Below are 57,310 nucleotides of genomic sequence, written 5' to 3'. Positions count from 1 at the left end.
TCCTCCACGCCCGGGGCCTCACGTGTAGGAGGCCATCGCCTCCTCGACCGTCAGCACCGGGATGTCGCGGTCGTCGATCGCCTGCATCAGGGACTTGAGGCCGGCCTTGCCGATCTCCGTGCTGGTCGCCGGAGAGCCCTCGACGACCTTGTGCAGACACAGGATCAGCCAGTCGCCGTTGGCCGCGCAGCGGTCCAGCCGGCCACCCGCGCCGGTCACCTTCGACAGCGCCGTACCGCCGATGCCCGAGCCGTCGTTGATACCGGTCAGCGCCTTGAGCCGGTAGGGCATCGCCGGGGCGAAGGACTCGATCGTCTCGGAGATGATCGACCGGGCCGTGGTGAAGTGGCGGCTCGCGATCAGGTCCACCGGAACGCCGTCCGACGTCTTCTGGAACGCCCCGTGCGGATAGGCGAAGTGCTCGCTGGAGAAGCCGTTGCCGACCAGCCACTCGCGCAGCTTGCGGAAGTCGTCGTCCGCCTGTTCCGCGGTCAGCTTGGGATAGCTGGCGGTGTGGGTGGCGTTGGCGTAGGAGTGCCCGGCCATCTCCCAGCCCGAGTAGTCCTGCATCGAGCGCATCTGATTGACCGTCAGGAAGCTGCCGGTGCCGATCGCGTCGGCGATGTTGTAGACCGTGCCCGAGTAGCCGAACGAGTCCATCACCGGGCGGGCCAGGTCGTGGATCGACTTGTGGGAGTCGTCGAAGGTGATCGAGACGACGCCCTTCGGGAAGACCGTGGCGGTGTCCGGTATCAGCTCGACGGCCTGCAGCCGGTAGGTCACCGCACCGCCCGCGTTGTCGTACACGGCGAACGACATGTCGGTGAAGCCGGTCCTGGTGGACGGGGCGCCGGCCGCGGAGAGCGAGTACGTGCCCGCCGCGCTGGTGACGTCGGCCCACTGGAGGTGGACCGTCACCCACTCCCCGGACTGCACGTAGTTGGCCGACGTCGTCGAATGGGCGTGCAGGGTCCAGGAGAAGTAGTTCGCCAGGGAGCCGCTGCCCAGGTAGAAGACCAGCTTGGACAGGTTGGTGACGTCCTCGACCCGCAGCACGAGCCGGATCATCTTGCCGGTCAGGTTCTGCGCGGTCATTCCGGTCCTGCGGACGTACGACTGCTTGCCGGTGCCGTTGGTGGTGACCCGGACCGACTGGGTCCCGCGCACGAAGGCGGTCGTGTCGTTGGCCTCGGCCGACGCGGTGCCAGCGCCCGCCGCGGTCCAGCCGTGCGAGGCCTGGAACTGCTGGGACCAGGTGGCCCGGCGGTACTTGGGCCGGCGCCCGGACGGCGCGTAGGCCGGGGGCGTGACCAGGCCGCCGATGGCCGCCTCGGCCGCCGCCGCGGCGGGCTGGGCAGCCACGGTGGAGCCCACCCAGGCCCCGCCGCCCGCCAGTGCGACGCCTCCCGAACCGCCCATCAGCAGCGCGGCGCGCCGGCTCAGCGAACGAGAACGGGACTGTTCTGTGCTCAACGCTTCTCCTGAACGGTGTCGAAGTAGTTCATGCCGTGGTCGCTGTACTCCTTGACGGCCGCGTCGACGTCCTTGGCGGACATCACGTCGTTCGCGTTGTAGTACAGCCAGTCGACCTTCATGTCCCAGGCCCGGTCGCCCTTGAAGGGCAGATCCACGAACCAGTGGTTGAAGTTGATCGACATGCCGGCGCGCGGGGCGTACTTGCCGCTGCTGCCGAAGAGCTTCCTGCCGTCCATGCGGTAGGTCACCACGTCGTCCTCGACCGTGATCATCATGGTGTGCCAGCCGGCCAGGCTCTTGTTCGTCGTGGTGTAGACCCGGTCGTTCTCTTCGTGGTCGTACCAGGTGACGGTGTCGAGCTTCGGACCGAGCCGGCCCCAACCGCCGTTCGGCATGTACTCGTTGTCGAGTTCGCTGTACGTCTTCCCGCTGCCGCCGATGGTGTAGAAGGTCTGGTTGACGTGGTCGCCGCCCCCGCCCTTCGCCGGCTCGTCGCTGAAGTGGATCCGGGCGGCGTAGGTGCCCTCGCGGAACTCGCGGCTCGCGGTGCCCAGACTCGCCTGCCCGGTACCCGACTCGGTGCCGTCGGTGGAGGCGCGCAGGTTGAGCACCTGGCCGTCCCCGAGGGCGTCCCGCTCACCGGGGAAGGTCACGCCGTCGGCCGTCCAGGTGTCGTCGATGCCCGGACCGCCCTTGCTGGTGCGGACCAGCCAGCCGTGCTTGAAGAGCGCGGGGTCCTTGGCGCCGACGTAGTGGAAGTTGTCGAACAGCACGCCCTCGGGGGCGGCCGGCAACGGGTCGGGGGCCGCCGACGCCTTGGCCGAGGCCGCGTCCTTCTCGCCGCCGCCGTCCGGCTCGTCGCCCCAGACGAGGACACCCCGCCGGTACGCGGTGACCGCCTTCGACTCCTTGTACGTCGTCTTCTCGGCGTCGAAGGAGCGGTCGTTGGACTGCGTCAGCTTCTTGTGGTCGGCGCGGTACAGCTGGATGTCGATGCCCTCGCTGTTGGCGCCGGGCTTCAGGGTGCCCGCGTCCTCGGTGAAGCGCAGCTCCAGGTAGTGGTCGGCGTTCTCGGCGGACCGGTCGAGCTCGGTGACCTTCCCGGCGATGTTCGAGCAGCCGACGGCGGCCTGGACGCAGTTGTACGCGTACGAGGAGTCCGTGTCCGCGGTGAAGTAGTACCGCAGCGTCACCTCACTGAGCGGCAGCGGCTTCTTCGACTCGTTGAGGACTTCGAGGGAGGGCTCGGCGGCGGCCGCGGTGGCCGGGGTCTCGGTCCGGTACCGGACGACGAGCTCCGGCGGGTCCGGGTTCGCGGCCTTCCAGACGGGATAGAGCGCCGTGGCTCCGGCGGCAACCACACAGACCAGGAGGAGCAACCTGATCTTGGGCCAGACCCGACGTCGGGGTGGGCGGCGGCGGGTGGTCGCCACGGTGGGAACTCCTTCGCACGGTGCCGGTCGGCAGAGGGGTCGAAACCGTCAGCACCATGTAAACAAGTGGTCGGATTATGTGAGGATCCTATCCGTCAAGACCAGCGAAAAGGGGGCGGAGCGCCCGGATCGTTACCGGGCACCCCACCCCCCTCAGGGGTAACGCGTTACGCCGGGACGCTCGCGACGCCCGGAGCCAGGAACGGCTTGCCGTTCACCCGCTCGGAGACACCCTCGCGGTCCAGGTACGGCGTGATGCCGCCCAGGTGGAAGGGCCAGCCGGCGCCCGTGATCAGGCAGAGGTCGATGTCCTGGGCCTCGGCGACGACACCCTCGTCGAGCATCAGCCCGATCTCCTGGGCGACGGCGTCGAGGACGCGGTCGCGGACCTGCTCCTCGGTCAGGACGGTGTCGCCCTGCTTCAGCAGCGCGGCGACCTCCGGGTCCAGCTCCGGCTTGCCGGAGTCGTACACGTAGAACCCGCGCTTGCCCGCCTTGACGACGGCCGCGAGGTTCGGGGAGACCGTGAAACGCTCCGGGAAGGCCCGGTTGAGGGTCTCCGAGACGTGCAGACCGATCGCGGGACCGACCAGCTCCAGGAGCACCAGCGGGGACATCGGCAGACCGAGCGGCTCGACGGCCTTCTCGGCGATCTCGACCGACGTGCCCTCGTCGATGACGTTCTGGATCTCGCCCATGAAGCGGGTGAGGATGCGGTTGACGACGAACGCCGGGGCGTCCTTCACCAGCACCGCCGTCTTCTTCAGCTTCTTGGCGACACCGAACGCCGTGGCCAGCGAGGCGTCGTCGGTCTGCTCGCCGCGCACGATCTCCAGCAGCGGGAGGATCGCGACCGGGTTGAAGAAGTGGAAGCCGACGACCCGCTCGGGGTTCTTCAGCTTCGACGCCATCTCGGTGACCGACAGCGAGGAGGTGTTGGTGGCGAGGATCGCGTGCGCCGGGGCGACCGCCTCGACCTCCGCGAACACCTGCTGCTTGACCCCGATCTCCTCGAACACGGCCTCGATGATGAAGTCCGCGTCGGAGAATCCCTCGGCCTTGTCCAGCACACCGGAGACCAGGGCCTTGAGACGGTTGGCCTTGTCCTGGTTGATGCGGCCCTTGCCGAGCAGCTTCTCGATCTCGGCGTGGACGTAGCCCACACCCTTGTCGACGCGCTCCTGGTCGATGTCGGTCAGCACGACCGGCACCTCAAGGCGGCGCAGGAACAGCAGGGCGAGCTGCGAGGCCATCAGACCGGCGCCGACGACACCGACCTTGGTGACCGGACGCGCGAGCGACTTGTCCGGGGCACCGGCCGGGCGCTTGCCGCGCTTCTGCACCAGGTTGAACGCGTAGATGCCGGACCGGAGTTCGCCACCCATGATCAGGTCGGCGAGGGCCTTGTCCTCGGCGTCGTAGCCCTGCTGGAGGTCGCCGTTCTTGGCGGCGGCGATGATGTCGAGGGCGCGGTAGGCGGCCGGGGCCGCACCGTGCACCTTGGAGTCGGCGACGGACCGGCCGCGCGCGACGGCCTGGTCCCAGGCCTCGCCGCGGTCGATCGCCGGACGCTCGACCGCGACCTCGCCCTTCAGTACCTGGGCGGTCCAGATCAGCGACTGCTCCAGGAAGTCGGCGCCCTCGAAGAGGGCGTCGGCGATACCGAGGTCGAAGACCTGCCGGCCCTTCAGCTGCTTGTTCTGGTTGAGGCTGTTCTCGATGATCACCGAGACGGCCTTGTCGGCGCCGATCAGGTTGGGCAGCAGGGTGCAGCCGCCCCAGCCGGGGACCAGGCCGAGGAAGACCTCGGGGAGCGAGAACGCCGGGAGCGCCTTGGAGACGGTCCGGTACGCGCAGTGCAGACCGACCTCGACGCCGCCGCCCATGGCCGCGCCGTTGTAGTACGCGAAGGTCGGCACGGCGATGCCCGCGAGGCGCTTGAAGACCTCGTGGCCGCCCTTGCCGATGGCGAGCGCGTCCTTGTGCTCCTTGAGCAGCTCGACGCCCTTGAGGTCGGCACCGACGGCGAAGATGAACGGCTTGCCGGTGACACCGACACCGACGATCTCGCCGGCCGAGGCCTCCTTCTCGACCTGGTCGATCGCGACGCCCAGGTTCGCCAGCGAGGCCGGGCCGAAGGTGGTCGGCTTGGTGTGGTCGAGGCCGTTGTCGAGCGTGATGAGCGCGAAACGCCCGGCGCCGTGGGGCAGGTCGAGGTGGCGTACGTGCGCGGACGTCACGACCTCGTCGGGGAACAGCTCGGCCGCACCCTTCAAAAGCTCAGCGGTGGTGCTCACTTGTCCCCCTCGAAGTGCGGGTTCTCCCAGATGACCGTGGCGCCCATGCCGAAGCCGACACACATGGTGGTCAGGCCGTAGCGGACGTTCGGCTGTTCCTCGAACTGGCGGGCCAGCTGCGTCATCAGGCGTACGCCCGACGAGGCGAGCGGGTGGCCGTAGGCGATGGCGCCGCCGTACTGGTTGACGCGGGCGTCGTCGTCGGCGATGCCGTAGTGCTCCAGGAAGGCGAGCACCTGGACCGCGAAGGCCTCGTTGATCTCGAAGAGGTTGATGTCCTCGATCGACAGGCCGGCCTTGGCGAGGGCCTTCTCGGTGGCCGGGATCGGGCCGTAGCCCATGACCTCCGGCTCGACACCGGCGAAGGCGTACGAGACCAGGCGCATCTTCACCGGCAGGTCGTGCTCGCGGGCGAAGTCCTCGGAGGCGATGATCGAGGCGGTCGCACCGTCGTTCAGGCCGGCCGCGTTACCGGCGGTGACCCGGCCGTGCACACGGAACGGCGTCTTCAGACCGGCCAGGTTCTCCAGCGTCGTGCCCGGGCGCATCGGCTCGTCGGCGGTGACCAGGCCCCAGCCCGTCTCACCGGCCTCCGGGCTGGTGCGGCGGACCGAGATCGGCACCAGGTCCTGCTGGATCTTGCCGTTGGCGTACGCCTTGGCGGCCTTCTCCTGCGAGCGCACCGCGTACTCGTCGGCGCGCTGCTTGGTGATCGTGGGGTAGCGGTCGTGCAGGTTCTCGGCGGTCATGCCCATGAACAGGGCGGACTCGTCGACCAGCTTCTCGCTGACGAACCGCGGGTTCGGGTCCACGCCCTCGCCCATGGGGTGACGGCCCATGTGCTCGACACCACCGGCGATGACGGCGTCGTAGGCACCGAAGGCGACCGAACCGGCCGCGGTCGTCACCGCGGTCAGCGCACCGGCGCACATGCGGTCGATCGAGTAGCCGGGCACCGACTGGGGGAGACCGGCGAGGATGCCCGCGGTGCGGCCGAGGGTCAGACCCTGGTCGCCGATCTGCGTGGTCGCGGCGATGGCGACCTCGTCGATCTTCTTCGGGTCGAGACCGGGGTTGCGGCGCAGCAGCTCCCGGATCGCCTTCACGACGAGGTCGTCGGCCCGGGTCTCGTGGTAGATGCCCTTCGGGCCCGCCTTGCCGAACGGGGTACGGACGCCGTCTACGAAGACGACGTCCCTGACGGTACGAGGCACGATGGCTCTCCTCCAGGGTGCGGGACGGCTCTACTGCTGCGATGCGCTGAGCGCGCGCTCAGGGCCCATGCTACTTGTGGGTAACCAGACTGCCCAGTCCCCCCGGCCCAAGCGGTGAACGTCACACCCTCGGAGGAGCCGTCGAACCCCTCGGCGTCAGGACCGGAGTGGGCACCGGGTGCGATCCCGGGCCCTCTCCCGTGATCAGCCCGAACAGGGTCAGGGCCGCCTCCGCCCCGAATCCGTGCACGTCATGGCTCATCGCGGAGAGCGGCGGATGGGTGATCCGGCACAGCTGGGAGTCGTCCCAGGCGAGCAGCGAGACGTCCTCCGGCACCCTCAGCCCCATCTCCGCCGCCACCGAGAGGCCCGCCACCGCCATGATGTCGTTGTCGTACACGATGGCCGTCGGCCGGTCCGGGGCCGCCGCCGTCAGCAGGGACCGTGTCGCCCGGGCCCCCGCCTCCCCGGAGTAGTCCGTGGCCACCTGCCAGGCCCCGGCCAGGGCCAGGGAGCGGGCCGCCTCGTCGAAGGCGGCGGTCCGCATGGAGGTGTGGCCGAGGGCCGCCGCACCCCCCACCCGGGCGATCCGCCGGTGCCCGAGCGCCGCGAGATAGCGCACCGCCTCCGTCACGGCGGTGGCGTCCTCGGTCCACACGGACGTGAGGCCACCGGTCAGCGAGGGATGCCCGACCGCGACCGCCGGCATCCCGAGCCGCTCGACCGCCGCCACCCGGGGGTCGTCCGCGCGGAAGTCCACCAGGATCGACCCGCCGATCTGCCGCCCCCGCCACCACGACTCCTGCAGCCCGACCTCCTCCTCCACACTCCGTACGAGCCTCAGCAGCAGCGAGCAGGAGTGCTCGGTCAGGACGCTCTCCACCCCCGAGACGAACTCCATGTAGAAGGGTTCGAGCCCGAGCAGCCGGGCGGGCCGGCAGATCGCCAGCCCCACCACGTCCACCCGCGAACCGGCCAGCGTCCGCGCGGTCGGGCTCGGCGCCCAGCCGAGCTCCCGCGCCGCCCGGAAGATCCGGTCCCGGGTCGCCTCCGCCAGCCCCGGCTTGTGGTTGAAGGCGAGGGACACGGCCCCCTTGGACACGCCGGCGAGCGCGGCGACGTCCTTGATGGTGACGCGGGAGGTGGTCATCGGCCGGGCTCCATGCAGTACAGGGCGGACCGGGCGGCCACCGCGTCCGGAGTCTTCCAGCCCGTCACCCCGATGGTCACCCGCTCCCCGGGAAGCAGTGTGACCAGCCCCCGGTCGGCCCGCGCCGCCGGATCCAGCCGGTCCGCCTGGAGCAGCAGATCCCGCACGAGGGTGTGGGCCCGCACCTCGATCCCGCCCGGCACCAGCGTCACCTCGAACTCCGGTCGCGGATAGGGCACTTCGCGATCGGCCGAGGGAAAGTACAGCGCCCGCAACCCGTCCGCGTCCGCGACCAGGAACTCCTTGGGCCCGACCGGCTCCAGCTCCCCGGGCACCCCGACGTCGGCCACGGACCGCCGCCCGGCGCCGAACTCCACCCGGGACGACCCGATCACGTCACCCTCGACGGACATCCGGCGCAGGACCAGCACGCCCGACCACTCCCGCGCCGACTGGTTCACCACGGCCGACACCAGCCCCGCGTCCCGTACCTGGAGGGTGAGCAGCCGGTCCGCGTACACCCGCCGCAGCTCGTGGTAGAGCGGCTTCTCCCGCCCGTCCCCGTCGACCGCCGCCCACGAGGTCACCGGCCAGCAGTCGTTGAGCTGCCACACCACCGTGCCCGCGCACACCGGCCAGTGCGACCGCCAGTGCTCGATCCCGGCGGCCACCGCCCGCGCCTGGTTGACCTGCGTGAGGTAGTGCCAGCGGTCGAAGTCCCCTTCGGGGAAGGCGAAATGACGCTCCATCCCGCGCCGCAGCTTGCCGTTGCCGTCGTCGGCCTTCTGGTGGTGCAGCATCCCGGGGGAGTCGCAGGCGAGCTCCTCGCCCGGCAGGGCCCGCCGCAGCGTGGCGTACGCGGGCGGCGCCTGCCAGCCGAACTCGGCGACGAAACGCGGCACGTTCGCGCGGTACTCCGCGTAGTCCTCCCGGTTCCACACGTCCCACGAGTGGTGCGTGCCGTGCGCCGGATCGTTCGGGTGGTGCTCCCACGACCCGGACCACGGACTGCCCGCCGTGTACGGCCGGGTCGGGTCCAACTCGGCCACCACCCGCGGCAGTACGCCCAGGTAGTACCCCTCGCCCCAGGAGTCCCCGGCCAGCCGCCGCTCCCAGTTCCAGTCCCGGAACCCCCACAGGTTCTCGTTGTTGCCGTTCCACAGCACCAGCGAGGGATGCGGCATCAGCCGGACGACGTTCTCCCGCGCCTCCGCCTCCACCTCGCCCCGCAGTGGCTGCTCCTCCGGGTAGGCCGCGCACGCGAAGGGGAAGTCCTGCCAGACCAGCAGCCCGAACTCGTCGCAGGCGTCGTAGAAGTCCTCGCTCTCGTAGATCCCGCCGCCCCACACCCGCACCAGGTCCACGCCGGCACCGGCCGCCTGCCGCAGCCGCTCCCGGTACCGCTCGCGGCCGATCCGGGACGGGAACACGTCGTCCGGGATCCAGTTCACGCCCCGCGCGAAGAGCCGCTCCCCGTTGACGACGAGGGTGAACCCGGTGCCGTGGGCGTCGGGTCGGCGGTCCAGCTCGACGCTCCGGAAGCCGATCCGCCGCCGCCACCCGTCCAACGGGCGGTCCTCGTGCAGCAGCGTCAACTCGACGTCGTACAGGGGCTGTTCGCCGTACCCGCGCGGCCACCACAATCGTGCGTCCGGCACGTCGAGCCGCAGGACCCCCCGCGTCCCGTCGATCACGGCCCGCCCCCGCACCCCGCCGACCGTGGCCTCCACCGTGAGTTCGGCCTCGACCCGGGACCTCTCGACGTCCAGGTGCAGCGCGACCCGCCCCACGCCGCCTTCGACGGTCACCACCGGGCGCACCCGGGCGATCCGGGCCGTGGACCACCGCTCCAGCCGCACCGGCCGCCAGATCCCGGCCGTCACCAGGGTCGGCCCCCAGTCCCAGCCGAAGGAGCAGGCCATCTTGCGCAGGTACTGGTAGGGCTCGGCGTAGGCGGCGGGCCGCTCGCCCACCTTGCCGCGCACGGCCTCCGCCTCGGCGTACGCGGAGCGGAACCGCACGGACAGCAGCCCGCTCATCCCGGTGACGTCGAAACGGTAGGACCGGTGCATGTTCCTGGTGCGGCCGAGGAGTCGACCGTCGAGCAGGATCTCGGCCGCGGTGTCGAGACCGTCGAAGACGAGGTCGGTCTGCTCATGCCCGTCGACCGCCCCGAGCTCCCTCTCGTACGTCCACTCCCGCCGCCCCACCCACGCGACCTCCCTCTCGCCCAGCCCGAGAAAGGGATCCGCGATCACCCCCGCCGCCAGCAGATCGGTGTGCACGCAGCCCGGCACCGAGGCCGGCAGGGCGTCCCCCTCGTGCTTCAGGGTCCAGCTCTCGGTGAGCGGTGTGGCCTCCAGCATCCGCACTCCCTAAACCGTTTCAGGCCCGCAGGCGGTCATGTCTTCACAGCCTTGGCGAAATAGGGACTTTACCGGTTCAGAAAGCGCTGTCAGAGTGCCGAATCAGCCATCCCACTCGTGCTCGTCCGTCCCATGAACGGAGTTGACGCACATGAACCGCCGTACCGCCACCGCCACCGTCGTCGCCACCGGAGCACTGCTGCTCTCGGCCGCCTGCACCGGCACCGGAGGCGCCTCGAAGGGAGCCGACGCCAATGCTCCTGACGATCCGTCAAAGGTCACCGGAACCATCAAGGTCCTGACCCAGCGCACCGATCTCGTCACCGACGGCACGATGAAGAAGTACGCCGCCGCGTTCAACAAGACGTACCCGAAGGTCAAGGTCGAGTTCGAGGCCCTCACGAACTACGAGACCGAAGTCAAGATCCGGATGAACACGGAGAACTACGGCGACGTCCTGATGATCCCCGCGGTCATCAAGAAGGCCGACTACCCGCGGTTCTTCGCCTCGCTGGGCACCGAGACGGAACGCGCCAGGAAGTACCTGTTCACCGACTACACCACCGCCGACGGCAAGGTGTACGGCCAGAGCCCGATCGGTGTGATCCCCGGCTTCCTCTACAACAAGAAGGTCTGGCGGGAGGCCGGCGTCACCGACTGGCCCACCACCCCGGCCGAGTTCATCACCGACCTCAAGGCGATCAAGTCCAGGACGGAAGCGGTCCCGTACTACACCAACTTCGCCGCCCAGTGGCCGCTGTCGCAGTGGACGTCCGTCAACGGCTCGGTCAACTGCGACCCGCAGGCCTCCACGAAGCTGGCCGAGGGCGACCCGTGGGCCGACGGCGCGGACCTGCGCGTCGGGGACACCCTCCTGTACGACGCCGTCCACGAGGGCCTGATCGAGAAGGACCCGACGACCACCAACTGGGAGGAGTCCAAGCCCCGGTTGGCCAAGGGGGAGCTGGCCACCCAGTGGCTCGGCACCTGGGCGATCATCCAGTTCCAGGACGCCGCCAGGCAGGCCGGGGTGAACCCCGACGACATCGGGTTCATGCCCTTCCCGACCCAGGTGGACGGCACGTTCTGCGCGGTCGTCGCCCCCGACTACAACCAAGCCGTCAACGTCCACTCCAAGAACAAGCCCGCCGCCCGCGCCTGGATCGACTGGTTCACCGAGAAGTCCGGCTACGACAAGGACAACCTGGCCATCTCGCCGCTCAAGGACGCGCCCCTGCCCGAGGTGCTGAAGCCGTACGAGGAGCAGGGCGTGAAGCTCATCGAGCTGGACGACAGCGCCGGAGCCACGGTCAAGGAGATCGACAACCAGTCCGAGGTCGGCATCTACGCCCCCGAGTACCGCCAGAACCTCGTCGACCTCGCCCGTGGGGCAAAGAAGGGCAGCCTGGACGACTTCTTCGCCGACCTCGGCAAGCGCTGGACCGAGACGCAGCGGACGCTGGGGTCCTGATGGCGGACACCACCGAGAAGGCGGCCCCGCGGGTCGCCACGGGGGCGGCCACCCCGGCCGCCCCCACCCCGGCCCGGGCGCCGCGCGGAACCCGCCTGTGGCGCGGCGTCACCCCCTGGCTCTTCCTGCTCGCACCCCTCGCCCTGCTGGTCACCTTCACCTACGCGCCGATCGCCAACATGCTCGCGTACAGCTTCACCGACTGGGACGGCGTCAGCCCCGAACTGCACTACACGGGCATCGAGAACTACACGGAGATCTTCACCAGGGAGGACCTCTTCCGGGTCTTCTTCGTCAGCGGCTACTACCTCGCCGCCTCCGCCCTGCAGATCGTCGCCGCGCTCTACTTCGCGACGATCCTCAGCTTCGACGTCCGCTTCCGGAACTTCTTCAAGGGCGTGCTGTTCTTCCCGTACCTGATCAACGGGGTCGCGATCGGCTTCGTCTTCCTGTACTTCTTCCAGGACGGCGGCACCCTCGACTCGGTACTGGCCCTGGTCGGCCACCACACCGACCACGCCTGGCTCGGCACCCCGGTCTCCGCGAACACCTCGCTGGCCGGCGTCTCGATCTGGCGCTACCTGGGCCTGAACTTCGTGCTCTTCCTCGGCGCGATCCAGTCCATCCCGGGGGAGCTCTACGAGGCGGCCGAACTGGACGGCGCGAACCGCTGGCACCAGTTCCGCCACATCATCGCGCCCGGCATCAAGCCGGTCCTCACCCTCACGGTGATCCTGTCCATCTCCGGCTCGCTGTCGGCCTTCGAGATCCCGTACATCATGACCGGCGGCGCGACCGGCACCGAGACCTTCGTCATCCAGACCCTCAACCTGGCCTTCCGCTTCAACAAGACCGGCCTCGCCTCGGCCGCCGCGGTCGTCCTGCTGCTGATCATCCTCCTGGTGACCTGGCTGCAGCGCCGCCTCGTCCCCGACGACAAGGTGGACCTCGTATGACGCGCCGCACGGTGGCCCGCACGCTCGTGTACCTCTCGCTGATCGGCGCGAGCGCCCTCGTCCTGCTCCCGCTGGGCGTGGTCCTGCTGACCTCCCTCAAGTCCTCGAAGGAGATGGCGAACGGCAGCGGCGCGCTCTCGCCGCCCGACAGCCTCTTCAACGTCGACAACTACGTGACGGCCTTTCAGGACGGCCGGATGCTCACGGCGTTCGTCAACACGACGATCATCCTGGTCGTGGCCATCGGGGGCACGGTCCTCATCGGCTCGATGACCGCGTACGCCATCGACCGCTTCACCTTCCGCTTCAAGAAGCTGGTGGTCGCGCTGTTCCTGATCGCCGCCCTGGTCCCCGGAGTGACCACCCAGGTGGCGACCTTCCAGATCGTCAACAGCTTCGGCATGTTCGACAGCCTGTGGGCACCGATCGCGCTCTACATGGGCACGGACATCGTCTCGATCTACATCTTCCTGCAGTTCGTACGGTCCATCCCGATCTCCCTCGACGAGGCCGCCCGACTGGAGGGCGCCAACGCCTTCACGATCTACCGGAAGATCATCTTCCCACTGCTCAAGCCTGCGATCGCGACGGTCGTCATCGTGAAGGGGATCACCGTCTACAACGACTTCTACATCCCCTTCCTCTACATGCCCTCCGAAGATCTTGGCGTGATATCGACGTCCCTGTTCCGCTTCCGAGGCCCCTACGGCGCCCACTGGGAGGTCATCTCGGCGGGAGCGGTCCTCGTGATCCTGCCGACGCTGGTGGTGTTCCTCAGCCTGCAGAGGTTCATCTACAACGGCTTCATGCGCGGGGCGACCCGGTGAGGCCGCCCCGCGGGGCGGCCGGGGCGGCTAGGCGGACAACGCCGCCACCAGCACCGGAGTCACCTGCTCGACCTGCCAGGGCCGCGCCCCGAGCCCCGTCAGCGCGGAGCCCACGGACTCGGCGCTGACCTCGCCCGGCGGCTCCCAGCACACCCGGCGAACGGTGTCCGGCGTGATCAGGTTCTCCTGCGGCATGTTGAGCGACTCGGCCAACGCGGACACCGCGGCCCGGGCCGCCGACAGCCGTGCCGCGGCCTCCGGATCCTTGTCCGCCCAGGCCCGCGGCGGCGGCGGTCCCGTCACGGCCTGCCCCGGCTGGGGCAGTTGCGCGTCGGTGAGCGCCTTCGCCCGGTCCACCGCCGCCTGCCACTGCTCCAGCTGCCGGCGCCCCATCCGGTGCCCGAACCCGTTCAGCGCGGAGAGCGCCTGCACGGTGGCCGGAAGGGCGAGCGCCGCCTCCACGATGGCCGCGTCCCCGAGCACCTTGCCCGGCGACACGTCCCGGCGCTGCGCGATCCGGTCCCGGGTCTGCCACAGCTCCCGTACGACGGCCAGCTGCCGCCGCCGGCGCACCTTGTGCATGCCGGACGTCCGCCGCCACGGGTCCTTGCGGGGCTCCGGCGGCGGCGCCGAGGCGATCGCGTCGAACTCCTGGCGGGCCCACTCCAGCTTGCCCTGCCGGTCGAGCTCCTTCTCCAGGGCGTCCCGCAGGTCGACGAGCAGTTCCACGTCCAGGGCGGCGTAGCGCAGCCAGGGCTCGGGCAGCGGGCGGGTGGACCAGTCGACGGCCGAGTGGCCCTTCTCCAGGACGAAGCCCAGGACGCTCTCGACCATCGCGCCGAGGCCGACCCGGGGGAACCCGGCGATCCGGCCGGCCAACTCGGTGTCGAACAGCCGGGTGGGGACCATGCCTATTTCGCGGAGACAGGGCAGGTCCTGGGTGGCCGCGTGCAGCACCCACTCGACGCCGGACAGGGCCTCGCCGAGACCGGAGAGGTCGGGGCAGGCCACCGGGTCGATCAGCGCGCTCCCGGCACCCTCGCGGCGCAGTTGTACCAGGTAGGCGCGCTGGCCGTAGCGGTAGCCCGACGCCCGCTCGGCGTCCACGGCGACGGGGCCGGAGCCGGCGGCGAAGGCGGCGATCACCTCGGCGAGGGACTCCGCGTCGGTGATCACCGGCGGAATGCCCTCGCGGGGTTCGAGCAGGGGAATCGGCTCGGGGCCCGTGTCCGGGCCGGTATCAGGCGTCGGCGCCCCCGTAACAGAAGATCCGCCGTCGTCCGGAGGGGCGCCTCCGGTGGTTCGCAGTGTGCTGTCTGCTGCGGTGTCTTGGGCGTCGGTCACATGTCAAGGGTATCTGTGTATGGACAGCGCCCGCCGACGGAACGTTCCGTCGACGGGCGCCTGAGGGTCGTAAACCAGTCAGCTCGGTGAAAGATCCGGTTCACGACGGGTGGGATACGTGGCGGGGGATCAGCGATCGATCCGGTTCACGTCTGTGAAGGGTGGGGGGTCAGTGGATGATGCCGGTGCGCAGGGCCACGGCGACCATGCCGGCGCGGTCTCCGGTACCGAGCTTGCGGGCGATGCGGGCGAGGTGGCTCTTGACGGTCAGGGCGGACAGGCCCATCGAGACGCCGATCGCCTTGTTCGACTGGCCTTCGGCGACCAGTCGCAGCACCTCGACCTCACGGCCGGACAGTTCGCGGTAGCCGCCCGGGTGGCTCGGGGAACCCGGGGGGCGGCGGTGCATACGGGCGGCGGCGGATCCGATGGGGGCGGCACCCGGCCGGGTGGGGAGCCCGACGTTGCTACGGGTGCCGGTGACGACATAGCCCTTGACCCCGCCGGCGAGTGCGTTGCGCACCGCGCCGATGTCGTCGGCCGCGGAGAGGGCGAGGCCGTTGGGCCAGCCCGCGGCGCGGGTCTCCGACAGGAGGGTGAGGCCGGAGCCGTCGGGCAGGTGGACGTCGGCGATACAGATGTCGCGGGGGTTGCCGATGCGGGGACGAGCCTCCGCGACGGACGAGGCTTCGATGACGTCGCGTACACCGAGCGCCCACAGGTGGCGGGTGACGGTGGAGCGGACGCGCGGGTCGGCCACGACCACCATGGCGGTCGGCTTGTTCGGGCGGTAGGCGACCAGGCTTGCGGGCTGCTCTAGGAGAACGGACACCAGGCCTCCTGGGTGGGGGACGAACCGTGCTTTCAAGGTCACAGACGTCTTCGGCACCAAACCCGTTTGGCTTTAGAGAATGATCACGATCTAGTGAGTAACAATCCGTGCAATTCGGACACGCGATCGATCATTCGAAGATCGAACGGCTTCATTCCGCGTCGATACGCGGCCGAAAGTGGCCGTATCGACAAAGTGATGGCCAAGAGTGCCCCACGGTCAGTGCGACTGCGGGCCGCGGCGCTGCGGCAGCGTGACCACCGACGCGTCGCCCGGACCGGCCGGCGGCAGGCCCGCGATCTGGGCGAGCAGGTCGCACCAGGCGGACAGGTGCGACGCCGTGTCCGGAACGCCGCCCAGCCCCTCACGGGGTGTCCAGGAGGCACGGATCTCGATCTGCGAGGCGGGCGGCCGTTCGGACATGCCGCCGAAGTAGTGGGAGCTCGCCCGCGTGACGGTGCCGCTCGGCTCACCGCACGCCAGTCCACGCGCCGACAGCGCACCCGTGAGCCACGACCAGCACACGTCGGGCAGCAGCGGGTCGGCCGCCATCTCCGCCTCCAGCTCGGCGCGCACCAGCGTCACCAGCCGGAACGTGCCCCGCCAGGCGTCGTGCCCGGACGGGTCGTGCAGCAGCACCAGCCGCCCGTCCGCCAGGTCCTCGTCACCGTCGACGACCGCGGCCTCCAACGCGTACGCGTAGGGCGCGAGCCGCTGAGGTGCGCGCGTCGGCTCGATCTCGACCTGCGGCCGCAGCCGCGCGGTCCTGAGCGCGTCGACGGCCGCCCGGAAGGGCAGCGGATCCGTGCCGTTCGTATGCAGGTCCTCCTCCTTCGCGTCGTCCATCCCGTCAGCGCCGTCCGACAGTCGTCCCTGAGCCGCAGCCATGCGGGGAAGATTAAGGGGAACGGGGGCTTCGTGCAGGGAGGACACCCTGTCGGCCGGTGTCGGGGTTGCCGTCCGGGCGGGCTCCGGTGCCGTGGGAGACTTGCCCCGTGAGTGCCAACGAGAGCCCCGCGACGCCGCCGACAGCCACATACGAGTCCGCCTTCATGAAGGCGTGCAGGCGCGAGCCAGTGCCGCACACACCGGTGTGGTTCATGCGACAGGCCGGGCGCTCGCTGCCGGAGTACCGCAAGGTGCGCGAGGGCATCCCCATGCTGGAGTCCTGCATGCGGCCCGAGCTGGTCACCGAGATCACCCTCCAGCCGGTGCGCAGGCACGACGTGGACGCGGCGATCTACTTCAGCGACATCGTCGTCCCGCTCAAGGCCATCGGCATCGACCTCGACATCAAGCCCGGCGTCGGCCCGGTCGTCGAGCGCCCGATCCGCACCCGCGAGGACCTCGCCCAGCTGCGCGACCTCACCCCCGAGGACGTCTCCTACGTCACCGAGGCGATCGGCCTGCTGACCGCCGAGCTCGGCGCCACCCCCCTCATCGGCTTCGCCGGCGCGCCGTTCACCCTCGCGAGCTACCTCGTCGAGGGCGGACCGTCGCGCACGTACGAGAACGCCAAGGGGATGATGTACGGCGACCCCGAGCTCTGGGCCGACCTGCTCGACCGCCTCGCCGAGATCACGGCCGCCTTCCTCAAGGTGCAGATCGAGGCCGGCGCCAGCGCCGTCCAGCTGTTCGACTCCTGGGCCGGCGCGCTGGCCCCCGCGGACTACCGCCGCTCGGTGCTGCCCGCCTCCGCCAAGGTGTTCCGGGCGATCGAGGGGTACGGCGTCCCGCGCATCCACTTCGGTGTCGGCACCGGCGAGCTGCTCAAGCCGATGAGCGAGGCCGGTGCGGACGTCGTCGGCGTCGACTGGCGGGTCCCGCTCGACGAGGCCGTCCGCCGGATCGGACCCGGCAAGGCGCTCCAGGGCAACCTCGACCCGACCGTCCTGTTCGCCGGCCCGGAGGCCGTCGAGACCAAGGCCCGCGAGGTCCTGGACGCGGCGGCGGGCCTGGAGGGCCACGTCTTCAACCTCGGCCACGGCGTCATGCCCTCCACCGACCCGGACGCGCTGACCCGTCTCGTGGAGTACGTCCACACGCAGACCGCCCGCTGAGCCCGGCTCACCAGGTGTGCCGGGGCCGTGCCCGCCTGCCGAAGAGCAGGCCGCGCGGTTCCGGCGGCGGGGGAGTGCCCGCCTTGAGCGGCCAGGCCAGCAGCATGCCCGCGAGGAAGCCCACGATGTGCGCCGCGTACGCCACGGTCCCGGCGCCCGACACACCCTCGCCGGACGAGTACACCGCCTGGAGCACGAACCAGAAGCCCAGTACCAGCCAGGCCGGCAGCCTGAGCGGCAGGAACACCAGGAACGGCACCAGGACCCAGACCCTGGCCTTCGGGTACAGCACCAGATAGGCGCCCAGGACCCCGGCGATCGCGCCCGACGCACCGATCAGCGGGTCGGTCGAGTCGGCGTTCACCAGTGCGAATCCGTACGACGCCGCGTAGCCGCAGACGACGTAGAAGAGCGCGAAGCGCACATGTCCCATGCGGTCCTCGATGTTGTTGCCGAAGATCAGCAGGAACAGCATGTTGCCCAGCAGGTGCAGCCAGCCGCCGTGCAGGAACATCGCGGTGAGGACCGACAGCACCGGGGACTTGTCGTAGCCGGGCGGGCCCACCACGCAGCCCGCGCCGTGCGGGCCCATCCCGACCTCGCCCGTCGGTACCAGGCGCGGCAGCTGATGGTGGATCAACTCCTGTGGCACCGCCGCGTACTGGTCCAGGAACGCCTGGAGATGGCACTGCTGGGCCAGGCCGCTGTCCCCGGCAACGGAGCCGGAGAGGCCGGGCATGAACAGGAACACGAGGACGTTCGCCGCGATCAGCGCGTACGTCACGTACGGGGTGCCGCGCACCGGGTTCACGTCATGGACGGGGATGACCACAAGGAAATGGTGCCCGCGATGCGGGTCCCGAATCGGTGAACGCCGTCCGGTGCGCACGCGTATGTCTCCTCAACTGCCCGCGACACGGGGAAGGCGGGTCGCGGGGACGACGTGAGGAACAGGCGATGAACGACCGAGTTACTCCTCAGATGCAGGCCCTGCCCGACGGCGAGGCCGAGATCTCACTGGTCCTGCGCCTGCCCTGGGAGGACGTGGCCAGGCTCGGCCAGGAGGCCGGACGGCTGGCCTCCCAGATGCAACGGCCGGTGACCCTGGACGAGGCGGTGAGCCACCGGCTGCGGTCCGCGCGCAGTGCCGCGCACGCCCGGCCGGCGGGGGAGCAGCCGGCCGCGGTGACGGCGACGACCAGCGCGTCGGTGTCGTCGCTGCCGCCGCGGCCTCCGGCGGATCAGGCGCGGCAGGCGATCGAGAGGATCAACGGGTCGGCGTAAGGGCTCAGTTCGACTCCTGGACCGCCTTCGAGGCCTTTCTCGCCGCTACCAGTACCGGGTCCCACACCGGTGAGAACGGAGGGGCGTAGCCCAGGTCCAGGGCTGTCATCTGGTCGACCGTCATCCGGGCCGTCAGCGCCACCGCGGCGACGTCGACGCGTTTGGCCGCGCCCTCCCTGCCGACGATCTGCACGCCGAGCAGCCGTCCCGTGCGGCGCTCGGCGAGCATTTTCACCGTCATGGGGGAGGCACCCGGGTAGTAGCCGGCCCGGCTGGTCGACTCGACGGTGACCGACACGAACCGCAGGCCGGCCCTGCGCGCGTCCTTCTCGCGCAGGCCGGTGCGGGCGATCTCCAGGTCGCACACCTTGCTGACCGCCGTGCCGACGACGCCGGGGAACGTGGCGTAACCGCCGCCGGCGTTCGTGCCGATGACCTGGCCGTGCTTGTTGGCGTGGGTGCCCAGCGCGATGTGCTGCTGCCGGCCGGAGACCAGGTCGAGGACCTCGACGCAGTCGCCGCCGGCCCAGATGTTCTCGTGCCCGCGGACCCGCATCGCCAGGTCGGTCAGCAGCCCGCCGTGCGTGCCGAGGGGCAGCCCGGCGGCGCGCGCGAGCCCGGTCTCGGGCCGGACGCCGATGCCCAGCACCACCACGTCCGCCGGGTACTCGGCGCCGTCGGTCACCACGGCCCGCACCCGGCCCTCGCCGTCCGTCGGCAGTTCGGTCACCTCGGCGTCGTCGACCATGGTGATGCCCAGGCCCTCCATGGCCTCGTGCACCAGGCGGCCCATATCCGGGTCGAGCGTCGACATCGGCTCCTGGCCGCGGTTGACGACCGTCACCTCGTAGCCGCGGTTGACGAGCGCCTCGGCCATCTCGACGCCGATGTAGCCCGCGCCGACGACCACCGCGCGTCGCCCACGCGTGCGTGCCAGCGTGTCCAGCAGCGCCTGCCCGTCGTCCAGGGTCTGCACACCGTGCACCCCGGGCGCGTCGGCCCCCGGCAGGTCCGGGCGGACCGGGCGGGCACCGGTCGCGATCACGAGTTTGTCGTACGACGTCCAGGACTCCGCCCCGGAATCGACGTCCCGCGCGCGGACCCGGCCCCGCTCGACGTCGATCTCCGTGACCTCGGTGCGCATCCGCAGGTCGATGGCGCGGTCCCGGTGCTCCTGGGGCGTGCGGGCGATCAACTCATCGCGCTCGGTGACGTCGCCGCCCACCCAGTAGGGGATGCCGCACGCCGAGTAGGACGTGAAGTGACCGCGCTCGAAGGCCACGATCTCCAGCTCCTCGGGGCCCTTCAGCCGACGGGCCTGGGACGCCGCGGACATGCCCGCGGCGTCCCCGCCGATCACCACCAGCCGCTCGGTGCCCCGGTCGGTGCCCCGGTCGGTGGCCCGGTCTGTGTCGCGGCCTGGGCCACGGCTCGTTCCGCTCATGCTCATGCGAACACGCTACGTGGGCAGGGGGTTTCGGTCCTGCCCGGCCACGTCCCCGGCCCTCGCCGGGGAACCGGTTCAGCTCTCCTCGCCGCCCTCCTGCGGCCGTGCGGGCTGCGGGGCGGTCCTGGCCGTCGGCAGCGGGCCCAGCGCTGTCGTCGCGGCCGCGGGGGCCGGGCGGCGGGGCATCCGGGGCCGGACCAGCCGCACCCACACCAGCACGAGCAGCGCGAGCACCACCGCGAACGGCAGCACCGCGGCCAGCGCCACCAGGATCCAGCGCAGCATGCCCACGAACGCGTCCCAGCCGCCCGTCAGCGCGTCGAGAACACCCGGGTCTTCGTCCTCGACGGCCGCCTTCACCGGCGTCTCGGACAGCGAGAGGGTGATGGTGGCGAGACTGGCGCGGTCCTTCAGGGACGCCTGCCGGGCGAGCAGCGACTCCAGGTCGGCCTGGCGGGTGCTCAGCTCACCCTCCAGGGTCACCACGTCGCTCAGTTTGGTGGCCTGGTCCATCAGCTCGCGGATCCGCGCCACACTCGCGCGCTGGGTCGTGATGCGGCTCTCCACGTCGACGACCTGGTCGGTGACGTCCTGCGCCTTCGCCGTGCGCTCCAGGAGCTTGCCCGAGCCCTCCAGTTCGGCGAGGACCTCCTCGTACTTGTCGACGGGGACCCGCAGCACCACCCGGGTCTCCTCGTTGCCCTCCCCGTCGCGGGAGGTGGTCTCGTCGCCCACGTAGCCGCCCGCGTTCTCGGTCGTCGTGCGGACCTCGCCCAGCGACTTCGGCACGCTCTTGACCCGCACGGTCAGGGAGGCGGTGCGGATGATGTGGTTCGTGGAGACCTTCGGCGGCGCGGTCGCCTTGGCGCCGCCCGCGCCGCTGTCGCTGTCGGCGGCACCGGCCGGGGCGTCCTCCTTCGCCTCCGACAGGGCGGCCGAGTCGCCCCCGGAGTCGCTGCTGCCGGAGCCCGCGCCGCTGCAGCCGGTCAGCGCGAGGGCCGCGGCCAGCAGGATCCCGGCCAGGGCCGGGACGGGTCGTACGGAACGTCGTGTGCGCATGTGGGTGTGCCCCCCGGGTTTGTGACCACTGACGTTCCTTCGACGCCGGACCCGGCCCGAACGTTGGCGGGAAACGGTCCCGATGCGGTCACGGTCGGGACTCGTGAAGGACACCGGGTCGCCGCGGGAGTGTCAGTGGGGTCTGAGAAAGTGGGCCACATGAGCGCAACGGGTACGGGCAGCGGGCAGGTCGTCGTCATCGGAGCCGGAATCGCCGGGCTGGCCGCCGCCCACCGGCTGGTGCGGCGCGGCGCGCGCGTGACCGTCCTGGAGGCGTCGGACCGGGTCGGCGGCAAACTGCTGCCCGGCGAGATCGCGGGCGCGCGGGTCGACCTCGGCGCCGAGTCGATGCTCGCCCGCCGCCCCGAGGCCGTCGCCCTCGCCCGCGAGGTCGGCCTCACCGACCGCCTGCAGCCGCCCGCCACCGCGACCGCCTCCCTGTGGACCCGCGGCGCTCTGCGCCCCATGCCCAAGGGACATGTGATGGGCGTCCCCGGCACCGCCGCGGCCCTGTCCGGCGTGCTCTCCGAGGAGGGCCTCGCCCGCATCGAGCGGGACGCGGACCTGCCCCGCACGGAGGTCGGCGACGACGTGGCGGTCGGGGAGTACGTGGCGGCGCGGCTGGGCCGAGAGGTCGTCGACCGGCTCGTGGAGCCGCTGCTCGGCGGGGTCTACGCGGGCGACGCGTACCGCATCTCGATGCGCTCGGCGGTCCCGCAGCTCTTCGAGGCCGCGCGGACCCACGACTCGTTGACGGAGGCCGTCCGCGAGATCCAGGCCAAGGCCGCCGCCAACCAGCAGACCGGGCCGGTGTTCATGGGCATCGCGGGCGGCGTGGGCACCCTGCCGCTCGCGGTGGCACAGGCGGTACGCGCGGAGGGCGGCGAGATCGTGACCGGGGCACCGGTGACGGAGCTGCGCCGCGAGACGCCCACCGGCTGGCGCGTCGTCACCGGGGACCGGGTCCTGCACGCCGACGCCGTGATCGTCGCCGCCCCCGCTCCCGTCGCCGCCGGCCTGCTGCGCACCGAGTCCCCCGAGGCCGCCGCCGAACTCACCGCCGTCGAGTACGCCTCCATGGCCCTGATCACCCTCGCCTACCGCCGCGCCGACAGCGCCCTCCCCGAGGGCAGCGGCTTCCTCGTGCCGCCCGTCGACGGACGCACCATCAAGGCGTCGACCTTCGCCTCCCGGAAGTGGGGCTGGATCGCCGACGAGAACCCGGACCTCCTCGTCCTGCGCACCTCCGTCGGCCGGTACGGCGAGACGGAGGTCCTCCAGCGCGAGGACACCGACCTGGTCGACGTCTCACGGCACGACCTGAAGGCGGCCACCGGCCTGGACTCCACCCCCGTCGAGACCCGCGTCACCCGTTGGGACGACGGCCTGCCGCAGTACCCCGTCGGCCACCACGCGCGCGTGGCCCGGATCCGCGAGCACGTCGCCGGGCTGCCGGGCCTCGCGGTGTGCGGCGCGGCGTACGACGGCGTGGGCATCCCCGCGTGCATCGCGAGCGCCTACGCCGCCGTGGACCGGATCCACGGATCCCTGGGCGGTGCGCGGGAGCTCACCGCCCACCCGGTGCGGGCTCCGCACGGCGGAGCGGGAGAATGAGGCCATGAGTGACGACGCCCCCACCACCGAGTCCGGCACCACCGAGTCCGGCAGGATCCCGAACAAGGGCAAGCTGGCCAAGGACCTGAACGAGGTCATCCGGTACACCCTCTGGTCCGTCTTCAAGCTGAAGGACGTGCTCCCCGACGGCGCCGCGCGCGCGGGCTACGCCGACGAGGTCCAGGAGCTCTTCGACCAGCTCGCCGCGAAGGACGTGACGGTCCGCGGCACGTACGACGTCTCGGGCCTGCGCGCCGACGCCGACCTGATGATCTGGTGGCACGCGGAGACCAGCGACCAGCTCCAGGAGGCGTACAACCTCTTCCGCCGCACGAAGCTGGGCCGCGCCCTGGAACCGGTGTGGTCGAACATGGCACTGCACCGCCCCGCCGAGTTCAACCGCTCGCACATCCCGGCGTTCCTCGCCGACGAGACGCCGCGCAACTACATCAGCGTCTACCCCTTCGTGCGCTCCTACGACTGGTACCTGCTGCCCGACGAGGACCGCCGCCGCATGCTCGCCGACCACGGCAAGATGGCCCGCGGCTACCCGGACGTGCGCGCCAACACGGTCGCCTCGTTCTCCCTCGGCGACTACGAGTGGATGCTCGCCTTCGAGGCCGACGAGCTGTACCGCATCGTCGACCTCATGCGTCACCTGCGTGCGTCGGAGGCCCGGATGCACGTCCGCGAGGAGGTGCCGTTCTACACCGGGCGCCGCAAGGACATCGGCGATCTGGTCGCCTCACTCGCCTGATCGGCGCGACGCCCCGAGGGGCCGGCGCTCAGCGTGCGGCCCCGGCGGCCGGCGCCTTCCGGGAGTCGGCCGCCCGCCTCGGCTTCGGCTCCGGGCGCGGTGCGCAGGCCGCGCGCCGCACCGGGAGCCGGCCCTCCAGCAGATACGCGTCCACATGGCCGTTGACGCAGGCGTTCGGCCCGCCCGCGACGCCGTGCGTGCCGGCGTCCCGCTCGGTCACCAGGACCGAGCCCGACAGCCGCCGGTGCAGCTCCAGCGCGCCGTCGTAGGGAGTCGCCGCATCCCGCTCGGCGGCCAGGACCAGCGTCGGCGGCAGCTCGCCGGGACCGGTCCGCACGTCGAGGGGGCGCTGCCGCGGTGCCGGCCAGTACGCGCACGGCAGGTTCATCCACACGTTGTCCCAGGTCTCGAACGGCGCCACACGCGCGAGCCGGGTGTTGTCCCGGTCCCACACCCGCCACTCGGTCGGCCAGGACGCGTCGTTGCACTCGACGGCCGTGTAGACCGCGTTGGCGTTCTCCGCCTCGGCAGCCGCCTCCGGATGCGGCCCGGCCTGCTCGATCAGCGGCTTCGGGTCACCCTTCAGATACGCCGACAGCGCCTGCGCGCGGTGCGGCCAGTAGTCGTCGTAGTACCCGGCGGACAGGAACGCCCCCTGCAGCTGCCCGGGCCCGACCTTCCCGCCCGCCGGCTTCACCGCCAGCCGCGCCGCCGCCTTCTCGTAGCTGCGCAGCACCTCCTGGGAGGTGCCGCCGAGCCCGTACACGTCGTCGTGCTTCGCGATCCACTCGCGCAGGTCCGCCCAGCGGCCCTCGAACGCGGCCGACTGGTGGAGGTTGTTGCGGTACCAGATCTGCTCGGGGTCCGGGTTCACCGCCGAGTCGAACACCATCCGCCGGACGTGCGAGGGGAACAGAGTCGCGTACAGCGCCCCGAAGTAGGTGCCGTACGAGGCGCCCATGAACGTCAGCTTCTCCTCGCCCAGCGCGGCCCGCAGCACGTCCAGGTCGCGGGCGTTGTTGAGGGAGGTGTAGTGCCGCAGCGCGGCGCCGGCCCGCTTCGCGCAGCCCCGCGCGTACGCCTTCGCCCGCGCGATCCGCTCCTGCTTGTACGCCGGGGAGGGGTACGTCGGCGCCGGCGAGGGAGCCTTGAGGAACTGCTTCGGGTCCGTGCAGGACAGCGGCGCGGAACGGCCCACCCCGCGCGGGGCGTAGCCGACGAGGTCGTAGGCCGCGGCGAGCCGCTTCCACTCGGGGAGCACACCGATCAGCGGGAAGTACATGCCGGAGGCGCCCGGCCCGCCCGGGTTGTAGACCAGGGCGCCCTGCCCGGGCACCCGGCGCTTGCTGTTGTGCGGGTCCTTGTGGGTGGCCCGGGTCCGGCTGACGGTCAGTCTGATCTGCCTACCGTCGGGGCGGGCGTAGTCGAGCGGGACGGTCACCGTGCCGCACCGCATGCTGCCGGGCAGGTCCTCCGCCGCGGGGCAGGCGCCGAAGTCGATGCCCGCGGCCAGGGCCCGCGCCGCGGCCACGGTCGTACCGCGGACCTCGGCCGCGCCCGGGACGGCCGGGGCGCTGCCGGCCGGGGCGGCGGCGAGCGTGGTCAGGAGCAAGGTCCCGGCGGCCGAGTAGAGGGCGGGGGCTCTCATCGCGTTTCCCTTCGGTGCACGGCAGCAACAAAAGGGATATTTCGTTCGGTTTACGGTGAAGGCAAGCACCACCCGCCCGGTGTCGGCCCCAATGCCTCCGTACGCCCCCTCCGGGGACGCTAGGCGCGCCAGTGCTGCGGCTCGCCGTGCGCGAAGGCCGCGCGCAGCTCCGGTTCACCGATCGCGCGGACGCCGTGGACGGCGACGGAGGTGAGATCCGTACGGCCGCCCCCGCCGGAGCGCCGGGTCAGGGGGCCCAGGAGCCGCTGGCCCGCCGGGGAGGCCCAGCGCGAGTACGGGGGGACCTCGATCCGTGCGACGGCCAGACAGCTCAGACTGAAGGCGAGCGGCAGCGCGAACCAGACGGCGACCAGATGCCGAGGCATGTCCGACGGAGCCGGTGCCAGCAGTGCGGTCGCGCCGAGTACGGCGACGGCCACCACGGCCAGCCGCACCTGACGGACCCGGGCCGCGACCCCCGCCCTGGCCCTGTCGGGCACGGCGAGTCCCGCGCTGACGAGCCGGTCGGCGAGGCCGCGCACCGCGTCCGTGGCGGCGGCGGTGGCCCGGACCGGAGCGATGAGGGACTGCCCCTCGGGGCCGATCGCCCCTATCACCGAACGCTCGATGTCGTCCCGCCCGCGCGGGTCGACGACGGTCGCCCAGCCGGTGTGGGCGAGCAGTACCCGCCGCTGGCGGGCCAGGGAGACCAGGGTCAGATCGGCGACCCGGCGAGGGCCGCCGGACAGGAACGCGGCCTCGTACAGCGTCAGGTCGTGGGCCCGGCCCGCGGTCGCCGGTCCGGTGTCCACGGCCGCCGCGTGGACGGCGGCCAGGCACAGTCGCGTACACGCGGTGCCGGCGGCGGCCCAGGCCAGCAGCAGGAGAAGCGCCCAGAACATGTGTTTTTTCTATGCGACGGGGTCCGGTCGGCGCCATGCCCTTTTCACGATCCGGACGGAGCGTTGTCGGTATGTGACGTTCCGGTGAGGGGAGGGTCAGGAGGTTTCGGGCGCCGCCGGGGGTGGGTTCGAGGCGGCCGGGGGCAGTGTGTAGCCGGGGGACTCCGGTGCGGTCAGCGGGCTCGCCGGTCGCGGGTCGGTGAGCGGGCTGGGCGGGGCCGGTGAGTGGGTGATCGGGGGAGCGGCGCCGGCGGCCATCTCCTGGGCGAGCGCGTCGAAGTCGACGTATCCGGTGGCCTCCAGGACCTTGATGTGGTCCAGCACGGTGGTGTTCGCGTCGTCGGCGAGGGCGCGGACCAGGGAGTTGCGGGTACTGGCCCGGACCTGGGCGACGACCGAGAACACCTTGCCGTGCGCGAGGCGCAGGATGTTGGCGAAGTCCCGGTCGTAGGTCACGCCCTGAGCCGCGGTCAGGGTCGTGAGCCACTGCCGCTGCTGATCGTTGGGCTCGTCGGGCAGTTCGAGCCCGAGCTTGGCGGCCACGTCACGGGCCCGCTCGTCCAGGAACAGGTGCCCCTCGATGAGGTGCTGTCCCGCCGTCCGCACGGCCTCGGTGGTGCCCTTCTGCTCCGCCTGCCGGCCGGCGGGCAGTTCCCACAGGCCGGCCAGCCGGACCTTGGTGACGAACTCGCGGTCGAGCGGGGACAGCGGCCCGTACTGGGTCGACACCGTCTGGGCGTTCAGCAGGGCGGGCCCCGTCCCGGACCGGTCGGAGTACGACCAGAGCGGGAAGACCAGTGCCACGAGGGTCGCGATCAGGCCGGTGACGATGAGCCCGGTACCGGTGAAGATGCCTCTGCCCTTGACATGGGGTCGGGATCGCATGGTGCCTCCTGTCGCGGCACCGCACGCTGCTGCGTTACGGGTGCGGAGTTCGCATATTACTGCCGGGTCCGCACCAACTGCCGTACAGGGAGGCATGGTTGCATCGAGGGTGAAACGGGACGAATGGGTGAGGTGGAGCGGGGTGCTTATGGGGGCATACGGGGGTGAAGTGCCGTCGAGGCGCGGACTGCGGACCGACTGTGTTAATCCCGGCACACTCGGCGGGGCACGCGGGCCGCGTGCGTGACCGGGACGGGGCGTGAAGGGTCTCAGCGCCGCAGCAGTACCCGGCGCGTCGCACGGGCCAGTCGCAGCGTCGGGCGCTGCGAGCGCGGTGCCGGGCCGGACCGCTCCAGCCACCACTCCCGCAGTGCGCGCCGCGTCACCGCGTCCTGAGGGCGCCCGGCGAGCAGTGCGTGCTCGGCGAAGTCCAGGGCGTCCCGCCGGTATCCGTCGGACATCGGGTGCCCGGGGGCGTAGGCGAGGAACGCGGGACGGTACGCGGTGCCGAGGATCTCCGGCAGCTCGGGGGCGACCTTGGCCACGACGTCCGCCCGCTTCCCGGCCAGCGCCCGCGCCTGCACCCCCAGCCGCACCCGGTCGAATCCCTCCGGTACGGGGGTCCCCGCGACCAGCGCGGACAGCAGCGCCGTCTGGGCGAGGGCCAGGCGCTGGCGGGTGGGGTCGTCGGCGGCCGGGCCCGGCTCGCGGGAGACCCGGGCGGGAGCGGAGACGGTCCGCGTCCCGGTGGGTGCGGGCTTCGCACCGCCCTTCTCCAGCGCCTCCCGTATCGCCGTCAACTCCCCCTCCAGTTCGGCAGGTTCGGGGAAGTTCTCGTCCCGCTCCAGCAGGACGCCCGGCGGGGAGATCCGGGACGCGAGGTCGGTCAGGATGTCGAGGACCGGGCGGGGGACCGGGTGGGCGTGGCTGTCGTGCCAGACGCCGTCGCGTGCGAATCCGCCCGCGACATGGACGTACGCGATGGCCTCCAGCGGCAGCTCGGCGAGCGCTCGTGCCGGGTCCTCGCCGCGGTTGACGTGGTTGGTGTGCAGGTTCGCCACATCGATCAGCAGCCGCACACCGGTCCGGTCGGCCAGCTCGTACAGGAACTGTCCCTCGGTCATCTCCTCGCCGGGCCAGGCGAGCAGCGCCGCGATGTTCTCCACGGCGAGCGGCACCGGCAGTGCGTCCTGCGCGATCCGGACGTTCTCGCACAGCACGTCGAGGGCGTCCCGGGTGCGCGGTACGGGCAGCAGATGGCCCGCCTCCAGACGCGGCGACGCCGTCAGCGGCCCACCCGCGCGGACGAACGCGATGTGCTCGGTGACCAGCGGCGAGCCCAACGCCTCGGCGCGCTCGGCGAGGGCCGTGAGCCGCGCCCCGTCGGGGCGGTCGGCGCCGCCGAGGCCGAGCGAGACGCCGTGCGGGACCACGGTGACCCCGCGTTCGCGCAGCCGCAGCAGCGAGTCGGGGAGGTGGCCGGGGCAGACGTTCTCGGCCACGACCTCGACCCAGTCGATGCCGGGCATGCGCTCCACGTCGTCCGCGATCTCGGGCCGCCAACCGATGCCCGTTCCCAGTCGCTTCATGGTCCCCTCCTCGGCTTCCCCCGGATCCGCGGTGCCGCCTCCTCGGCGTGACGGGGGTATGGCCCCGCCGCGCGGACCCGAACCCCTCGGCGGGCTCCTTCAGAGCAACATTTGAGGTTCGGGCCGGCCTCGGCCGGTCCTTGGAGGTACGCAGGAGATGCCCGGGATGTTCAGAAAATCGGGCACGACCGGGAAGCCGGCGAAGAGCCCCCGGTCAGCGCAGTGCCGGGTGGTCGGCGACCACCGTGCTGGAGCCGGCGGCGATCTCGGTGAAACCGGCATCCCGAACCAACGGCAGTCCGCTCGTGGTGAGTTCGCCCCAGCGCGCGGGGTCCGCGGCACGCACCGACAGGGGGAAACCGGCGGCCCGCCACGCCTCCCGCTCCTCCTCGCCCAGCTCCCACCAGGCGAGCTGGGCGCCGTGCCCGGTCTGCGCCATCGTCTTGCCCGCCGACATCTCCAGATCCGGGTTCAGCCACAGCACGGGCGCCGTCCCGTCCGCCGCCGGCGGCGGCTCGGGGTCGTCGAGATCCGTGCCGGAGACCTGGAGCCGGGCCAGATCCTTCGGCCAGCCGTCCAGCGGCACCGGCGGGAAGACCCGTACCTCCGCCGACTTGCCGGTCACCGTGATCCCGGGCAGCGCCTCGGCCCGCCGCCACTCGGCGCCGCGCGCCCGCCGCACGACCTTCCGGATCCGGGCGTCCTGCCACTCCCGCATCACCTGTGCCCACTCGCCGTCCCCGAGGGACCGCTCGTCGCCGAGCATCACGAGGACGGCACGGGCGGCGGTCTCCAGAGCGTCCGTACGGGCCGGGGGCGCGTCCCGCTCGATACGGACGACGAGGGGCAGCACGAACTGGGGGGCGCTGTCGCGGATGCCGGGCTCGGACCGGAAAGGACTGTCGCTCGGGGGCGTCGGATCATGGCTCACGACGACCCACCCTAAAGGGGCGCGGAACCGTGCCGGGCTGCGGCTCCGCCCCGCGGGCGCGACCGGCCACGGCCCGCCCGCACCCGCCGACGCACCGGTCGTACCCTGAACCCATGAGCGAGGACCACCGCACGACCAGCGACGCGCCGCCGTGCGAGGAGTGCGTCCTGTGCCGAAAGCCCACCGAGTACCCGGAGTCGTACCGGGGGCTCACCCTGTGTCCGGTGTGCGAGTGGCAGGAGGCGCAGCGGACGGCCTGCTCGGGCTGAGCGCCGCGGCCCCGATCAGCTCGGACACCTTCACGAACCGGTACCCCCGCCTGCGCAGCTCCGGCACCACCGCCCGCACGGCCCGCTCGGTCGTCGGCGCCGCGCTGCGGGTGCAGTGCATGACGACGACCGACCCCGGCCGCACGCCGTCGAGGACCTGCCGGGCCACCGCGTCCGCGTCCGTCGCGAACGCGTCCCCGCTGACCACGTCCCACTGCACGGCGGTGATGCCGGCCGGCGTCAGCGCCTTCAGGGCCCGCCGGTCGTAGCACCCGCCGGGAAAGCGGAAGTACGGCATCGGATCCGGCACCCCGGCCCTGCGGAGCGCGGCGTACGCCCGGTCCACGTCCGCGCGCATCCGGTCCCCGGACACGGTCGGCAGCCCGTAGCAGTCGGCGGTGAAGGCGTAGTGGCTGTAGGAGTGGTTGGCGACCTCGAAGAGCGGGTCCCGGCCGATGGAGCGGGCCTGGACCGGGTACTCCTCGGCCCACCGGCCCGTCATGAACACCGTGGCCGGCACCTTCAGCGCGCGCAGCGCCGCGATCAGCCGCGGATGGTCGAACCGCTCGCCGGCCGCGGCCCGGGGGCCCTGGTCGGCGGTCATGTCGGCGTCGAAGGTGAGCGCGACGGTCCTGTCCGAGGCGCGGCGGGGCCCGTGCTCGAAGACGGGGGTCAGACCGGCCGGGCCGGGGGCGAGCGTCGGGGGCCGGTCGGGAGCCGCCGAGGGGGCGGCGGGGGCGGGGCGGGGAGCCTGGGGCGCCTCGGGGGTGCCGCAGGCGGCGAGGGCGGCGCCGAGGGCGCAGACGGCGGTGACGCGTCGTACAAGAGTGATCACCGTACGAACGTACGGGTGATATGTCCCGTATCAGGGGTGGTGCCGCTCTGGTGTCACCCGCTCGGAGCCGGTCGTCCCTCGGAGCCCGTCACGGCGCGAGCAGCCGTCCGCGGCACTCCGCGACGTCGAAGTCGGCCTTCGGGTACTGCGGGTCCAGCGCCTCCAGGTGCTCCAGGAGCAGCCGGCCCACCGCCCAGTTCCGGTACCACTTGCGGTCCGAGGGGATCACGTACCAGGGGGCGTCCGGCGTCGAGCAGCGCTCCAGGGCGATCTCGTACGCCTCCTGGAACGCGGGCCACAGGGCTCGGTCGTCGATGTCGGCCGGGCTGAACTTCCAGTGCTTGTCCGGCCGGTCCAGCCGCTTGAGCAGCCGGTCGCGCTGCTCCTCGTAGGAGATGTGCAGGAAGCACTTGACGACGGTCGTGCCGTCGTCGGCGAGGGACTGCTCGAAGCGGTCGATCTCGTCGTAGCGGCGCTCGATCTCGTCGGGCGGGGCGAGCGCGCGGACGCGGGCGACCAGGACGTCCTCGTAGTGCGAGCGGTCGAAGATGCCCAGCTCGCCGGGGTGCGGGAGGGACTGCTCGACGCGCCACAGGAAGGGGTGCGCCCGCTCCTGCGGGGTGGGCGCCTTGAACGCCCGGACCCGGCAGCCGGAGGGGTTGCAGAAGCCGATCACGTGCTTGATCGTGCCGCCCTTGCCGCTGGTGTCCATGCCCTGGAGGACCAGCAGCACCCGGCGCCGGTCGCCCGCCGTGCTCGCCGCGAACAGCCGCTCCTGGAGGTCGGCGAGGCGCTCGCCCATCCGGGTGGTCGCGGCCAGGCCCGCGACCTTGTCCCCGGGGCCGAGAGGGACGGAACCGGTGTCGTAGGAGGACAGGTCGACCGGCTCGCCGCCGGGGACGCGCAACAGCTCGCGCAGACCGGCCCGCTCTTCCTTCCGGGACTTCCGCCTGGTGTCCTTCTCGGCCACGGGGCACCTCTTCCGGTCCGGTTGCCGCTGCCCTACCTACGCCACGGTCCCGTCACCGCGAACGTGGTTCCGGGTGTGTAGCAGTTGACGTACATCGTCCCGTCGTCCGGCGAGAACGTCACGCCGGCGAACTCGCCCCACTCCGGTTCCTCGGGCGTCCCGATGTTCTGCCGGCCGCGGGCCATCGCGTAGACCTCGCCGCGCCGGGTGACGCCGTAGACGTGCTGGGCGCCGTTGCCGTCCTCGCAGACCATCAGGCCGCCGCTGGGGGCGAGGCAGATGTTGTCGGGGGACTCGCCGGGCAGCTGGACGTCCGTGTCCGGGCCGAAGACGATCACCAGGGTCAGCCGGCGCTCGGACGGGTCGTAGCGCCAGATCTGCCCGAAGTGGTCGGCCGCCGAACCCTCCGCGCTGTGCGCGAACGACGACACGAAGTACACCGACCGGCCGCCCCAGTAGCAGCCCTCCAGCTTCTGCGCGTGCGTGATGCCCTTCGGGCCGAAGTCCTGGAGCCGGATCGGGGTCTCGGCGGCCAGCGGATCCGGTACGTCCACCCATTCGACGCCGTCGAAGCAGGCGCCTGTCTCCTGGACGGACGACAGGTCGGGCACGCCCGGCACGCGCATCGCCTGGAGCCGGCCGCCCGCGCGCAGCGAACGCAGGCCGCCGAGCGGCTTCTCGGGCAGGAAGCGGTAGAAGAGGCCGAACGGCTTGAGGAAGGCGTCCTCGGTCTCGTAGACGACACCCCGCTTCGGGTCGACGGCGATCGCCTCGTGCTGGAAGCGGCCCATCGCGGTGAGCGGGACGGCACCGGAGCGGTGCGGGTCGACCGGATCGACCTCGAAGATGAAGCCGTGGTCCTTGGTGTAGCCGTTGGTGCCGGCCTTGTCCTCGGTCTCCTCGCAGGTCAGCCAGGTGCCCCAAGGGGTCGGGCCGCCCGCGCAGTTGACCGCCGTACCGGCGATGGCGACCCGCTCGGACAGCACCTTGTCGTGCGGGTCCAGGGTCAGTGCCGTACAGCCGCCCTTGCCGGCCGGGTCGTAGGTGAGGCCCGCGACGGTCGGGACCGGGATCCTGCCGTCGGCACGGTTCTCGTGGTTGCGGACCAGGTGGACGCGGCCGTGTCTGCCGGCGAAGGCCGACATGCCGTCGTGGTTGGAGGGGACCCGGCCCTCCCCGGAACGCAGCTCGTCGCCCTCGCGGGACAGGACCCGGTAGCGGAACCCCCGCGGCAGGTCGAGCAGCCCCTTCGGGTCGGGGACGAGCGGGCCGTAACCGGTGTGGCCCAGCGACTGGGCGGCGGCGGTGCCGGCGAAGAGTTCGGGGAGGGCTCCCGTGAAGGCGATGCCCATTCCCAGGGCGCCGGACCCGGCGAGGACTTGACGTCGTGTTGCGGACATGACGGAGTGACCTTCCTGCTGGCGGACAGGAGCTGTGACGCCGCTGTGTCTATCACCTGGACCTGGATGCGGGAACCACGCGCGGAGCGTGTCACCGGTCGGCGGGATGTTCCCGGGACCTCCCCAGGAAGCGCGGCAGCTCCACCGGGGAGGGCGGGACGGGCGTCGACGTCTTCTCGGCGGCGCCCGCGACGACGGTCCGCGACAGCCGCGGTCGCGGCGCGGCCGGCGTGTCCTCCCCCTGCCGCACGGCCGCCTCGGGGAGCGGTCCGGCATGGTGGCCGAAGCCACTGCCGCACCGACATGCCCGGTGTCTGTTCCGGGGCCCGGATCGGCCCCGGAACAGACACCGGGCATGGGTACCGCACCGGCCGCGTGCCGGCATGAGCACTACGGCGTGGTCACCCGCACCGGTTCCGTGCCGACCGCGCTGTGCCGCTCGGCCCAGTTCTCCAGGGCCGTACGGCAGGCGTGGTCCAGGTGGTGCAGCCCGGACAGGTCCAGTTCGACCGGGCGGTCCTGGGGCAGCGCCTCCAGGCTGTCGAGGATCTTCGGCAGCCTGAGGAAGGTCGCGTTGCCCGACAGGTACGCCTGGACGGGACCCGCGCCCTTGTCGATGACCTCCATCTTGAGGTGCGAGGCCTCCCAGGCGGTCTTGGCGACGGCCAGCGCGAGACCGATGAGCACGCCCTCGAACATGCTGACCGCCACGATCGACAGCGCGGTCACCACGAGGATCAGTGCCTCACCGCGGTGCTCGCGCCACAGCGCCACGATCGACCGGACCGGGATGAGCTTGGCGCCGGCGTGCACCAGGATGCCCGCCAGGGCCGGGATCGGGATGTAGGCGAGGGCGGACGGCAGCAGCGCCGCGAACAGCAGCAGCCAGACGCCGTGCATGACCCGGGCCGCCTTCGTCCGCGCGCCCGCCTGGACGTTCGCCGCGCTGCGCACGATCACCGCGGTCATCGGCAGCGCGCCGAGCACGCCGCAGAGCGCGTTGCCGGTGCCCTGCGCCACGAGTTCCTTGTCGTACTCGGTGCGCGGACCGTTGTGCAGCCGGTCCACGGCCGCCGCGCTGAACAGCGACTCGGCGGACGCGATCAGCGTGAACGCGACGATCGTGGCGAGCACGCCGACGCTCGCGAGTTCACCGAAGGCGTCCATCGACGGCGGCTGGATGGAGCCCAGCAGCCCCTGTACCTCGACGGTGGCGACCGGCAGCGAGAACGCCAGGGCGGCGAGCGTCGCGAGACCGACGGCGGCGAGCGGCGCGGGGACCGTACGTACCTGCTTCGGCAGCCGCTTCCACAGCACGAGCACCGCGACGGTGCCCACGCCGAGGCCGAGCGAGGCCAGCGCCCCGGTGTCCTGGACGGCGTCGGCGAAGGCGCCGGGCAGTCCGGCTATCTTGCCGAGGCCGGAGGCCGGGGCCTTCGCCTCCACGACCGAGTACAGCTGTCCGGCGATCAGGACGAGCCCGATTCCGGCCAGCATGCCCTCGACGACGGAGACCGAGATGGCCCGGAAGTAGCGCCCCAGCTTCAGGGTGCCCATGAGGATCTGGAGCAGCCCGGTCGTGAGGACGATCACGCCGAGCACGGGGAGGCCGTACTCCTGGACGGCCTCGAAGACGAGCACCGTCAGACCCGCCGCCGGTCCGGAGACCTGGAGGCTGCTGCCCCGCATGAAGCCGGTGACGAGGCCGCCGACGATGCCGGTGACCAGGCCCAGTTCGGCCGGGACTCCGGAGGCGACGGCCACGCCGACGCACAGGGGGAGGGCGACGAGGAAGACGACGAGGGATGCGGCGAAGTCCTGCCGCAGATGGGGGAAGCGGGTGCGTGCGGTGTCCTGGTCCATGGCCGCCCTCACAGTGCTCGGAAAGCGTCGGCGGGCACGTCGTGGGTCAGCACTGACCCCGTGTGTACCTCGTAGTACCAGGCGTGGAGGGTGAGTTGCCCCTCCGCCAGCTTCTTGTCGATGTAGGGGTACGAGCGCAACCGCAGTACCTGGGCGAGCACATGGCTCTGCACGCCCTCGGCCACGGTCGGGTCCTCGGCCGCCCCCGCGGGGCGCGGAGCGGCGTGCGTGAGCCAGTCGCGCACGGCCGGTACGGCGGTCAGGTCGTCGCCGCGGACGAGGGCGCCGACGGCACCGCAGTGCGAGTGCCCGCAGACCACGATGTCGCTGACGCCGAGCACCTCCACCGCGTACTCGATGGTCGCCGCCTCGCTGGTGGGGTGCTCGGAGGCGTACGGGGGAACGATGTTGCCCGCGGTGCGCAGCTCGAAGAGCTCGCCGGGCCGGGCGCCCGTGATCAGCGCCGGGACGACCCGGGAATCGGAGCAGGTGATGAACAGGACCTGCGGAGACTGGCCTTCGGCCAGCCCGGCGAACTCCTCAGGGCGCTGTCCGAACGTGCGGGCGTTGTCGATGAGGGGCTGCATGTGTGGTGACTCCTCCTGGCGCGCAAAAGGGCGCGTCGGGCTTACATGACAGTGGTGGGGGGAGAGAACTGCTCTGCTGTCAGCAGCGGAACACCTGAAGTGCGGCCGGGGTGTGGGACGTCATGGGTCTCGACGTCCGGACGGTTCCGGGCACGGCGGGTTTGCTCGCGGCCGCCGGATCCTGAGCCAGCAGCGGGCGCTCGGGCCCCTCAGGGGTGAAGTCGACGGCGCGGTGCCGGTCGCGATTGTGGAGGGGACCGGTCGGGTCCCCGTCGGGGTCGCAGTGGCGGTGTGTGGCGGACTCGTCGCGCAGTGCCTTGCCGGAGGGTTTGATTCCCGGCTGGGCTTTGGCCACTGCATGACGGGCTGTGTGCGCGGATGCGAAGGAAGCGGTGGGCGTGAAGAGCTGGAGGGAGAGGAGGACGGTGGCGATGATCGCCACCACGGTCCGTGCCGTCCTGTCGCTGAACATGTGCCCCCCTCCAGGCGATTCATGTCTCTGGCCGTTCGCTAAGCACTGGCCAACGATTGGTCAACGTCTGGTCAAGAAACACCTTAACCATGCAAAGTTGTTTGCAGGGTTAACTTAACGTTTCCAGCTGAAGAGAGGCTGAAGCGTGTGGGTGGCTTGGCGCGAAGCGGCTCTTGATCTTGGTGGGTTGGTGCGCTAGACGGCCTCGACCAGGCTCTTGGCGTCCCGGGCCAGAGCGGTCAGGCGGGAGATCGCGCGGAAGTACTTCTTGCGGTAGCCGCCGTTCAGCATCTCCTCGCTGAACAGCCGGTCGAAGGGCAACCCCGAGGCCAGTACCGGGACTTCACGGTCGTAGAGGCGGTCCGCGAGCACGACGAGCCTCAGGGCCGTCGACTGGTCGGGAATCGGTCCGACGCCGGTGACGCAGACCGCCTTCAGGTCGTCGGCCAGTGCGCCGTAGCGGCTGGGGTGGACGCGCGCGAGGTGGTCCAGGAGCTGCGGGAACGCGTCGAGCGAGGCACCCGGCGTGCGGTGGGCGGCCTGGGTGACCTGGTCGTCGGTGAACGGCGCCGGCGCCTCGGGCAGGCCGCGGTGGCGGTAGTCCTCGCCGTCGATGCGCAGGGCGCGGAAGTGCGCGGACAGCCCCTGGATCTCCCGCAGGAAGTCGGCCGACGCGAACCGGCCCTCGCCGAGCTTGCCCGGCAGGGTGTTGGAGGTGGCGGCGAGGGCGACGCCCGCGTCGACGAGCTTGCCGAGCAGGGTGGAGACGAGAACGGTGTCGCCCGGGTCGTCCAGCTCGAACTCGTCGATGCACAGCAGACGGTGCCCGGACAGGGTCTGGACCGTCTTCTGGAAGCCGAGGGCGCCGACCAGGTTCGTCAGCTCCACGAAGGTGCCGAACGCCTTGAGCGCGGGCTCGGCCGGGGTGGCGTGCCAGAGGGAGGCGAGCAGGTGGGTCTTGCCGACGCCGTAGCCGCCGTCGAGGTAGACACCGCGGGGGCCCGCCGGGGCGGCCGGCGCCTTGCCCCGTCCGAAGCCGAGGAAGCCGCGCCTGCTCCTCCCGGTACCGGAGGCGTGCGCCCCGCCGAGCCCGGCCGCGAAGCCTTCGAGGACGCGCACGGCCTCGGTCTGGCTCGGCTGGTTCGGGTCCGGCAGATACGTCCCGAAGCGCACCGAGTCGAATCGCGGCGGCGGCACCATCTCGGCGACCAGCCGGTCCGCGGGGACATGCGGCTCACGGGCGCACAGGGACAGCGGGGCGGCGTCGGCTATCGGGCCGATTCCGGACGCGGCGGGGGAGGTAGACACGGTTATTCATGGTAGGGCCTGTTCGGGGGGTCCGGCCGAGTGGCCCGGTCGGGGGTCTGGACGGACAAGGGCGGACCGGGGCGGGGCGGGGGGTGCCTGCCGGGTGCGGCCGGGCAGGAGCCGGTGCGTCCGGTTGTACGGCGGAGGGGGAGGCGGAGGGGCGTCGGCGCGAGGGGTGGGGTTTCCCGGGTGACGCCGGGGACGGACGGGGCCGGAGCCCGCGAATCCGTCCGGGATCCGCCCGGGCGGATCCCGGGGCCCGTGCCAGACTGCACGCCATGCGACGCCTGTTTCCTGTGACCGACGAGACAGTGGCCGAGACGGCGACCCGGACCCCGGGTGGGGAGGGGGTGGGAGGCGCCGGCGCGAGCCCCGGAACCGGGGACGCCGGTGGGGTCGGCCGGACTCATCTGGTCGACCGGGAGTGGAGCCTCGCCGAGCTGGCGGCCGCGTACGCCTACCCCGAGCCGGCGCCGGGCGCGGCCTCCGGTGGGCCGACGGCCTGGCTGCGCGCCAACATGGTCTCCACCCTCGACGGCGCCGCCCAGCACGACGGCCGTTCGCAGCCCCTTTCCAGCGCCGCCGACATGCGGATCTTCGGCACCCTGCGGGCCCTCGCGGACGCGGTCGTCGTCGGTGCGGAAACGGTACGCCAGGAGGGATACCGGCCCGCACGCGCGCGTGCCGAGTTCGCGGAGACCCGGGAGGCGGCCGGACAGGGACCCGCGCCCGTGATCGCCGTGGTCAGCGCGAGCCTCGACCTGGACTTCGGGCTCCCGCTCTTCACCTCGCCCCTGGTGCCCACCCTGATCCTCACCGGCGCCGCCGCACCCTCCGACCGGATCGCGGCGGCCGAGAAGGCGGGCGCCCGGGTGGTCGTCGCCGGAGACGGCGTCGGAGTCGAGCCGGCCCGTGCCGTACGGGCCCTCGCCGAACTCGGCCACACCCGGCTGCTCACGGAGGGCGGTCCGCGGCTGCTCGGCCAGCTGGTGGCCGCCGGGGTGCTCGACGAACTCTGTCTGACCGTCGCCCCGGTGCTCACCGCGGGGGACGCGCAGCGCATCGCCGGCGGGCCCTCGGTCGCGGTCCCGCAGCGCTTCGCACTGGCGTCCCTGTTGGAGGAGGAGGGTTTCCTCTTCAGTTGCTACCGGCGGGCGTGACGCGGACACCGCGGGGCACTCAGGTGCGGGCCGCCGCGGAACCGCCGCCGAAGGCCACCGCGGGGGAGGCGACCTCGGACGGCCGCGTCGGGAGGCCGGTTCTGAGGGTGAGCCCGGACGGCCGCTTGGGAACGCCGTCGGGCGGCCCTTGGCAGGGCCACCCCGGACGGCCTCCGGCGTCCGACTGATCCGGAAACGGGTTCGATCGGGACCGCTGGGACCGACATCGGCGGAATCTTCCGTTCCGTTTAGCTTTCGACGGGCACACTGAATCCGGCAGTACCCGTGCGATCACGGGGCAGGATGGTTTCCGCAGGGCCTCGCGGCCCACGGAGGAGAGAGGGCCGAACGGCCCTCGGAGGAGAAAAGGGGCGCCTGGTGTTCACAAGCGTTTTGATGATCGAGAAGGCCCTTACGTCCGCCGATGTGGAGTTCGTCACCACCTTGCACGGGGACGAGCAGGTCGCCTTCCACGTGCTGTTGCAGCCGCGCGGCGACCAGGCGGACCGGCTGCTGCGGGCCATCGACGACGTCGCGCTCGGCGAACTCGACGACGCCGCCCGGGAGCGGGAGACGCCGGAGGGCGACGAGGCGAGAGGGCCCGGGGAACAGGCGCTGGAGGTGTCCCTGAGGGCCCTTCGGGCGGCCGGCAGCGAGGCGGAGGGCCGGCTGATCGAGGCCCATCCGCTGGACGCGCTGAAGTCCCTGGTCGCCGAGACCGGCGCGGACGAGGTGATCGTCCTGACCGATCCCCACTACGTGGAGGAGTTCTTCCACCGGGACTGGGCGTCGCGGGCGCGGCACAAGGTGGGAGTACCGGTGCTGAAGCTGTTCTCGCACAGCAAGGCGTGAACCGTACCCGGACGTGGCGTCGGCACCCGACCCGGCGGGCCCGGGCCGTCTCCTGCCGGGCGTCTTGGGACTCGTCGTCCTGGTCGCCGACCTGTTCATGACGTACGGCACGGGTCAGTAGGGTGGGTGGCCGCACGTTCGCCGCACCACGTACAGGGAGACACGCATGGCACCCGGCCTTCCCACCGCCATGGACCGACCGCATTTCATCGGCATCGGCGGCGCCGGAATGTCGGGGATCGCGAAGATCCTCGCGCAGCGCGGGGCGAAGGTGGCGGGCAGCGACGCGAAGGAGTCGGCGACCGCGGAGGCGCTCAGGGCGCTGGGCGCGACCGTGCACATCGGGCACGCGGCGGAGCACCTGGCGTCCGACGCGACCTGTGTCGTCGTCTCGTCGGCGATCCGGGCCGACAACCCGGAGCTGGCCCGGGCGGCCGAACTGGGCATTCCGGTGGTCCACCGGTCGGATGCGCTCGCCCGCCTGATGGACGGGCTGCGTCCGATCGCGGTCGCCGGCACCCACGGCAAGACCACGACCACGTCGATGCTGGCCGTGTCGCTGGGCGAACTGGGCCTGAAGCCGTCGTACGCGATCGGCGGCGACCTGGACGCGCCCGGCTCCAACGCCCTGCACGGCGAGGGCGAGATCTTCGTCGCCGAGGCCGACGAGTCGGACCGCAGCTTCCACAAGTACGCCCCCGAGGTCGCGATCGTCCTGAACGTCGAACTCGACCACCACGCCAACTACGCCTCCATGGACGAGATCTACGAGTCCTTCGAGACGTTCGCGGGCCGGATCGTGCCCGGTGGCACGCTGGTGATCACGGCGGACCACGAGGGCGCGCGGGAGCTGACCCGGCGGCTGGCCGGGTCGGTGCGGACGGTGACGTACGGCGAGTCCGAGGACGCCGACGTGCGGATCCTGTCCGTGACGGCACAGGGGCTGAAGAGCGAGGTCGTGGCCGTCCTGGACGGACAGGAGCTGACCTTCACGGTGTCCGTCCCCGGCCGGCACTACGCGCACAACGCGGTGGCCGCGCTCGCGGCGGGTGTGGCGCTGGGCGTCCCGGCGGCGGAGCTGGCCTCCGCCCTGGCCGCGTACACGGGCGTGAAGCGGCGCCTCCAGCTGAAGGGGGAGGCCGCCGGGGTCCAGGTCATCGACTCCTACGCGCACCACCCCACGGAGATGACCGCCGACCTGGAGGCGATGCGCGCGGCGGCCGGTGACGCCCGGATCCTGGTCGTCTTCCAGCCCCACCTCTTCTCCCGGACGCAGGAACTCGGCAAGGAGATGGGCCAGTCGCTGGCCCTCGCGGACGCGTCGGTCGTCCTGGACATCTATCCCGCCCGCGAGGACCCGATCCCGGGCGTCACCAGCGGCCTGATCATCGAGGCGGCGCGGGCCGCCGGCGCGGACGTGACGCCGGTCCACGACCAGGGCGAGGTGCCGCAGGCGGTCGCGGGAATGGCGAAGCCCGGTGATCTCGTTCTCACCATGGGCGCGGGTGACGTGACGGACCTCGGCCCGCTGATTCTGGACCGTCTCGCACAGAGTTAAGGGGTTGGCCTTCATGTCGTACGACGTCGAGAAGCCGGACGAGCAGTGGCGCGCGGAGCTGACCCCGTCGGAGTACGCGGTACTGCGGCAGGCCGGGACCGAGCCCGCCTTCGTCGGCGAGTACACCGACACCAAGACGCAGGGCGTCTACTCCTGCCGTGCCTGCGGCGCCGAACTCTTCACCTCCACCACCAAGTTCGAGTCCCACTGCGGCTGGCCGAGCTTCTACGACCCGCGCGACTCGGACGCGGTGGAACTCATCCAGGACCGGTCCCACGGGATGGTGCGCACCGAGGTCCGGTGCGCCCGCTGCGGCTCGCATCTCGGGCACGTGTTCGAGGGTGAGGGGTATGCGACACCGACGGATCAGCGGTACTGCATCAACTCGATCTCGTTGCGGCTGACGCCCGACGGGGAGTGACCACCCGACGGCCGGCGCGCCCGGTCACCCCGGTGCCGCCGTGCTCCCCCTGACGACCAGGCGGGTCGGGACGAGGTCGGTGCCGGGGGTGGGGTCGGCGTGGGTGCGGATCCGGTGGAGGACGCCCTGGACGCAGCGGCGGCCCACCTCGGCGAAGTCCTGGTGGACGGTGGTGAGGGGCGGGACGAAGAACGCGGCGTCGGGGATGTCGTCGAACCCGACCACGCTGATGTCCTCGGGGACGGAGCGACCGCGTTCGTGGAAGGCGCGCAGCAGGCCCAGGGCCATCTGGTCGTTGGCGGCGAACACGGCGGTGCAGTCGGGCAGTTCGGCGAGCGCGAGGCCGGCCGCGTAGCCGGACTCGGCCGTCCAGTCGCCGTGCAGGGGCGGCGGCACCGGGCGCCCGGCCTCCTCCAGGACGGCACGCCAGGCCTGGGTCCGGCGCTGACTCGCGAAGGACGTCTCGGGGCCGGTCACGTGCCATACGGTCCGGTGGCCCAGGTCGAGCAGATGTCCCACGGCCTTCCGCGCACCGTCGGCCTGGTCGGTGTCGACCACGCTGTGGCGGTCCCCGGCGTCCGAGTCCACGACCACGACATGGACGCCGGGCGGCAGTTGGACCGTGGCGGCGTCCAGCAGATGGATCTCCATGATGACGACGACGGCGTCGACGGCCAGCTCTCCCATGCGGGTGAAGGCGCCCAGCATGTTGTCCTGGGTCGGGACGTCGATGGGGATCAGCGTGATGGCGTACCCCTCGGCCGCGGCATGGGTGGCGATGGCCTCCACGGTGCGGCTGTTGCCGGTCGAGGACAGGCTGAAGAGGATCACGCCGATGGTGTTGAACCGGCCGTAACGCAGGGCGCGGGCGGCGCTGTTGGGCCGGTAGCCCAGTTCGCGCATCGCGGTGAGCACCTGCTCGCGGGTCGCGCCGATCACCCCGGGCTGGCCGTTGGCGACCCGGGAGACCGTCTGCGAGGAGACCCCGGCGAGCCTCGCCACATCGGCCATGGAGACGCGCTGCTTGCGGCGCCCGCCGGGCACGCCCGAACCACCCCGTTCCACCACGGATGCCTCCTTCTGCCGGGTCGGTGCCTGTGATGCGACGCATCGGATGTTACGTGCGGGAAACCTTGACGGTCGCCGGAGCGGGTGTCACGATTCCGGCGCCGCAGTGTTTACGTAAACATCCCACCGGACCTCCTGAGCCCCCACCAGGCCGGTCCTGCTGTGTCGCGCAGCGTGTTCACGTAAACATCCTGTGATCCTGAAAGGGCACGTCGATGCGCAAGACCCCCACCCGAAGCCGCACACACTCCCGGCTGCGTACCGCCTTCGTCGCGGTCGCCGTCGCCGCGATCAGCGGCACCACCCTCGCCGGCAGCCCCGCCTCCGCCACCCCGCGGGCCACCGACACGACCCAGTTCAAGGGCGTGAACTGGGCCGACCCGCGGGACAACTTCGCGGACGACCTCCTCCAGCTGTCCGGTCTCTCGACCTCCGACAACTACGCCAGGACCTATGCCAAGGCGACCCGGATCATCGCCGCGTTCCGGGCGAACCTCGGGGCGAACACCGTGCGGCTGCCCATCAACCCGTACACGGTGAACGGCGGTTACTGGAAGTCGTACCGCGCGGTCGTCGACGCGGCGTCGGACCAGGGCTTCAAGGTCATCGTGTCGTACTGGGAGGGCACCGGCGCGCAGAAGGACGGCTTCATCGACAACCAGGCCACGTACTGGCCGATGTGGAACACCGTCGTCAAGACCTACAAGAACGACAAGCGGGTCTACTTCGAGCCGATGAACGAGCCGCACGGCTACACCGACACCGAGTGGGCCGACATCGCCGCGAAGTGGCTGAACACCTACCGGCAGGTGCCCCGCAACCGGGTCTTCGTCAGCGGCGCCGGCTACAACGACCACGTCACCACGGTCTGCGCCGACCCGCGGCTGAAGGGCACCTACCTGTCGCTGCACCACTACGGGTTCTGGAAGGACTACGCGACCTACGACCAGTGGGTGGCCGACCTCAAGGTGCGCATCGGCGACTGTGCGGGCCGGACCGTCGCGGACGAGTTCGGGTCCCCGATGACCACCGGTCTGAACTACAACGTGCCGACCCCGGGCGACAACTACGTCAACTACCTCCAGGCCGTCACGGACACCTTCCGCGAGCTCAAGATGGGCTCCGTGTACTGGCCGGGCCTGCGCACCGACGACAGCTACTCGCTGCAGACCCTGACCGGCACCACCGCCCGCCCCTGGCTGGCCACCACCAACCAGTCCGGTGCCGACCGTCTCGCCTGGGCCTGGGGCCGCGGCAAGCCCGTCAAGCAGCCCTGATCCGCCCGGCCGAGGTGACCCCCGCACCCGCGCCCTCGATGTGGGGGTCACCGGCACAATGCCTGTCGTGAAGGTCACCGCCCGCGAACTCAACCGGGCCACGCTCGAACGCCAACTGCTGCTGCGCCGGGAGCCGCTGGGCGTCGGCGACGCGGTGCGCCGGCTGGTCGCGTTGCAGGCGCAGCAGGCCACCTCGCCGTACGTGGCGCTCTGGAACCGGATCGCCGATTTCGACCCGGCCGCCCTGGACGGCGCGTTCACCGGTCGCGAGCTGGTCAAGGCGACCCTGATGCGGATCACCCTGCACGTGGTCCACGCCGACGACCACCCGGTCTTCCGGGACGCGATGCAGGAGACGCTGTACGCCTCCCGGCTCGGGCAGCGCTTCGCGGCGGCGGGGCTGACTCCCGCGGACGCCGGTGAACTGGTGCCCGGGCTGCTGGAGTTCGCCCGAGAGCCCCGGACGAAAGCCGAGCTGGAGGCGTGGGTCGAGGAACGGGTCGGCGCCGAGAAGAGCGCGGGGGCGTGGTGGGGGCTGCGGGCCTACGCGCCGCTGCTGCACGTCCCGACCGGCGGGCCGTGGTCGTACGGCATCTCGCCGTCGTACGTCGCGGCGCCCGGGATGGGCGTGTCCGCGGGGCGGGAGGGGTCCCCGGAAGCTCTGCGCAGCCTGGTCCTGCGCTGTCTGGCGGGGTTCGGGCCCGCGTCGGTGGCGGACGTGGCGCAGTTCGCCCTGGTGCGGCGGGCTTCGGTCCGGGCCGCGCTGCGGGCTCTCGACGGTGCCGTCGAGCAGTTGGAGGGCCCCGAGGGAACGGTGCTGTTCGACCTTCCCGGCGCCCCGCGCCCGTCCGGGGACACGCCCGCCCCGCCCCGGCTGATGGCGATGTGGGACAGCGTCCTGCTGGCCTACGCCGACCGCGGCCGGGTCATTCCGCCGGACTACCGCCGCCTGGTGATCCGCGTCAACGGCGATGTGCTGCCGACCCTCTGGGTCGACGGCCGGGTCGCCGGGGTGTGGCGCCCGGCCGAGGGCGGCATCGAGGCGACCGCGTTCCACGAACTGCCGGACGAGGCGTGGGACGGGCTCGCCGCGGAGGCGCGGTCCCTGACGGCGTTGCTCGCCGCCCGGGACCCGCGGGCCTACAGCCGGTACGCCCACTGGTGGGCCAAGCTGCCCGCGGCGCAGGTGCGGGTCCTCGGGGCGGGGGGCTAGGCGCTGCCGCACGGGGCTTCGGGACGCGGGGTTCCTTGCGATGCGCGGCGCGCGTTGCGATGCCAGGCGCTTCGCCGTCATGGCCCGTAGCGGTGCACGGGTGCTTCGCCATCACGGCCCGTCGTGGTGCACGGCGCTTCGCCATCATGGCCCCTCGTGGTGCACGGCCCTTCGCGATGCGCGGCGTCTCGCCATCACCGCCCGTCGTGGTGCACGGCCCGTCGTGGTGCACGGCGCTTCGCCATCATGGCCCCTCGTGGTGCACGGCCCTTCGCGATGCGCGGCGTCTCGCCATCACCGCCCGTCGTGGTGCACGGCCCGTCGTGGTGCACGGCGCTTCGCCATCATGGCCCCTCGTGGTGCACGGCCCTTCGCGATGCGCGGCGCTTCGCCATCACGGTCCTTCGCCATCACGGTCCTTCGCCATCACGCCCTTGCGTGCTTCACAGCACCTTGCGATGGACGAGTGCCGAGAGGACCAGGGCGCCCGGGATCAGTGGCAGCCAGATCGTCACCACGCGGTAGCCGATGACGGTGGCCGTGGCCAGGCTCAGTGGGGCGCCCAGCGCGGCCATGGTGAAGACCAGGGCCGCGTCCACGGGGCCGATGCCGCCCGGCGCGGGGACGGCGCCGGCCACCGCGCCGGCGGCGAGGAACGCGAGCGTGACCTGTGTCCAGGTCAGCGGCAGCCCCAGCGCGGCACCGACCGAGGCGACCACGGCGGCCTGGAGCAGCGGGGTGGCGGCGGCTCCGCCCCAGAGGGCGAGGACGCGGGCAGGGCGGCGGTGCAGCAGCCGGGCGTCGGTCAGGGCGGTGCGGACGAAGGTGAGGGCGGGGCGGCGCAGCGGGGGCACGGCCGCGGCGAGCAGGGCCGGTGCCGCGATACCGAGGGTCACGGCGCCGGCGGCCAGCAGCAGCGTGCCCTTGTCGGGGGTGAGCCGGACCAGTCGCAGCAGGTCGGGCGAGGCGGCGAGGAAACCGAGCAGGACCAGCGTCTTCGCGATCGGCCTGACCAGGACGTAGAGGGCGAGGGAGGCGGCGGCCCGGGGGAGGGGGATGCCCCGGCCCAGCAGGAAGCGCAGGGTGACCGCGTGGGCGCCGACACTCGCCGGGAGCACGTGGTTGGCGGCGCCGGCGGCGAACTGCGAGGCGAGCAGCAGCCCCGGTGGCAGCCGGTCGAGCAGAGCGCCCTGCCGTACGCAGGCGGCGGCCACCCAGCCGAGGCAGGTGAAGAAGACCGCCGTCAGCAGCCACCAGGGGTCGGCGGCAGCCAGCCGGGTGGCGCCGTCGTACACGGTGTGCCAGTCGAATGCCGCCCAGGCCGCGATCAGCAGGAGCGGGAGCAGGCTCAGCGCCTTGGGGAGGAGGCGCGCGGCGGCGGGGGAGCGGCCGGGGGCGGGGAGTGTTCCGGGGGAGTCGTCGAGCGGGAGCGGGTGCAGGGACACGGCGCACGTCGTCCTTCCACGTCATGGCCCGCGCGATGGCGGTGCGGTGCGGGTCGTGACGGATCCGAGGCGAGGCAGGGGCGGGGGGAGCGGAACAGCGGGAGAGCGGTGGAGCGGGCGAGCAGGAGGGGACCGCTGAGTCTTTCCCGTCCGGTGTGACGCCGTGGTGACCGGGAGCCGACGAGGCGTGGGCGTGCGGCCGTCGGAAGTGAGTTTGCCCATGGGACGCCTGTCTCAGTCCCGGCCCGGAACAGTTGTGAATCACCAAACCAAATGGATGTTGACTTTTGGCTGACTGAGCCAGAGGATTTCAGGGGTGAGCCCCACCGAAGGCATGACCCTCAGCACCGCCGGCACCGCGCTCCCCGTCGACCTGGACGAGGCGGCCCACCGCTGTCTGGTCGCCGGATTCGACGGCACGACGACCGTCCCCGACACCCTGAAACGCCTCGTCGACCGCGGTCTCGGCGGGGTCATCCTGTTCACCCGCAACGTGCGCGACGCGGAACAGGTGCGCCGGCTCACCGACACCCTGCGCGCCCTGCGGCCCGACCTGCTGGTGGGCATCGACAACGAGGGCGGCGGTATCGGTCACCTGGTGGCCGCGGGCGCCCCCGAGGTCCCCGGCTCCTTCGCGCTCGGTGTCGCGGACGACCTCGCGCTGACCGCCCGCTGCGCCGACGCGCTCGCCGGGCACCTGGCCACCCTCGGCATCACCGCCTCCTACGCGCCCGTCGCCGACGTCCAGCACCTCCCGGACAACCCGATCGTGCGGACCCGCGCCTTCGGCACCGACCCGGAGCGGGTCTCCCGGCATCTGGCCGCGTGGATCGCCGCCACCGAGGCGCGCGGTGTCGCGTCGTGCGCCAAGCACTTCCCGGGGCACGGCGGCACCGTCACCGACAGCCACCACGAACCGGCCGTGGACCCGCGGTCCCGTGAGGCGCTCGACCTCGCGCCCTTCCGGGCCGCCGTCGCCGCCGGTGTGCCGATGCTGATGAGCGCGCATGTCGTCTTCCCGGCGCTGGACGCCAACCGCCCCGCGACCCTCAGCCGCCGCATCCTGGGCGACCTGCTCCGGCACGACATCGGATTCGACGGGGTCCTGGTCAGCGACGCGCTGGAGATGAAGGCGATAGCCGACCGGTACGGCGAGGAGGCGGGGGCGCGGATCGCCCTCGCCGCGGGCGCGGACCAGGTCATCGTCGCCGTACCGGATCTGGAGGTCACCCTGGGCTGCCGGGACGCGGTGCTGGGCGCGCTGCGCGGCGGGAGCCTGCCGGAGGAGCGGGTCGGCGAGGCCGCGGGCCGGGTGCGTCGGCTCGCCGAGCGGTACGCGACGCCCGCGGCCGAGGTCGCCGGGTGGGACGCGTCGGCCGGGCTGGAGGCGGCCCGGCGGGCGGTGGCGGGCCGGGGCGGCCCGGCGCCCGTGCGCGGCGCGCATGTCGTCGACCTGTTCCCGCCGCCGCATCCGGCGCTCAACTGGGGCGGCGAGGACCTGCTGACCGCGCTGCGGGCCGTCGACCCCACGGCCACCGGCACCTGTGTCAGCGGGGAGCCCGCGGACCCGGACGCCCTCGTCGACGGCATCCTGCGGATGGCCCGGGGCCTGCCGCTGGCCGTCGCCACCTGCGACGCCGGGCTGTACCCCTGGCAGACCCGCCTGCGCGACACCCTGCTGACCCGGCGCCCGGACGCGGTCCGCGTGGCCACCGGCCTGCCGGAGGGCGACGCCCTGTGCTCGTACGGCCGCGGCAAGGTGAACCTGCGGGCGGTCGCGGAGGCACTGGCGGGGGCGTGAGCCGGGACGGCACCCGCGGTGGCCTCCCGCGCCGTCCCACGACAGCCCTACGCCCCCTGCGGCAGCCGCAGGGGGCGTAGGGCTGTCGCAGGGCGTCCCTCACGGGAGCCGCAGGACCTCCTTGATACCCCGCGCCGCCAGGTACCCCTCGTCCTCGGCCCGCGCGGCCAGCACCACCGCCGGGCGGACGCCCTCCGTGCGCAGCCGCATCCATTCCTCGAAGTACGCGCCGCCCGGACCGGACACGGAACGGGTGGCCGGCGTGCAGTCCAGGACCAGGGCGGTCTCGCGGGGGCGGGGCGTGTGGGTCTCGGCGGCGGCCTCGGCGAACGCCTTCGCGATCGGCTTCGGGCGGCCCGCCGAGTCGAACAGGCCCAGGGTGTATTCGAGTTCCGGGTAGTCGGCGAGGGAACGGTCCACGTCGTGGGAGCACCACCACGTCACACCCCACAGGTTCGCGCACTCGGCCGCGTTCCGTACGGTCGCCCGGGCGAAGTCCGGTGCGTCGGCGGCCGGGATGTGCGGCTCGGGCGCGCCCGTCTCCTGGACCCAGACGGGACGCGCCGGGTCGAGGGCGTACGCCGTGGCGAGTTCCGTGCCGTACTCGGCGAGGTGCCGCACCTGCGGGGAGCGGGGGCCGTAGCGGCGGGCGCAGTCGCCGGAGAACACCCAGGGGTGGACGGTCGTCAGGTCGCCCTTGTGGGCCGAGGCCTCGGGGGTGAAGGGATGGTCGTCGCCGTACCAGGCGGCGTCGTACGCGGAGTGCGTGACCAGGTGAGCGGGGCGGACTCCCTCGCGGGCGGCGGCCAGCAGGGTGTCCAGGTAGTGGTCGACCTCGTCGGCCGTCACCGGGTTGTGCTCGACCAGGTTGTTGAGCTCGTTGCCCAGCTGGAGGCCGATGAGGTGGGGGCGGCCGGCCAGGGCGCGGCCCAGCGTGCGCAGCAGTTCGGCCTGTGCCTCGATGGTCTCCGGGTCCGTGAACACGTTGCGGTGGTGCCAGCCGCGGGTCCACTCCGGGTAGAAGTCGAAGCTGGACAGATGGCCCTGGACGCCGTCCACCAGGACGTCGAGGCCCGCCTCGCCGGCCAGGTCGACGAGCTGGGCCAGCTGGTCCACGGCGGCGGTGCGCAGCAGCGTGCGGTTGGGCTGGAGGAGGGGCCACAGGTGGAAGACACGGACGTGGTCGAGGCCGAGCCCGGCTATCTGGTCCAGGTCCTCGCGGGCGTGCGCGGGATCGAAGTCGTGCCAGGAGTGGAACCAACCGCGGCGGGGCGTGTAGTTCACGCCGAAGCGGAGTGTACGGATGGGATCCTCCTCGGGTCCGCTCGTGAGCTGCTCTCGTCCGGCCTGCTCGTGCAGGGCCGGCTCTCTGTGCCGGTCGCTCTTGTACTGCGCGAATGTATCAACCACCATAGTCAGTGATGAGCAATGATTTGAACCGGAATCCGGGAAGTCTGGTCGTCGGCCTCGACGCGGGCGGCACCCGCACGCGGGCCGTCCTCGCCCTCGCCGCGGACGGACGTGTCCTCGGCGAGGGCGCCTCGGGGCCGGGCAACGCCCTGACCGTCCCGCTGTCGCAGGTCACCGACCATCTGGTGGAGGCCGTCGGCCGGGCCGTGCCGGAGGAGGCGCGCGCCCGGGTCGTGGCCGTGTCCGGCGGTTTCGCCGGGGCCACCGCGGCCTCCCCGGACGAGCCCGGACACGTCAACGCGCGGACGGCCCTCGCCGCCGCCCTGCGCCGGCTGGGCGTCCCGACCGGCCCGGTCCGCGTCTGCAGCGACATCGAGGCGGCCTTCGCCTCCGCGCCCGGCACCCCCGCCGACGGCCTCGCCCTGGTGGCCGGCACCGGCGCGGTCGCGATGCGCATCGCCGACCGCCGGGGCACGCTCACCGTGGACGGCGACGGCTGGCTCCTCGGTGACGACGGCAGCGGCTTCTGGATCGGGCGCACGGCGGTACGGGCCGCGTTGCGCATGGCGGACGGGCGCGGACCGGCGACGGCCCTGGCCGGGTCCGTGGGCCGGGCGCTGGGGCTCCCGGACGGCGTGCTGCCGCCGGACGACGACGAGAGCGGTGCCGGCTGGAGCCGACGGCTGCGCGAGGAGTACCGCATGTACCTCCTCCCGGCGGTCATGGCCGACGCTCCGATCCGGCTCTCCCGGCTGGCCCCGTCGGTGTCCGCGGCGGCGCGCGACAAGGACCCGGTCGCGCAGGCGATCCTCGACGAGGCGGCCGATCAACTGGCCGCGACGGTAAGGGCGTTGAACCCGAGTCCGGGCGAACCCCTCGTCGCCACCGGCGGGCTGCTCGGTCCCGACGGCCCCCTGACACCGCTGCTGGCCGAGCGCCTCGCCGCCCTCGGACTGGCGCTCGACTGGGTCGCCGACGGCTGTCGGGGTGCCGTGGCCCTGGCCCGGCTCGCGACAGGCGGCCGAGCATGAGTGACGCGGTCTACCGCGACCCCACCGCCCCCGTCGACGCCCGGGTCCACGACCTGCTCTCCCGGATGACCCTGCGCGAGAAGGCCGGCCAGCTCAACCAGCGGATGTACGGCTGGGACGCCTACCGTCGCGTCCCCGGGGGCGGCTTCGAACTCACCGACGCCCTGTACGCCGAGATCGAGCGCTTCGCCGGACTGGGCGCCCTGTACGGGCTCCAGCGCGCCGACGCCTGGTCCGGCGTCGACCACGCCGACGGGCCCGGCGCCGAGGACGGCGCGGCCCTGGCCGACCTGGTGCAGCGGCAGGTCGTGGAGCGGAGCCGGCTTGGCATCCCCGCGCTCTTCGTCGAGGAGATGCCGCACGGCCACATGGCCCTCGACGGCACGGTCCTCCCGGTCAACCTGGCCGTCGGTGCCACCTGGGACCCCGAGCTGTACGAGACGGCCGCCGCCCACGCAGCCGCCGAACTGCGGGCCCGCGGCGGCCATGTCGCCCTGGTCTCGGCCCTCGACATCGCGCGCGACCCGCGCTGGGGGCGCACCGAGGAGTGTTTCGGCGAGGACCCGTACCTGGCGGCCCGGCTCACCGAAGCGGTGGTGCGGGGCATGCAGGGCACCGGCGAACGCTTCGCCCCCGACAAGGCGCCCGTCGTCCTCAAGCACTTCGCCGGACAGGGCGCCACCGTGGGAGGCCGCAACTCCGCCGAGTCGGAGCTCGGGCCCCGCGAACTCCACGAGATCCACCTCCCCGCCGTCCGGGCCGGGATCAGGGCCGGAGTCGCCGCGCTCATGGCCGCGTACAACGAGGTCGACGGGATGCCCTGCTGCGGCAACCGGGCCCTGCTCACCGGGCTGTTGCGCGAGAGGTGGGGTTTCGACGGGCTGGTCATGGCCGACGGCCTGGCCGTGGACCGGCTGGCCCGCGTCACCGGCGACACCGTCTCCGCGGGCGCCCTCGCCCTCGACTCCGGTGTGGATCTGAGCCTTTGGGACGAGGGGTTCACCCACCTGGAGGAGGCGGTCGGGCTGGGGCTGGTCGGGGAGCAGGCCCTCGACACCGCCGTCGCCCGCGTGCTGCGGCTCAAGTTCCGGCTCGGCCTCTTCGAACAGCCCGGCACCGCAACGGACTTCCCGGCCCACGGCAGGGACGTGAGCACGGCACTCGCCCGGGCCGCGGTCACCCTCCTCCGCAACGACGCCGGTGTGCTGCCCGTCGCGGAGAGCGTCTCCCGTATCGCCGTCCTGGGACCCCAGTCGGACACCGCGGCACACCAGTCGGGCGACTACACCGCCCCGCAGCGCCCCGGCACGGGTGCCGGCCTCCTCGACGCGCTACGGCGACTCGCCCCGCCCGGCGTCGACATCCGGCACGCCCGAGGCTGTGCCCTCACCGGCGGCGACCTCTCCGGCATCCCCGCGGCGGTGGCCGCGGCCGCCGCCTCCGACCTGGCCGTCCTCGCCCTGGGCGGCAGCAGCGCGCGCACCCCGGACACCGACTTCGCCGCCAACGGGGCCGCACGGGGCGCCGTTTCCGAGCTGACCTGCGGCGAGGGCGCCGACCTCGCCGGACTGCGGCTCGGGGAGGCGCAGTACGCCCTGCTGGACGCCGTCGTCGCGACGGGTACGCCCACCGTGGTCGTGTTGATCCAGGGCCGCCCGTATGTCGTACCCGACACCGCGGCGGCGCTGCTCACCGCCTGGTACCCGGGCCCGTGGGGCGGCGAGGCCCTCGCCGAGGTCCTGCTCGGACACCGCGAACCGACCGGCCGCCTCCCCGTCTCCGTGCCCCGCTCCGCGGCCCAACTCCCCGTGTACTACAACCACAAGGACATCGAGTACGGCGGCTACGTGGACGACAGCGCCGAGCCGCTCTACCCCTTCGGGCACGGGCTGGCGTACACGAGCTTCGCGTACGGCCCACCGAGGCTGGCCGAGCACACCGACGGCCGCACGGACGGCCGCACGAGGGTGCCGACCGTCGAGGTCGAGGTGACCAACACGGGCTCGCGGCACGGCCGTACGGTGGTCCAGCTCTACATCCGGCGGCTGCGGACCCCGGTCTGGCCGCGCACGCTCGAACTGCGCGCCTTCCGGGGCGTCGACCTTCCGGCCGGGGAGTCCCGCACCGTCGCCTTCACCCTCGGCGCCGACCAACTCGCGCAGGTCGGCGCCGACCTGGAGACGGGCGTGGGGTCCGGCACGCTGGAGATCCGGGTCGCGCAGTCGGCGGGGGACGCGCTGACCGCCGTACCGGCGATCCTGCGCGTCCCCTGAGACAGCACGGCGGACGTCACGGCGGACGTCGCAGGAGACGTCACCGCCGAGGTCAGAGCTTCACCGCGCCCGACGACACGCCCTTGTAGAACCACCGCTGGGTGATCACGAACAGCACCAGCACCGGGATCACCGAGATCACCGAACCCGCCATCACCAGCCGCTGGTCGTAGCCGAACGACGAGGTCTGGAGCCGGGCCAGGCCCAGCGTCAGCGTGAACTGCTCCTCCGTGCGCAGCACGATCAGCGGCCACAGGAAGTCGTCCCAGGCGCTGATGAAGGTGTTGATGGTGACGACCAGGATCGCGCCGTACGCGGAGGGCAGGTACAGGTACCGGAACCGCTTCCACTCGCCCGCCCCGTCGAGCATCGCCGCGTCCTCGATCTCGCGCGGCACGGCGAGGAACGCGGCCCGCATGATGAGGACGTTGATCGCGGCGACGAAGCCGGGCAGCCAGACGCCGGCCAGGTGGTCGACCAGGCCGAGGTCGCGGATGCTGAGGAACAGCGACACCATGATCGACTCGAAGGGGAACATCATGGACGCCATCAGCACGATCCAGACCAGCTTGCGGCCCTTCCAGCCGGGCTTGGAGAGCATGTAGCCGGCCATGGTGGAGAAGACGAGCTGGCTGGTGATGGACAGCATCGCGACGAGGAAGCTGTTCCTGATGTACGTCCACACCGGGACCTGCGCGAAGACCTCCTTGTAGGCGCGCAGCGTCGGGTGGTGCGGAAACAGCGAGGCGCCGGAGCCGAAGACGTCCTCGGTGGGGCCCTTGAGCGACGACAGCAGCTGCCACACCAGCGGGCCGACCGTGATGAACAGGACGAAGACCAACAGCAGGTAGCGGACGACCAGTTCGCGGGGGCGGCCGTAGTCCCGCCAGCGCGGTACGAGGCGCCGGGGTTTGTCCACGGCCGTGGTCATGACTCGTCCTCCTTCGTCAACCGCTGGGCGAGCAGCGTGAGGCCCAGGGTCAGGGCGAACAGGGCGACGCTGACCGCGGCGCCGTAGCCGGCGTTGCCGGTGAGCGGGTCGAGGCCGACGTCCCGGATGTAGAAGGGGAGCGTGCGGTCGGCGCCGCCGGGGCCGCCGGTGGAGCCGCCCAGCATGTAGATCTCGGTGAAGACCCGCAGCGAGCCGATGCCGGTCAGGGTGCCGACCAGCATCATCGACTGGCGTACGCCGGGCACGGTGATGTGCCAGAAGCGGCGGGCCGCGCCGGCGCCGTCCACGGCGGCCGCCTCGTGGAGTTCCTTCGGGACGTTCCCCAGCGCGGCCAGGTAGAAGATCATGTACCAGCCGAGCCCCTTCCAGATGGTCAGGCCCATCGCCGACAGCAGGATCAGCCACGAGTCGGACAGGAAGGGGATGGCCTCCTGGACGATGTGGCCCTTCTCCAGCCAGGTGTTGACCAGTCCCTGGTCGCTCAGCAGCCACTGCCAGCTCAGTCCGACGACCACGCTGGAGGCGAGGACGGGTGTGTAGAAGGCGGACCGGAAGAAGCCGATGCCCGGGACGTTCTTCTCGACCAGGATCGCCAGCAGCAGCGGCAGCAGGATCATCAGCGGCACGACGATCACCGCGTACAGGACGCTGTTGCGGGTCGCCAGCCAGAAGTCGGAGTCGCCGAACATCCGGGTGTAGTTGTCCAGGCCGACCAGCTTGTATGCGCCGCCGAGCGGCTTGGCGTCGGTGAAGGACACCAGGATCGTGTTGAGGAAGGGGAAGACCCCGAAGACGGTCGCGCCGATGACCGCCGGGGTCATCCACAGCCAGGGCAGCCACCACCGGCGATACAGGGCCGCGCCCCCCGCGTCCGCGGTCGGGCCAGGAACCACGGAGCGGAGGGCGCGGCGCAGCCGCCCCGGCTGCTCGGAGGAAGTGCCGGGGCGCGGGGCGCCCGCCCCGGGGGAGGCGGGGACGGGCGCCTGGTCGAGGGTGTGCTGAGCCATCGTCAACTGCCCTGCGCGATCAGCTCGTCGGCCTTGGACTGAGCCTCCTTGAGGGCGTCCTCGGCGCTCTTCTTGCCCTGCATGGCGAGCTGGATCTGGGCGGAGATGGCGTTCAACTCGCCCGGGGTGAGGGCGATCTCGTCGGCGGTGGCGGTCTTGCGGTCACTGGCGACGATCTTGCGGGCCTCGGAGAACGGGTCGGTGCCCTTGACCGACTGGAAGAAGGGGTCGTTCAACGAGGCGGTGGTGGACGGGAAGATGACGACGTTCGGGTCCTTCGCCCACTCCAGCTGGTTCTTCGCGTTGGTCAGGAACTGGGCGAAGGCCAGCGCGGTCGCCGCGTTCTTGCTGGTGGCGGCGGTGCCGATGTACTGCGGGGCGCCCACGGTGTGGCCGAGGGCGTCCAGCATGTAGCGGGCGACGCCGGTCTTCTCGTAGATCGACGGGTTGTTCTGGTCGATGAAGCGCAGGTAGTTGGGGTTGGTGGAGCCGTAGACCAGCTTGCCCTGGCCGTAGACGGTGGACGGGTCCTGGTTGGAGGAGAGGGAGTCCCTCGGCATCGCGCCGGCCTGGTAGAGCTTCTTCATGCCCTCGACCCACTGGGCGGTCTTCGGGTCGTCGGCGAAGGCGAAGGACTTGCCGTCGGCCGCGAGGACCTTGATGCCCATCTGCTGCCAGTCGGCGGGGATGCGCAGCGACGGGTTGGCGAGGAAGGCGTAGTAGTCGCCGTCGGAGGCCTTGGCGATCTTCTCGGCGTCGTCGAACAGTCCGAGGACGGTCGTCGGAGCTTTGGCCGGGTCCAGGCCCGCCTTCTTCAGTAGGTCGGTGTTGAAGGTCTGCACGATGCCGCCGGAGTACCAGGGCAGCACGCTGTGCACCTGTTTGCCGTCGGCGTCCGCGTAGGTGCTCGACTTCCACAGCGCGGGCACGAACGGATCTCCCGCGCCGGGTGCCTTGGTGTCGAGGTTCAGCAGGTAGCCGTTCTTGGTGAGCGCCTCGGCCGTGTTGACGTTGATGTTCACCACGTCCGGCAGGGTGCAGCCCTGCGCGTCGGCGACCAGGCGCTGGGTGAAGGTGGAGTCGCCCGGGTCGTCGATCCACTTGACCTCGGCACCGGGGTGGGCCTTCTCGAAGGCGTCGATGACCCCGTTGAAGTAGTCGCCGAAGTCCTTCTTCAGGTTGGTCGTCTGGAAGGTGATGGTGCCCTTGACGTCCCCGGAGAGCTTTCCGGACCCCACGTTGCCCTGGTCGACCTCGCAGCCCCCGGCGGTGCTGTCGCCGCCGGAGGAGCCGCCGGAGAGGCCGCAGCCGGAGGCGGCGAGGGACAGGGCGGCGATACAGGTCAGGGTGCGGGTCAGTCTCGTTGTACGCATGTGGTGGGCCCTTCTGCGACCGGGCGAGTCAGGGATGGGGCTGGCTGAGTGGCTGGTTCAATCAACCAAGTTCGACTCCGATTGATGAAAAGGTGGACCAGAATTCATCGGAGGTCAATGGGTTGCCGTGTTGCTTTTAGGTTCCGTGGGAGATCAGTGCCGGTGTTCGTGATCCGGATGCGAGGGGTCGCCCGGATGCTCGTGCCCGTGCGTGTACTCCACGCCCGCCCGCGCCCGGTCCAGCCAGTCGAAGAAGGCCCGCCGACCCGCCGCCTGCCGCAGCTCGCGCAGGATGCCCGCGCGCACAGCCTCGTACGGCACGAAGTCGTCCTGTGCCGCTCCGCGGAAGGGCTCGGCCCCGCGCCGGAGCGCCTCCGCGGTGAGGAAGCGGTCCCGGTTGCGCTCGTAGTAGTCCCGTACGGCCGCCTCGGGGACGTCCTGCTCGCGTTCGAGGCGGGCCAGCAGGGCCCGGGCGGCCGGGGAGTGGGCGAGCGCCGCCGCGACGATGCTGCCCAGGTCGGCCACGTCGGTCTCGGCCACCGCGAGCACCTGCGCCGGCGACACCTCCGCGGGCGGCCTCAGGCCCCGGTCCGCGCAGGCCCGGCGGGCCAGTTCGTCGGTGACCACCACCTGGGTCGCCCAGCGCCTGCGCTGCCGTTCGGCCCGGGCGAGCGCCTCGGGCCGAGTCTCGCGGTCACGGGCCGGAACGGCCTCCAGGAGGGCGTCCACCCGGTCCTTGGAGACCCGCTCGCCGTCCACCACGGCGGCATGCGCGACCGCGGGGGAGTGCGGAGGCGGGGCGGGCGGGTGCGGTGCGTGCGCGTGTCCGGTCGTCGGGTTCACGGTGTCACCTCCAGCTCCACGGCCTCCGTGTAGGCCACGCACCCGTGCCAGCCGACCTTCGCCATCAGCCAGTACGACCCCGGCTCCACCGCCGAGCCGTCCACCTCGATCACGACCTCCCGCTGCTCCCCGCCGGCCACGGTGAACCCCTGGACGCCCGGCCCGACCCCGGCCCAGGTGCCCCAGGACGACACGGCCCACAACTGGCCGCCGACCGGCCCGAGGGTGGTGTTGCGCAGGATCACCGGAACCCGGACGCGTCCGTCCCGGCGTACCGTGATCCGGTCGACTCCCAGCGTCGACACCAGGCTTGGACCGGACCGGCCTCCCGGTACGTCGAGCGCCACCACGTCCTCGTACGTCTGCCCGCCGTACGACAG

48 protein-coding genes (1 of these 48 cut by a window edge) are annotated in these 57,310 nt (G+C 71.9%); 16 read left to right on the top strand and 32 right to left on the bottom strand.

Translation table 11 applies throughout. The features are described from left to right. Positions 1–18: 18 nt before the first annotated feature. The 6 genes from ACZ5VD_RS17600 to ACZ5VD_RS17575 form a co-directional block, all read right to left on the bottom strand. The gene (locus ACZ5VD_RS17600) at positions 19–1,473 is read right to left on the bottom strand and encodes a polysaccharide deacetylase family protein (RefSeq protein ID WP_468682637.1); all 1,455 of its coding nucleotides are present in this window, start codon (positions 1,471–1,473) and stop codon (positions 19–21) included. Beyond that, positions 1,470–2,909 (bottom strand): cellulose binding domain-containing protein, encoded by a 1,440-nt coding sequence (locus ACZ5VD_RS17595; RefSeq protein WP_468682636.1) that lies wholly within the window; start codon positions 2,907–2,909, stop codon positions 1,470–1,472. Before ACZ5VD_RS17595 ends, ACZ5VD_RS17600 begins: the two co-directional genes overlap by 4 nt. 167 nt (positions 2,910–3,076) lie before the next feature. Next, the gene (locus tag ACZ5VD_RS17590; RefSeq protein WP_468682635.1) at positions 3,077–5,206 is read right to left on the bottom strand and encodes a 3-hydroxyacyl-CoA dehydrogenase NAD-binding domain-containing protein; all 2,130 of its coding nucleotides are present in this window, start codon (positions 5,204–5,206) and stop codon (positions 3,077–3,079) included. Continuing rightward, positions 5,203–6,420, bottom strand: coding sequence for a thiolase family protein (locus ACZ5VD_RS17585; RefSeq protein ID WP_468548221.1), 1,218 nt, complete (start codon positions 6,418–6,420; stop codon positions 5,203–5,205). The genes ACZ5VD_RS17590 and ACZ5VD_RS17585 overlap by 4 nt, the downstream gene beginning before the upstream one ends. A gap of 121 nt (positions 6,421–6,541) precedes the next feature. Continuing rightward, the gene (locus tag ACZ5VD_RS17580) at positions 6,542–7,570 is read right to left on the bottom strand and encodes a LacI family DNA-binding transcriptional regulator (RefSeq protein ID WP_468548220.1); all 1,029 of its coding nucleotides are present in this window, start codon (positions 7,568–7,570) and stop codon (positions 6,542–6,544) included. After that, positions 7,567–9,936, bottom strand: coding sequence for a glycoside hydrolase family 2 protein (locus ACZ5VD_RS17575; protein WP_468548219.1), 2,370 nt, complete (start codon positions 9,934–9,936; stop codon positions 7,567–7,569). Before ACZ5VD_RS17575 ends, ACZ5VD_RS17580 begins: the two co-directional genes overlap by 4 nt. A gap of 151 nt (positions 9,937–10,087) precedes the next feature. Here ACZ5VD_RS17575 and ACZ5VD_RS17570 point away from each other — a divergent pair, with 151 nt between their 5' ends. From ACZ5VD_RS17570 to ACZ5VD_RS17560, 3 genes are read left to right on the top strand one after another with little or no spacing between them, the layout of a single operon-like run. Beyond that, positions 10,088–11,407, top strand: coding sequence for an ABC transporter substrate-binding protein (locus ACZ5VD_RS17570; RefSeq protein ID WP_468682634.1), 1,320 nt, complete (start codon positions 10,088–10,090; stop codon positions 11,405–11,407). Further along, entirely contained in the window at positions 11,407–12,363 is a 957-nt protein-coding gene (locus ACZ5VD_RS17565) for a carbohydrate ABC transporter permease (protein WP_468548217.1), read from the top strand. The genes ACZ5VD_RS17570 and ACZ5VD_RS17565 overlap by 1 nt, the downstream gene beginning before the upstream one ends. Beyond that, positions 12,360–13,190 carry a carbohydrate ABC transporter permease gene (locus ACZ5VD_RS17560; protein ID WP_468548216.1) on the top strand — a complete coding sequence of 277 codons (831 nt, stop codon included), beginning with the start codon at positions 12,360–12,362 and terminating at the stop codon, positions 13,188–13,190. Before ACZ5VD_RS17565 ends, ACZ5VD_RS17560 begins: the two co-directional genes overlap by 4 nt. 27 nt (positions 13,191–13,217) lie before the next feature. Here ACZ5VD_RS17560 and ACZ5VD_RS17555 read toward each other — a convergent pair whose 3' ends face one another. From ACZ5VD_RS17555 to ACZ5VD_RS17545, 3 genes are all read right to left on the bottom strand, one after another. Continuing rightward, a complete protein-coding gene (locus ACZ5VD_RS17555) occupies positions 13,218–14,534 on the bottom strand; it encodes an HRDC domain-containing protein (RefSeq protein ID WP_468548215.1) in 1,317 nt (438 codons plus the stop codon). Positions 14,535–14,703: 169 nt separating this feature from the next. After that, complete coding sequence (locus ACZ5VD_RS17550; protein WP_468548214.1) at positions 14,704–15,366, bottom strand: LuxR C-terminal-related transcriptional regulator; 663 nt, start codon at positions 15,364–15,366, stop codon at positions 14,704–14,706. Between the two features lie 219 nt (positions 15,367–15,585). Next, on the bottom strand, positions 15,586–16,254 hold the full coding sequence (locus ACZ5VD_RS17545) for a DUF3000 domain-containing protein (RefSeq protein ID WP_468548213.1): 669 nt from the start codon (positions 16,252–16,254) through the stop codon (positions 15,586–15,588). 107 nt (positions 16,255–16,361) lie between these two features. Between ACZ5VD_RS17545 and hemE the strand changes: the two genes are divergently transcribed. Next, the gene (gene hemE, locus ACZ5VD_RS17540; protein ID WP_468682633.1) at positions 16,362–17,426 is read left to right on the top strand and encodes a uroporphyrinogen decarboxylase; all 1,065 of its coding nucleotides are present in this window, start codon (positions 16,362–16,364) and stop codon (positions 17,424–17,426) included. A gap of 7 nt (positions 17,427–17,433) precedes the next feature. On the opposite strand, the gene ACZ5VD_RS17535 is transcribed toward hemE, so the two are convergent. Continuing rightward, positions 17,434–18,258, bottom strand: coding sequence for a rhomboid family intramembrane serine protease (locus ACZ5VD_RS17535; protein WP_468548211.1), 825 nt, complete (start codon positions 18,256–18,258; stop codon positions 17,434–17,436). A 125-nt stretch (positions 18,259–18,383) separates the two neighbouring features. Here ACZ5VD_RS17535 and ACZ5VD_RS17530 point away from each other — a divergent pair, with 125 nt between their 5' ends. Continuing rightward, entirely contained in the window at positions 18,384–18,710 is a 327-nt protein-coding gene (locus ACZ5VD_RS17530; protein WP_468548210.1) for a hypothetical protein, read from the top strand. Positions 18,711–18,714: 4 nt separating this feature from the next. Here ACZ5VD_RS17530 and ACZ5VD_RS17525 read toward each other — a convergent pair whose 3' ends face one another. Both ACZ5VD_RS17525 and ACZ5VD_RS17520 read right to left on the bottom strand, forming a co-directional pair. After that, positions 18,715–20,154 (bottom strand): FAD-dependent oxidoreductase, encoded by a 1,440-nt coding sequence (locus ACZ5VD_RS17525; protein WP_468682689.1) that lies wholly within the window; start codon positions 20,152–20,154, stop codon positions 18,715–18,717. Between the two features lie 78 nt (positions 20,155–20,232). Next, complete coding sequence (locus ACZ5VD_RS17520) at positions 20,233–21,216, bottom strand: DUF4349 domain-containing protein (RefSeq protein WP_468682632.1); 984 nt, start codon at positions 21,214–21,216, stop codon at positions 20,233–20,235. 159 nt (positions 21,217–21,375) lie between these two features. On the opposite strand from ACZ5VD_RS17520, the gene hemG reads away from it, so the two are divergent. Both hemG and hemQ read left to right on the top strand, forming a co-directional pair. After that, positions 21,376–22,830: a protoporphyrinogen oxidase gene (gene hemG / locus ACZ5VD_RS17515; RefSeq protein ID WP_468548208.1), complete on the top strand. Its 1,455-nt coding sequence runs from the start codon at positions 21,376–21,378 to the stop codon at positions 22,828–22,830. Between the two features lie 4 nt (positions 22,831–22,834). Continuing rightward, the gene (gene hemQ, locus ACZ5VD_RS17510) at positions 22,835–23,587 is read left to right on the top strand and encodes a hydrogen peroxide-dependent heme synthase (RefSeq protein WP_468548207.1); all 753 of its coding nucleotides are present in this window, start codon (positions 22,835–22,837) and stop codon (positions 23,585–23,587) included. Positions 23,588–23,615: 28 nt separating this feature from the next. Here hemQ and ACZ5VD_RS17505 read toward each other — a convergent pair whose 3' ends face one another. From ACZ5VD_RS17505 to zapE, 12 genes are all read right to left on the bottom strand, one after another. After that, complete coding sequence (locus ACZ5VD_RS17505; protein WP_468682631.1) at positions 23,616–25,235, bottom strand: alpha/beta hydrolase; 1,620 nt, start codon at positions 25,233–25,235, stop codon at positions 23,616–23,618. Positions 25,236–25,354: 119 nt separating this feature from the next. Further along, complete coding sequence (locus tag ACZ5VD_RS17500; protein ID WP_468548205.1) at positions 25,355–26,137, bottom strand: TIGR04222 domain-containing membrane protein; 783 nt, start codon at positions 26,135–26,137, stop codon at positions 25,355–25,357. Positions 26,138–26,233: 96 nt separating this feature from the next. Next, positions 26,234–27,022: a DUF4142 domain-containing protein gene (locus ACZ5VD_RS17495; protein ID WP_468682630.1), complete on the bottom strand. Its 789-nt coding sequence runs from the start codon at positions 27,020–27,022 to the stop codon at positions 26,234–26,236. Positions 27,023–27,291: 269 nt separating this feature from the next. Further along, entirely contained in the window at positions 27,292–28,611 is a 1,320-nt protein-coding gene (locus ACZ5VD_RS17490) for an MbnB/TglH/ChrH family RiPP precursor modification enzyme (protein ID WP_468548203.1), read from the bottom strand. A 214-nt stretch (positions 28,612–28,825) separates the two neighbouring features. After that, a complete protein-coding gene (locus ACZ5VD_RS17485) occupies positions 28,826–29,542 on the bottom strand; it encodes a peptidyl-tRNA hydrolase (protein ID WP_468548202.1) in 717 nt (238 codons plus the stop codon). Positions 29,543–29,752: 210 nt separating this feature from the next. Next, complete coding sequence (locus ACZ5VD_RS17480) at positions 29,753–30,646, bottom strand: polysaccharide deacetylase family protein (RefSeq protein WP_468682629.1); 894 nt, start codon at positions 30,644–30,646, stop codon at positions 29,753–29,755. Positions 30,647–30,734: 88 nt separating this feature from the next. Further along, positions 30,735–31,616, bottom strand: a complete 882-nt coding sequence (locus ACZ5VD_RS17475) for a PPK2 family polyphosphate kinase (protein WP_468548200.1) — start codon at positions 31,614–31,616, stop codon at positions 30,735–30,737. A 32-nt stretch (positions 31,617–31,648) separates the two neighbouring features. Continuing rightward, positions 31,649–33,016: a PhoX family protein gene (locus ACZ5VD_RS17470; RefSeq protein WP_468682628.1), complete on the bottom strand. Its 1,368-nt coding sequence runs from the start codon at positions 33,014–33,016 to the stop codon at positions 31,649–31,651. 390 nt (positions 33,017–33,406) lie between these two features. Beyond that, on the bottom strand, positions 33,407–34,879 hold the full coding sequence (locus tag ACZ5VD_RS17465; protein WP_468682627.1) for a SulP family inorganic anion transporter: 1,473 nt from the start codon (positions 34,877–34,879) through the stop codon (positions 33,407–33,409). Positions 34,880–34,887: 8 nt separating this feature from the next. After that, positions 34,888–35,466, bottom strand: a complete 579-nt coding sequence (locus ACZ5VD_RS17460; RefSeq protein WP_468548197.1) for a carbonic anhydrase — start codon at positions 35,464–35,466, stop codon at positions 34,888–34,890. A 79-nt stretch (positions 35,467–35,545) separates the two neighbouring features. Next, positions 35,546–35,938: a hypothetical protein gene (locus tag ACZ5VD_RS17455; protein ID WP_468682626.1), complete on the bottom strand. Its 393-nt coding sequence runs from the start codon at positions 35,936–35,938 to the stop codon at positions 35,546–35,548. 195 nt (positions 35,939–36,133) lie between these two features. Then, complete coding sequence (gene zapE, locus ACZ5VD_RS17450) at positions 36,134–37,246, bottom strand: cell division protein ZapE (protein WP_468548195.1); 1,113 nt, start codon at positions 37,244–37,246, stop codon at positions 36,134–36,136. A 278-nt stretch (positions 37,247–37,524) separates the two neighbouring features. Here zapE and ACZ5VD_RS17445 point away from each other — a divergent pair, with 278 nt between their 5' ends. The 4 genes from ACZ5VD_RS17445 to msrB all read left to right on the top strand — a co-directional run bounded on the left by ACZ5VD_RS17445 (position 37,525) and on the right by msrB (position 41,237). Next, positions 37,525–38,406 carry a pyrimidine reductase family protein gene (locus ACZ5VD_RS17445; protein WP_468682625.1) on the top strand — a complete coding sequence of 294 codons (882 nt, stop codon included), beginning with the start codon at positions 37,525–37,527 and terminating at the stop codon, positions 38,404–38,406. 378 nt (positions 38,407–38,784) lie between these two features. Continuing rightward, complete coding sequence (locus tag ACZ5VD_RS17440; RefSeq protein ID WP_468682624.1) at positions 38,785–39,258, top strand: indole-3-glycerol phosphate synthase; 474 nt, start codon at positions 38,785–38,787, stop codon at positions 39,256–39,258. Positions 39,259–39,424: 166 nt separating this feature from the next. Beyond that, positions 39,425–40,816 (top strand): UDP-N-acetylmuramate--L-alanine ligase, encoded by a 1,392-nt coding sequence (gene murC, locus ACZ5VD_RS17435; RefSeq protein ID WP_468548192.1) that lies wholly within the window; start codon positions 39,425–39,427, stop codon positions 40,814–40,816. Between the two features lie 13 nt (positions 40,817–40,829). Then, positions 40,830–41,237, top strand: a complete 408-nt coding sequence (msrB, locus tag ACZ5VD_RS17430) for a peptide-methionine (R)-S-oxide reductase MsrB (protein WP_468548191.1) — start codon at positions 40,830–40,832, stop codon at positions 41,235–41,237. Between the two features lie 24 nt (positions 41,238–41,261). Here the strand turns inward: msrB and ACZ5VD_RS17425 are convergent, their stop codons facing one another. Next, a complete protein-coding gene (locus tag ACZ5VD_RS17425) occupies positions 41,262–42,305 on the bottom strand; it encodes a LacI family DNA-binding transcriptional regulator (protein WP_468548190.1) in 1,044 nt (347 codons plus the stop codon). A 215-nt stretch (positions 42,306–42,520) separates the two neighbouring features. Here ACZ5VD_RS17425 and ACZ5VD_RS17420 point away from each other — a divergent pair, with 215 nt between their 5' ends. Continuing rightward, positions 42,521–43,582: a glycoside hydrolase family 5 protein gene (locus tag ACZ5VD_RS17420; protein WP_468548189.1), complete on the top strand. Its 1,062-nt coding sequence runs from the start codon at positions 42,521–42,523 to the stop codon at positions 43,580–43,582. 67 nt (positions 43,583–43,649) lie between these two features. Next, the gene (locus tag ACZ5VD_RS17415; protein ID WP_468682623.1) at positions 43,650–44,795 is read left to right on the top strand and encodes a winged helix DNA-binding domain-containing protein; all 1,146 of its coding nucleotides are present in this window, start codon (positions 43,650–43,652) and stop codon (positions 44,793–44,795) included. A 443-nt stretch (positions 44,796–45,238) separates the two neighbouring features. On the opposite strand, the gene ACZ5VD_RS17410 is transcribed toward ACZ5VD_RS17415, so the two are convergent. Next, entirely contained in the window at positions 45,239–46,234 is a 996-nt protein-coding gene (locus ACZ5VD_RS17410) for a lysylphosphatidylglycerol synthase transmembrane domain-containing protein (RefSeq protein WP_468682688.1), read from the bottom strand. A 340-nt stretch (positions 46,235–46,574) separates the two neighbouring features. Here ACZ5VD_RS17410 and ACZ5VD_RS17405 point away from each other — a divergent pair, with 340 nt between their 5' ends. After that, entirely contained in the window at positions 46,575–48,041 is a 1,467-nt protein-coding gene (locus ACZ5VD_RS17405) for a glycoside hydrolase family 3 N-terminal domain-containing protein (protein WP_468682687.1), read from the top strand. Between the two features lie 99 nt (positions 48,042–48,140). Here ACZ5VD_RS17405 and ACZ5VD_RS17400 read toward each other — a convergent pair whose 3' ends face one another. After that, positions 48,141–49,454, bottom strand: a complete 1,314-nt coding sequence (locus ACZ5VD_RS17400) for a glycoside hydrolase 5 family protein (RefSeq protein ID WP_468682622.1) — start codon at positions 49,452–49,454, stop codon at positions 48,141–48,143. An 8-nt stretch (positions 49,455–49,462) separates the two neighbouring features. On the opposite strand from ACZ5VD_RS17400, the gene ACZ5VD_RS17395 reads away from it, so the two are divergent. Beyond that, positions 49,463–50,482 carry an N-acetylglucosamine kinase gene (locus ACZ5VD_RS17395; protein WP_468682621.1) on the top strand — a complete coding sequence of 340 codons (1,020 nt, stop codon included), beginning with the start codon at positions 49,463–49,465 and terminating at the stop codon, positions 50,480–50,482. Then, complete coding sequence (locus tag ACZ5VD_RS17390) at positions 50,479–52,755, top strand: glycoside hydrolase family 3 N-terminal domain-containing protein (protein ID WP_468682620.1); 2,277 nt, start codon at positions 50,479–50,481, stop codon at positions 52,753–52,755. The genes ACZ5VD_RS17395 and ACZ5VD_RS17390 overlap by 4 nt, the downstream gene beginning before the upstream one ends. 52 nt (positions 52,756–52,807) lie before the next feature. On the opposite strand, the gene ACZ5VD_RS17385 is transcribed toward ACZ5VD_RS17390, so the two are convergent. The 5 genes from ACZ5VD_RS17385 to ACZ5VD_RS17365 all read right to left on the bottom strand — a co-directional run. After that, positions 52,808–53,686, bottom strand: coding sequence for a carbohydrate ABC transporter permease (locus ACZ5VD_RS17385; protein WP_468548184.1), 879 nt, complete (start codon positions 53,684–53,686; stop codon positions 52,808–52,810). After that, positions 53,683–54,714 (bottom strand): carbohydrate ABC transporter permease, encoded by a 1,032-nt coding sequence (locus ACZ5VD_RS17380; protein ID WP_468548183.1) that lies wholly within the window; start codon positions 54,712–54,714, stop codon positions 53,683–53,685. Before ACZ5VD_RS17380 ends, ACZ5VD_RS17385 begins: the two co-directional genes overlap by 4 nt. Positions 54,715–54,716: 2 nt before the next feature. Beyond that, complete coding sequence (locus ACZ5VD_RS17375; protein WP_468548182.1) at positions 54,717–56,087, bottom strand: extracellular solute-binding protein; 1,371 nt, start codon at positions 56,085–56,087, stop codon at positions 54,717–54,719. A 153-nt stretch (positions 56,088–56,240) separates the two neighbouring features. Further along, positions 56,241–56,849, bottom strand: a complete 609-nt coding sequence (locus ACZ5VD_RS17370) for a peptidyl-prolyl cis-trans isomerase (protein WP_468682686.1) — start codon at positions 56,847–56,849, stop codon at positions 56,241–56,243. A 77-nt stretch (positions 56,850–56,926) separates the two neighbouring features. Beyond that, positions 56,927–57,310, bottom strand: the end of a protein-coding gene (locus ACZ5VD_RS17365) for a glycoside hydrolase family 38 N-terminal domain-containing protein (RefSeq protein ID WP_468682619.1). 3,855 nt of this gene lie beyond the right edge of the window; only the last 384 of its 4,239 coding nucleotides appear in the window; its start codon lies off the right edge, out of view; it ends in the stop codon at positions 56,927–56,929.

Source organism: Streptomyces sp. NPDC032822 (assembly GCF_055578825.1).
The sequence above is the reverse complement of the archived record's forward strand: the minus strand, read 5'-3'. Positions and strand labels throughout refer to the sequence as shown.

What these genes read in the sequence shown, in the direction of transcription:
- ACZ5VD_RS17405 (WP_468682687.1), top strand. Translation starts at nt 46,575, where the DNA reads ATGACCCTCAGCACCGCCGGCACCGCGCTCCCCGTCGACCTGGACGAG.
- ACZ5VD_RS17390 (WP_468682620.1), top strand. Translation starts at nt 50,479, where the DNA reads ATGAGTGACGCGGTCTACCGCGACCCCACCGCCCCCGTCGACGCCCGG.
- ACZ5VD_RS17560 (WP_468548216.1), top strand. Translation starts at nt 12,360, where the DNA reads ATGACGCGCCGCACGGTGGCCCGCACGCTCGTGTACCTCTCGCTGATC.
- ACZ5VD_RS17505 (WP_468682631.1), bottom strand. Translation starts at nt 25,235, where the DNA reads ATGAGAGCCCCCGCCCTCTACTCGGCCGCCGGGACCTTGCTCCTGACC.
- ACZ5VD_RS17400 (WP_468682622.1), bottom strand. Translation starts at nt 49,454, where the DNA reads ATGGTGGTTGATACATTCGCGCAGTACAAGAGCGACCGGCACAGAGAG.
- ACZ5VD_RS17575 (WP_468548219.1), bottom strand. Translation starts at nt 9,936, where the DNA reads ATGCTGGAGGCCACACCGCTCACCGAGAGCTGGACCCTGAAGCACGAG.
- ACZ5VD_RS17465 (WP_468682627.1), bottom strand. Translation starts at nt 34,879, where the DNA reads ATGGACCAGGACACCGCACGCACCCGCTTCCCCCATCTGCGGCAGGAC.
- ACZ5VD_RS17420 (WP_468548189.1), top strand. Translation starts at nt 42,521, where the DNA reads ATGCGCAAGACCCCCACCCGAAGCCGCACACACTCCCGGCTGCGTACC.
- ACZ5VD_RS17495 (WP_468682630.1), bottom strand. Translation starts at nt 27,022, where the DNA reads ATGCGATCCCGACCCCATGTCAAGGGCAGAGGCATCTTCACCGGTACC.
- ACZ5VD_RS17530 (WP_468548210.1), top strand. Translation starts at nt 18,384, where the DNA reads ATGAACGACCGAGTTACTCCTCAGATGCAGGCCCTGCCCGACGGCGAG.
- ACZ5VD_RS17385 (WP_468548184.1), bottom strand. Translation starts at nt 53,686, where the DNA reads ATGACCACGGCCGTGGACAAACCCCGGCGCCTCGTACCGCGCTGGCGG.
- ACZ5VD_RS17395 (WP_468682621.1), top strand. Translation starts at nt 49,463, where the DNA reads ATGAGCAATGATTTGAACCGGAATCCGGGAAGTCTGGTCGTCGGCCTC.
- ACZ5VD_RS17380 (WP_468548183.1), bottom strand. Translation starts at nt 54,714, where the DNA reads ATGGCTCAGCACACCCTCGACCAGGCGCCCGTCCCCGCCTCCCCCGGG.
- ACZ5VD_RS17375 (WP_468548182.1), bottom strand. Translation starts at nt 56,087, where the DNA reads ATGCGTACAACGAGACTGACCCGCACCCTGACCTGTATCGCCGCCCTG.
- ACZ5VD_RS17460 (WP_468548197.1), bottom strand. Translation starts at nt 35,466, where the DNA reads ATGCAGCCCCTCATCGACAACGCCCGCACGTTCGGACAGCGCCCTGAG.
- ACZ5VD_RS17520 (WP_468682632.1), bottom strand. Translation starts at nt 21,216, where the DNA reads ATGCGCACACGACGTTCCGTACGACCCGTCCCGGCCCTGGCCGGGATC.
- ACZ5VD_RS17490 (WP_468548203.1), bottom strand. Translation starts at nt 28,611, where the DNA reads ATGAAGCGACTGGGAACGGGCATCGGTTGGCGGCCCGAGATCGCGGAC.
- msrB (WP_468548191.1), top strand. Translation starts at nt 40,830, where the DNA reads ATGTCGTACGACGTCGAGAAGCCGGACGAGCAGTGGCGCGCGGAGCTG.
- hemG (WP_468548208.1), top strand. Translation starts at nt 21,376, where the DNA reads ATGAGCGCAACGGGTACGGGCAGCGGGCAGGTCGTCGTCATCGGAGCC.
- hemQ (WP_468548207.1), top strand. Translation starts at nt 22,835, where the DNA reads ATGAGTGACGACGCCCCCACCACCGAGTCCGGCACCACCGAGTCCGGC.
- murC (WP_468548192.1), top strand. Translation starts at nt 39,425, where the DNA reads ATGGCACCCGGCCTTCCCACCGCCATGGACCGACCGCATTTCATCGGC.
- ACZ5VD_RS17545 (WP_468548213.1), bottom strand. Translation starts at nt 16,254, where the DNA reads ATGGCTGCGGCTCAGGGACGACTGTCGGACGGCGCTGACGGGATGGAC.
- ACZ5VD_RS17525 (WP_468682689.1), bottom strand. Translation starts at nt 20,154, where the DNA reads ATGAGCGGAACGAGCCGTGGCCCAGGCCGCGACACAGACCGGGCCACC.
- ACZ5VD_RS17455 (WP_468682626.1), bottom strand. Translation starts at nt 35,938, where the DNA reads ATGTTCAGCGACAGGACGGCACGGACCGTGGTGGCGATCATCGCCACC.
- ACZ5VD_RS17570 (WP_468682634.1), top strand. Translation starts at nt 10,088, where the DNA reads ATGAACCGCCGTACCGCCACCGCCACCGTCGTCGCCACCGGAGCACTG.
- ACZ5VD_RS17580 (WP_468548220.1), bottom strand. Translation starts at nt 7,570, where the DNA reads ATGACCACCTCCCGCGTCACCATCAAGGACGTCGCCGCGCTCGCCGGC.
- ACZ5VD_RS17470 (WP_468682628.1), bottom strand. Translation starts at nt 33,016, where the DNA reads ATGTCCGCAACACGACGTCAAGTCCTCGCCGGGTCCGGCGCCCTGGGA.
- ACZ5VD_RS17565 (WP_468548217.1), top strand. Translation starts at nt 11,407, where the DNA reads ATGGCGGACACCACCGAGAAGGCGGCCCCGCGGGTCGCCACGGGGGCG.
- ACZ5VD_RS17500 (WP_468548205.1), bottom strand. Translation starts at nt 26,137, where the DNA reads ATGTTCTGGGCGCTTCTCCTGCTGCTGGCCTGGGCCGCCGCCGGCACC.
- ACZ5VD_RS17445 (WP_468682625.1), top strand. Translation starts at nt 37,525, where the DNA reads ATGCGACGCCTGTTTCCTGTGACCGACGAGACAGTGGCCGAGACGGCG.